Origin of the sequence: Mesorhizobium sp. M7A.F.Ca.US.005.03.1.1, from assembly GCF_003997975.1 — a bacterium.
GTDB lineage: Bacteria > Pseudomonadota > Alphaproteobacteria > Rhizobiales > Rhizobiaceae > Mesorhizobium > Mesorhizobium ciceri.
In genome coordinates this window covers 2,255-44,409 of record NZ_RZRO01000057.1, presented here as the reverse complement: position 1 = coordinate 44,409, position 42,155 = coordinate 2,255, and the positions used below count along the sequence as shown (strand labels likewise).

At 62.9% G+C, this 42,155-nt stretch carries 36 protein-coding genes; 7 read left to right on the top strand and 29 right to left on the bottom strand.

The genetic code is table 11. The features are described 5' to 3' along the window. From glyA to EN990_RS22110, 6 genes are all read right to left on the bottom strand, one after another. The coding region (gene glyA / locus EN990_RS22135) for a serine hydroxymethyltransferase (RefSeq protein WP_164766142.1) at positions 1 to 831 on the bottom strand (831 nt) is incomplete at its 3' end. 78 nt (positions 832 to 909) lie between these two features. Next, complete coding sequence (locus EN990_RS22130) at positions 910 to 1,869, bottom strand: D-glycerate dehydrogenase (RefSeq protein ID WP_127384704.1); 960 nt, start codon at positions 1,867 to 1,869, stop codon at positions 910 to 912. A gap of 13 nt (positions 1,870 to 1,882) precedes the next feature. Then, positions 1,883 to 3,088, bottom strand: a complete 1,206-nt coding sequence (locus EN990_RS22125; protein WP_024505109.1) for an aminotransferase class V-fold PLP-dependent enzyme — start codon at positions 3,086 to 3,088, stop codon at positions 1,883 to 1,885. 55 nt (positions 3,089 to 3,143) lie between these two features. Continuing rightward, on the bottom strand, positions 3,144 to 4,010 hold the full coding sequence (gene purU, locus EN990_RS22120; protein WP_027163729.1) for a formyltetrahydrofolate deformylase: 867 nt from the start codon (positions 4,008 to 4,010) through the stop codon (positions 3,144 to 3,146). Beyond that, a complete protein-coding gene (locus EN990_RS22115) occupies positions 4,007 to 4,900 on the bottom strand; it encodes a methylenetetrahydrofolate reductase (RefSeq protein ID WP_127368237.1) in 894 nt (297 codons plus the stop codon). The genes purU and EN990_RS22115 overlap by 4 nt, the downstream gene beginning before the upstream one ends. A gap of 143 nt (positions 4,901 to 5,043) precedes the next feature. Next, positions 5,044 to 6,300, bottom strand: coding sequence for an aminomethyltransferase family protein (locus tag EN990_RS22110; RefSeq protein ID WP_127368236.1), 1,257 nt, complete (start codon positions 6,298 to 6,300; stop codon positions 5,044 to 5,046). A 699-nt stretch (positions 6,301 to 6,999) separates the two neighbouring features. Between EN990_RS22110 and EN990_RS22105 the strand changes: the two genes are divergently transcribed. The 4 genes from EN990_RS22105 (at position 7,000) to EN990_RS22090 (ending at position 14,379) form a co-directional block, all read left to right on the top strand. After that, positions 7,000 to 7,647, top strand: coding sequence for a response regulator transcription factor (locus tag EN990_RS22105; RefSeq protein ID WP_127368235.1), 648 nt, complete (start codon positions 7,000 to 7,002; stop codon positions 7,645 to 7,647). 318 nt (positions 7,648 to 7,965) lie between these two features. Next, complete coding sequence (locus tag EN990_RS22100; protein WP_127384703.1) at positions 7,966 to 11,091, top strand: DUF5801 repeats-in-toxin domain-containing protein; 3,126 nt, start codon at positions 7,966 to 7,968, stop codon at positions 11,089 to 11,091. 104 nt (positions 11,092 to 11,195) lie between these two features. Further along, on the top strand, positions 11,196 to 13,034 hold the full coding sequence (locus EN990_RS22095; RefSeq protein ID WP_127368233.1) for a type I secretion system permease/ATPase: 1,839 nt from the start codon (positions 11,196 to 11,198) through the stop codon (positions 13,032 to 13,034). Between the two features lie 13 nt (positions 13,035 to 13,047). Further along, a complete protein-coding gene (locus EN990_RS22090; protein ID WP_127368232.1) occupies positions 13,048 to 14,379 on the top strand; it encodes an HlyD family type I secretion periplasmic adaptor subunit in 1,332 nt (443 codons plus the stop codon). A 21-nt stretch (positions 14,380 to 14,400) separates the two neighbouring features. Here the strand turns inward: EN990_RS22090 and EN990_RS22085 are convergent, their stop codons facing one another. The 8 genes from EN990_RS22085 to EN990_RS22050 form a co-directional block, all read right to left on the bottom strand. After that, positions 14,401 to 15,237 (bottom strand): sulfite exporter TauE/SafE family protein, encoded by an 837-nt coding sequence (locus EN990_RS22085; RefSeq protein WP_127368231.1) that lies wholly within the window; start codon positions 15,235 to 15,237, stop codon positions 14,401 to 14,403. Positions 15,238 to 15,330: 93 nt separating this feature from the next. After that, positions 15,331 to 16,077, bottom strand: coding sequence for an SDR family NAD(P)-dependent oxidoreductase (locus EN990_RS22080; RefSeq protein WP_127368230.1), 747 nt, complete (start codon positions 16,075 to 16,077; stop codon positions 15,331 to 15,333). Positions 16,078 to 16,110: 33 nt separating this feature from the next. Then, complete coding sequence (locus EN990_RS22075; protein WP_127368229.1) at positions 16,111 to 17,289, bottom strand: alanine--glyoxylate aminotransferase family protein; 1,179 nt, start codon at positions 17,287 to 17,289, stop codon at positions 16,111 to 16,113. A 25-nt stretch (positions 17,290 to 17,314) separates the two neighbouring features. Next, positions 17,315 to 18,121, bottom strand: coding sequence for a 4-pyridoxolactonase (locus tag EN990_RS22070; protein ID WP_127384702.1), 807 nt, complete (start codon positions 18,119 to 18,121; stop codon positions 17,315 to 17,317). 47 nt (positions 18,122 to 18,168) lie between these two features. After that, complete coding sequence (locus tag EN990_RS22065) at positions 18,169 to 19,104, bottom strand: ABC transporter permease (RefSeq protein WP_024505120.1); 936 nt, start codon at positions 19,102 to 19,104, stop codon at positions 18,169 to 18,171. Positions 19,105 to 19,107: 3 nt separating this feature from the next. After that, positions 19,108 to 20,205 (bottom strand): ABC transporter permease, encoded by a 1,098-nt coding sequence (locus EN990_RS22060; protein ID WP_127369477.1) that lies wholly within the window; start codon positions 20,203 to 20,205, stop codon positions 19,108 to 19,110. After that, a complete protein-coding gene (locus EN990_RS22055) occupies positions 20,202 to 21,770 on the bottom strand; it encodes an ABC transporter ATP-binding protein (protein ID WP_027163702.1) in 1,569 nt (522 codons plus the stop codon). The genes EN990_RS22060 and EN990_RS22055 overlap by 4 nt, the downstream gene beginning before the upstream one ends. A gap of 76 nt (positions 21,771 to 21,846) precedes the next feature. Further along, entirely contained in the window at positions 21,847 to 22,875 is a 1,029-nt protein-coding gene (locus tag EN990_RS22050; RefSeq protein ID WP_013529867.1) for a BMP family protein, read from the bottom strand. Positions 22,876 to 22,975: 100 nt separating this feature from the next. On the opposite strand from EN990_RS22050, the gene EN990_RS22045 reads away from it, so the two are divergent. Next, positions 22,976 to 23,401: a hypothetical protein gene (locus tag EN990_RS22045; RefSeq protein WP_063172982.1), complete on the top strand. Its 426-nt coding sequence runs from the start codon at positions 22,976 to 22,978 to the stop codon at positions 23,399 to 23,401. A gap of 38 nt (positions 23,402 to 23,439) precedes the next feature. Here EN990_RS22045 and EN990_RS22040 read toward each other — a convergent pair whose 3' ends face one another. From EN990_RS22040 to EN990_RS22000, 9 genes are all read right to left on the bottom strand, one after another. Next, complete coding sequence (locus tag EN990_RS22040) at positions 23,440 to 24,450, bottom strand: ABC transporter substrate-binding protein (protein ID WP_024505123.1); 1,011 nt, start codon at positions 24,448 to 24,450, stop codon at positions 23,440 to 23,442. Between the two features lie 38 nt (positions 24,451 to 24,488). Next, the gene (locus tag EN990_RS22035) at positions 24,489 to 25,304 is read right to left on the bottom strand and encodes an ABC transporter permease (RefSeq protein WP_027163703.1); all 816 of its coding nucleotides are present in this window, start codon (positions 25,302 to 25,304) and stop codon (positions 24,489 to 24,491) included. Beyond that, entirely contained in the window at positions 25,301 to 26,131 is an 831-nt protein-coding gene (locus tag EN990_RS22030; RefSeq protein WP_013529863.1) for an ABC transporter ATP-binding protein, read from the bottom strand. Before EN990_RS22030 ends, EN990_RS22035 begins: the two co-directional genes overlap by 4 nt. 130 nt (positions 26,132 to 26,261) lie before the next feature. Further along, a complete protein-coding gene (gene fhmpcd1 / locus EN990_RS22025) occupies positions 26,262 to 27,191 on the bottom strand; it encodes a 5-formyl-3-hydroxy-2-methylpyridine 4-carboxylate 5-dehydrogenase (RefSeq protein WP_024505124.1) in 930 nt (309 codons plus the stop codon). Continuing rightward, positions 27,191 to 27,811 (bottom strand): glutathione S-transferase family protein, encoded by a 621-nt coding sequence (locus EN990_RS22020; RefSeq protein ID WP_013529861.1) that lies wholly within the window; start codon positions 27,809 to 27,811, stop codon positions 27,191 to 27,193. Before EN990_RS22020 ends, fhmpcd1 begins: the two co-directional genes overlap by 1 nt. A gap of 26 nt (positions 27,812 to 27,837) precedes the next feature. Beyond that, positions 27,838 to 28,248, bottom strand: coding sequence for a RidA family protein (locus EN990_RS22015; protein WP_013529860.1), 411 nt, complete (start codon positions 28,246 to 28,248; stop codon positions 27,838 to 27,840). A gap of 6 nt (positions 28,249 to 28,254) precedes the next feature. Further along, positions 28,255 to 29,412, bottom strand: a complete 1,158-nt coding sequence (locus EN990_RS22010) for a hypothetical protein (RefSeq protein ID WP_013529859.1) — start codon at positions 29,410 to 29,412, stop codon at positions 28,255 to 28,257. Positions 29,413 to 29,467: 55 nt separating this feature from the next. Next, positions 29,468 to 30,619: a cupin domain-containing protein gene (locus EN990_RS22005; protein ID WP_013529858.1), complete on the bottom strand. Its 1,152-nt coding sequence runs from the start codon at positions 30,617 to 30,619 to the stop codon at positions 29,468 to 29,470. 289 nt (positions 30,620 to 30,908) lie between these two features. Continuing rightward, entirely contained in the window at positions 30,909 to 32,537 is a 1,629-nt protein-coding gene (locus EN990_RS22000; protein ID WP_127370131.1) for a choline dehydrogenase, read from the bottom strand. 203 nt (positions 32,538 to 32,740) lie between these two features. Here EN990_RS22000 and EN990_RS21995 point away from each other — a divergent pair, with 203 nt between their 5' ends. Together EN990_RS21995 and EN990_RS21990 are read left to right on the top strand one after the other, a co-directional pair. Continuing rightward, positions 32,741 to 33,418: an FCD domain-containing protein gene (locus EN990_RS21995; RefSeq protein ID WP_013529856.1), complete on the top strand. Its 678-nt coding sequence runs from the start codon at positions 32,741 to 32,743 to the stop codon at positions 33,416 to 33,418. 42 nt (positions 33,419 to 33,460) lie between these two features. Beyond that, on the top strand, positions 33,461 to 35,008 hold the full coding sequence (locus tag EN990_RS21990; RefSeq protein ID WP_164753513.1) for a GMC family oxidoreductase N-terminal domain-containing protein: 1,548 nt from the start codon (positions 33,461 to 33,463) through the stop codon (positions 35,006 to 35,008). 58 nt (positions 35,009 to 35,066) lie between these two features. Here EN990_RS21990 and EN990_RS21985 read toward each other — a convergent pair whose 3' ends face one another. The 6 genes from EN990_RS21985 to EN990_RS21960 form a co-directional block, all read right to left on the bottom strand. Next, on the bottom strand, positions 35,067 to 35,819 hold the full coding sequence (locus EN990_RS21985) for a GGDEF domain-containing protein (RefSeq protein ID WP_127369433.1): 753 nt from the start codon (positions 35,817 to 35,819) through the stop codon (positions 35,067 to 35,069). Between the two features lie 151 nt (positions 35,820 to 35,970). After that, positions 35,971 to 36,651: a thermonuclease family protein gene (locus tag EN990_RS21980; protein WP_245469201.1), complete on the bottom strand. Its 681-nt coding sequence runs from the start codon at positions 36,649 to 36,651 to the stop codon at positions 35,971 to 35,973. A gap of 57 nt (positions 36,652 to 36,708) precedes the next feature. After that, a complete protein-coding gene (locus EN990_RS21975; protein ID WP_245461023.1) occupies positions 36,709 to 37,695 on the bottom strand; it encodes an ABC transporter substrate-binding protein in 987 nt (328 codons plus the stop codon). 302 nt (positions 37,696 to 37,997) lie between these two features. After that, positions 37,998 to 38,756: a transglycosylase SLT domain-containing protein gene (locus tag EN990_RS21970; RefSeq protein WP_127369435.1), complete on the bottom strand. Its 759-nt coding sequence runs from the start codon at positions 38,754 to 38,756 to the stop codon at positions 37,998 to 38,000. Between the two features lie 32 nt (positions 38,757 to 38,788). After that, on the bottom strand, positions 38,789 to 39,160 hold the full coding sequence (locus tag EN990_RS21965) for a hypothetical protein (RefSeq protein ID WP_127384699.1): 372 nt from the start codon (positions 39,158 to 39,160) through the stop codon (positions 38,789 to 38,791). Between the two features lie 60 nt (positions 39,161 to 39,220). Beyond that, positions 39,221 to 42,155 (bottom strand): VCBS domain-containing protein (locus tag EN990_RS21960; protein ID WP_127388387.1); only part of this gene is annotated, 2,935 nt, incomplete at its 5' end.

Genomic DNA, 42,155 nt, shown 5'->3' with positions numbered 1-42,155 from the left:
ACCCAGGGCAACGGCCTTGGCAGCAATGACATGCATCAGCGGGCCTCCCTGCAGGCCAGGGAACACCGCCGAATTCAGCTTCTTGGCGATGTCCTGGTTGTTGGTCAGGATCATGCCGCCGCGCGGGCCGCGCAGCGTCTTGTGCGTCGTGGTGGTGACGATATCGGCGACCTCCACCGGGTTGGGATGCACGCCGCCGGCGACCAGGCCGGCGAAATGCGCCATGTCGACCATCATCAGCGCGCCGACGGCATCGGCGATCGCCCGGATGCGCTTGAAGTCGATGATGCGCGGATAGGCCGATCCACCCGCGATAATCAGCTTTGGCCGTGTTTCCCGCGCCTTGGCCTCTAGCTCCTCATAGTCGATAAGGCAGTCGCTCTGGCGCACGCCGTATTGCACGGCGTTGAACCATTTTCCCGACAGTGTCGGCCGGGCACCGTGCGTCAGATGCCCGCCGGCGGCGAGCGACAGACCCATGAAGGTGTCGCTCGGCTTCAGCATGGCGAGCATCACCGCGCCATTGGCCTGGGCGCCGGAATGCGGCTGCACATTGGCGTGCGCCGCGCCAAACAGCCGGCAGGCCCTGTCGATGGCAGCCGCTTCGGCCAGATCGACATATTGGCAGCCGCCGTAGTAGCGGTGCCCCGGATAGCCCTCGGCATATTTGTTGGTCATCACCGAGCCTTGTGCCTCCAGCACAGCCGGCGAAACGATATTTTCGGATGCGATCAGCTCGATTTCGGACCGCTGCCGGCCCATCTCGCGTGCAATCGCATCGGCGACCACCGCATCCTGGAGCTTGAGGTTCCTCTGGAAAAAGCCGGTCATTCTGCTCGTCTCCTGGCGGCAAAAGGCGGACACGGTTTTCGGCGTCGCCATGCCTGGTGTTGGAACTGAAACGGGGAGCTAGTTCACTGCGTCAGGCGGGGTGCGGCCTTCGAAGAAGGCCGACAGATTGTCGATCACCCGCATGCCCATTGCGATGCGCGTTTCGCTGGTGGCGCTACCCAGATGGGGCAGCAGCACGACATCTTCACGCTCCGTCAAGGCGCGCGGCACGGACGGCTCCGTCTCGAACACGTCGAGCCCGGCACCAGTAATCCGACGCTCACGCAGCGCCTGGACCAGTGCGTCCTCATCCACCACATCGCCGCGCGCGGTGTTGATCAGGAAGGCTGATTCCTTCATGCGGGCAAGACGACGTTCGTTGATGAGGCGGGTGTTTTCGCCACCGCCCGGACAATGCAGCGACACGAAATCCGAGGCCGCCAGCACCTCGTCCACAGTCGCCAGCTGCCGCGCCGGCATGCCGGGGTGGGGAACCGGCTGGCTGTCGAAGAAGACGACCTCCATGCCGAAGCCGAAGTGACAGCGCCTGGCCATGGCCTGGCCGATCCTTCCCATGCCGATGATGCCGACGGTCTTGCCGCTGACCTGGGTGCCGCAGAGATGCGTCGGCCGCCAACCGGTCCATTTGCCGGAGCGCAGCTCGCGCTCGCCCTCTCCGGCACGGCGCGCGCACATCAAAAGCAGCGTCATGGCGAGATCGGCGGTGGCATCGGTCAACACGGCGGGCGTGTTGGTGACGATCAGCCCTGCTGCGCTGGCAGCGGCAATGTCGATGTGGTTGAAGCCGACACCGAAATTGCCAAGTATTCTTGCCCTGACCCCGCCTGCAAAGAGATCCGCGCCAAGCCGGTCGGTTACGGTCGGCAGCACGGCATCGGCAAGCAGCAGGGCCTGGCGAAGCTCTTGTTGCTCATAGGGCCGATCGGCTTCATTCAGCGTGACATCGAAATGGTCGCCAAGGCGCTGTTCGACCTCATGCGGCCAGCGCCGGGTAACGATTACCTTCGGTTTGCTCATGGCTACGATCCTCTCAAGCCGCGCGTTCGTGCCGCGGCTGCAAGGTCCGGCCGATCTCGGCGCGGTACCATTCCTGCGCAGCGGCAACACCGGAGCCGGCCTCGATTCGGGCTCCGGCGTCGCGTAACGACATTTCCGCCGAGGCCAGGGCGGCGAGGCACATGACCTCGTTGAGGTCGCCGAGATGGCCGATGCGGAACACGCGGCCAGCCACCTTGCTGAGGCCCGCGCCGAAGGATGTGCGATATCTGGAATATCCGTTGGCGATGACCTGTCTGGCATCGACGTCCTCGGAGACGACGATCGCCGAAACCGTATCCGACCACCATTTTTCCTCGTTGGCGCAGAGCTTTAGTCCCCACGCATGCACGCCGCGGCGCACACCTTCGGCGAGCCGGTGGTGCCGGGCAAAAATCTGCTCCAGTCCCTCGGCAAAGATAAGGTCGAGGCTGGCTCTCAGGCCAAGCAGCAACTGCGTTGGCGGCGTATAGGGGAAGAAGCCGGTCTTGGACGAAGCCTGCATATCCTCGAAGCTGAAATAGCAACGCTCCATGCGCGACTGCTTGTGCGCTTCCAGACCCTTGGCGCTCACCGCCAGGATGCCGAGACCGGCAGGCAGCATCAGCCCTTTCTGCGAACCGGTGATGGCGAGGTCGACGCCCCATTCGTCCATCCGGAAATCGATCGAGCCGATCGAGCTGACGCCGTCGACGAACAGCAGCGCATCGTGAGCCGTTTCGTCGAGCGCGGCACGCACGCCGGCGACGTCGGACGTCACGCCGGTCGCGGTCTCGTTGTGGGTGGCGAATACCGCCTTGATCTTGCTGCCCTTGTCGTCGCCCAGCCGTTGCCGATAGGCGTCGAGCGGAACCCCCTCACCCCATTCGACATCGATGCAATCGACCTCAAGTCCAAGGCGCTCGGCCATATCGACCCACAGGTGCGAGAACTGGCCGAAACGCGACATCAGCACCCGGTCGCCACGATTGAGCGTGTTGGAGATCGCCGCTTCCCAGGCACCGGTGCCTGAGCCCGGAAAGATGAAGACGCTGCCGGTCTCGGTCTTGAATATCCGCTTCAGGTCGCGAAACAAGGGCAGCACCAGTTCCGGAAAATCCGGTGCGCGCATATCCTGCATCGGCACGTTCATGGCCCGCCGCACAGCGTCGGGAATGTTGGTCGGACCCGGGATAAAGAGATGCGCCGTTCCATTTTTCATGATCTGGTTCTCCTGTTGATATGAGCATCGCCACACACGGGTCGGTGTTGCCGCCTTACGCGAACACAACCGTTTTTCGTCCGTTGATCATCACGCGGGCTTCGAGGTGCCGTTTGATGGCACGCGCCAGAACGCGGCTTTCGATGTCACGGCCGGCCGCGATAAAATCCTCGACGCTCATGGAATGCGTTACCCGCTCGGTTTCCTGCTCGATGATCGGCCCCTCGTCGAGTTGGGCGGTCACATAGTGAGCCGTGGCGCCGATCAGCTTCACTCCGTGCTCGAAAGCCTGGTGATACGGCCGCGCGCCCTTGAAGCTTGGCAGGAACGAATGGTGGATGTTGATGACCTTGCCGAACAGGCGCCCCGCGAGGTCGTCGGAATACACTTGCATGTAGCGAGCCAGGACGACGAGGTCGGCGCCGACGTCCTCGATCACCGCCAGCATCCGGCCTTCCTGTTCCTGCTTGTTCTCCTTCGAGATGGGCAAGACGTGGTAGGGAATGCCAGCCCATGCCGCAGTTTCGCGGCTGTCTTCGTGGTTGGAGATGATCGCTGCGACCTCGGCTTCGAGCCAGCCAACACGGATCTGGTAGATGAGGTGAAGCAATGCATGGTCAAACTTCGAGACCATGATGACGATTTTCGGCCGACGGCTCCGCTCAAGCAGGCGGCTGCTCAGGCCGAAGCGATCCACCACAGGCGCAAGTCCCTTGGTGATGGCATCGGCAGACACCCAGGCGGGCGCCGAAAAGGCAATGCGCATGAAGAAACGGTTCGAGGCCCTGTCCCAATGCTGGCTGCTTTCAGCAATGTTCGTGCCAAGGTTGGCGAGTTCGGTCGTCACTGCCGCTACGATCCCGGCCTGGTCTTCGCAGGACAGCGTCAGAATGAACGACAGTCGAAGCGCTGCACAATTCATCGTTCGTTGACCCGCGGCCAGCACGCCTCGCGATAATCGGCGAACCAGGCAAGCGTCTTTTCCCATCCGCCGAATGGGAAGAAATGGAGGTGTAGTGGCGCGGTCGGCGCCGGGTAGCTTGCCGCCATGGTTTGTAAGATCTCGGCTGGGTTCCGGTCGGCCACGATGTTGAAGAGGCCGCTGGCGGAACGCCGCAGCGCCGCGATCGAAGGGCCGACACCGCACATCATGGCGAACCGGATGAGTTTGGTAAGGCTGGTCACACCGGCCAGACCAACATGAACCGGCAGCCCGGGATGCGCCGTATGCAGACTGCTCGCCCAGGCGGCGATCATGTCGCCATCGAAGGCGAATTGCGATACGACCCTGGCTTCCAGCGACTGCTCGGCACAGATGTCGAGCTTGCGCCGCAATGCGTCCGTCAGCACGGCTTCGACGATGCTTGGATGCCCTTCCGGATAGCCGGCAACGAAGGCGGTTCGTATCGCACTGTCTTTGACCACGGGATGGGCGAGCAACTGGGTTGCCTCTCCCAACGGCCCCGGAAAGAGAGCCGGATTGCCGCCAAGAAAGAGCGCTTCGCTTATCCCGTTTCGACTGTGGGCGGTGACAAGATCGATATAGTCCTGCTCCGAATTGAAGTTCCGCGCGCCCAGATGTGGCACCGGCACAAAGCCCAACTCCTTGATCCGGCGCGCTGCTTCGATTTGCAAAGCCTCGGGCTTGCCGGGAAGGTGAGTAAGAAAGACGCGCGAGCCAAGCGGGAAGCAGTCGGCTGGTGGCGCAAAGGTGGGTGCCTGCGCCGGTGCCAGTTCGATCGACACCTCCGCGTCGAACACAAATGTAGCCGAACCTCGCGTCTGGATAAGCTCTTGGCGCATGTCGTTCATGATCTTTCCAGGTCTCTCCCGACCAGCTTCACGATTTCGCGGCACCGTAGGCCGCGGCAATGGGAGCCGGGCAGACCAGCTGCCCGGCTTGTCGTCACGGGAGGATGCAACGACAGGACTCTCAGTTCTGAAACAGCGTTTCGCTAACCGTTGGCGGCGCGTTTGAGCGACAGGAACGGCAGCGCCACGACACGCGCCCTGACATCGGCCGCCACGCCATCCTTGTTCCACTTCAGCGTGAGCTCGGTGCCGGTCTCGGCGGCCTCACGCCGCAGATGGCCGAAGCCGATCATCCTGCCGGTCGAAGGTGACCAGGCGACGCTGCTGGCGTGCCCAACTTCCTTGCCGCCGCGAAAGGCTTTCAGCGGATACCACTGCACGCGCCGCAGATTTCCGGGCGCATTGCTCTCAAGCCCCTTGCCGTCGAGGGCTTGCGACCAGTCGATGTCGAGCCCGACGAGCTGGCGATGGTCACCCGTGTTCGACATGCGCTGCAGCGCCGCCTTGCCGATGAAATCGGCCTTGCGAAAGTCGACCAGCCGGCCCAGGCCGAGGTCGAAGGGCGACGCACGATACTTTCCAGCTGCCTGAATGCTGGCGCCGCCATGGTCTGGGCCGGCACTTGTATAGTCGTAGCCAACGATCAGCAGCCCGGCTTCGAGACGTGCTATGTCGAGCGCCCAGGCGCCGGCAGGAAGGATGCCAAAAGGCTTGCCTGCCGCCTCGACCGCGTCCCACACGGCGGCGCCGTCATCCGCCTTGACCCACAATTCATAGCCATGCTCGCCGGTAAAACCCTGGCGCAGGATCTCGACCCGTCTGCCGGCAATTGTGACGATGGCCAAGCGAGAGAACGGCAATTCCTGCACGGACTGGGTGACAGCCTCCAGCACTTCGCGGGAACGCGGTCCCTGCAAGGTGAGGATGCCGTAGCTATCGGATATGTCGGTGACACGGACGTCGAGGCCTTCGGCATGCTGCTTCCACCAGGAAAGGCCGGGATCGGCGGAAACGCGGAAGGTGGTTTCGTCCATGCGGAAAACCAGACCGTCGCCGACGACATGGCCGTTCTCGTCGCACCACGGTGCATAGTAGATCTGGCCGACCTGCAGCTTCTTGATGTCGCGCGGGATGAGCGCATCCATCATCCTCTCGGCATCCGGACCGGCAATGACATATTTCGACAGTGGTGACATGTCGCCCATGGCCACCCTGTTGCGGATAGCCGCCAGTTCCTCGACCATATCGGAGTAGCAATCGACGACCATGTTCCTGTCCCAGCGCATCCAGAGTGCGTTCTGGTTCAGTGGCGCCGTCCGTTCGACGAAGGGCGTGCCGCGAAAGGCGACATGGGCATCTGCCACCACGCTCAGGCCGGACGTGAATTTGATGTCGTTCATTCCAGGTCTCCTCCCAGTCGCAAGGCACTTTGCTGCGACATTCGACGACAACGGGTGAGGAACAGCGCACCTCGCGCCATGGAAACGAAACCATCCAAGCGCAGACCGCAGGGACGGCTTCCTGCGAGCAGCAACCCGCTCAGTCAGATGTCTCTTGCCTCATCCGTATCTTGGGTGAGACTTTCACTTCGCAGCGTTTTTCGGAATGCCCCCGGTTGCCGACGGCATACCCGCAGTTCAACCTGAATATTTGAAGCCGCCGTCGGATTGCTTTCGCTGTCAGCCTTCACCGGCAAATGCTCGCTTGCGGTCGACCAGGTAACGCCGTCGCACCGCACAAGCTCGGCCCGTTCAGCCGTAGCATCGAAGCCTGAATTGGCAGCTCGACGCGTGGGGGGAAAGGCGGTAGCGCGCTGGCGCTACCAAATTTCTCACCCAGGAGTGCGGTGAGACGTCCGGCGATTTCGACTTCGATTCCGCGGATCATCGTGCGATCGAATGCTGGCATTTCAACCAGGTCCAGCATCGCCTCCGCAGAATCGTCAGCCGGCCTGCTACGCTGCGAGGGAGCCCGCCGGTCCGTCGTAGATTATAGCAATATGTATATTAGCTATTCCTTGACAATCGATGTGGGCTCTGGTTTCCTGATTTTACGGGTATTTAACCAAGTTCGTTGCGTTTTTTACGGACGGTGTTCGCATGTCAACAGTGGTTGTCGCGGACCCGCGGGGGGTATATCTCGCCGGTCTGGAATGGGTGTTGCAGAAGGCTGGACACGATGTTGTCGCCCAGTGTCGCCGCCCTGTGGACGTTCTCGCTCATGTGGAGCGCCATCAACCTGATATCGTCATCGTCGGCGTGGATCTCGCGGACCAGCAGACATCAGGTCTTTCCTCACGGCTGAAGGCCGGCAACAGCGCTCTCGGCATCATCTTCATCGTGCAGCCAACCGGCAGGCTCGATGTCAAGGAAATACAGACACTCGATGTCGACGGCCTGTTTCTGGACGGCATCAGCCACCGCTTTCTCATCGAATGCGTGAATGCGGTGGCGGCGGGCAAGAAGTGGATCGACAACAAGATCGTCCAGCAGCTGCTGATGCCTGGCTCGCAGCCGCAGCCAATGTCCCGGCTGACCGGGCGGGAGACCGAGATCGCCGATCTCGTCTCGCGCGGGCTGCGCAACAAGACCATCGCGCAGCGGCTGCATTTATCCGAAGGCACGGTGAAGATGCACCTGCATCACGTCTACGAGAAACTGCATCTCGGCGGCAGGGCGGAACTGGCCTGGATGACGCACGGCAAAGGCGTCGAGCGTCCAGGAACGGGCCGAACCGGCCTGCTCTGACCGCCCCTCTCCCCTCTCACGGACATTGTACGCAAGGCAACGGCCGGAAAGCCGTCCGACGGCATCTTCCTTGCGCCGTCGCGGCCTCTCCCAGCGCCCGCCAGCCTGATCTATCGAAGGATATATATCGTTCGATCAGGTGCGGACATTGACCGCAATACTATCGAAGCGGGAATGGACGCGCCCTCTTCGCCGGCGGCACATTGCAGGATTAAAGGCCGCAATTCAGCGGGTCAGCGGGTGCACTCGGGTAGGGGCATCCAGCATCTGGGGAGGGGAACCCCTTTTCTTGGTGCGTTCAAAAAGGGGAGAATCTCCATGGCACTCGACATCACAACTCAAGAAATCATCATCGACGAGACCATCGGCCTTCAGGACGATGATGTTAACCCGTCCGTCCCGCCGCACATCACCAACACCACGCTGCAGTATCTCCTGAGCCTCGACGCTCCGGGCGGACTGACTTCACCGGAAGTCGCCTTCCAGGCCAACTTCGTGGTGGCCTCGGCGAGCGCAGGGGAAACCATCACCTCGGTCGTTCTGACGCAGAGCGCCTCCGGGACCCCGTTTTCCGCCACCGTCGGCATCAACAGCGGCATCCGGACGGTGGACGGCAATTATGTCTGGCTGTTCCAGGACCCAACGGATGCAAAGGTCGTGATCGGCGTCATTGGCACCTCTGACCAAGCCGCCGAGCCCGCCGAAACCGGGCCGCTCGCCTTCTCGCTTGCGCTGATCAACACCAGCGCCACCAATGCGGACCTGTACACGGTCGAGTATGTGCCATTGCTCAATCCGGACGCGACCAACCCGGACGACCGCATCGATCTGACCAACAAGGTGTTCGCATCGGTGACGGGCACCAGCGTGGCCAGTTTCTTAGGCTCGGCCGCCGCGCCCGGCAATAATGATTTCTACCTGATCAATTCGGCCAATGACGCTTCCAAGCAGCTTCTGGTGATCGGTTTGAACGGTGGCACCGCCAACGTCAGTGAACAGGGCTTCGGCATCAACAACCAGAGCATCAATCCGAACGAAACTCTGCAGGTCGATTTTGTGACCGGCGGAAACCTGAACGCAGGTAGTGCCTCGCAAATCCAGTACGGCGGCCATATCGAGACCATCACGCAGGCCGGGTTCACGATCAGCCAAATCACACCTTCTACTCCGACTGCGCGGGTGGACGTCCAAGTCAGTGCCTTTAACGTTACGAACAACGAACAAGGCACGGACTTCTTTGACGGCACTGCGACCAGCTCCGTGGACATCACCGGGATCAAGTTGACGGGCACATCGGGGTATGCGTCCCTCATCACCGCCGATGGCACCTATGCCACGGGGAGCGGCAACATCACGGTCACCGGGCTCACCGGGACCGGGAATACTGTCACCATCACCGGGCTCGATAACACCACCACCGTCGATGTCACCACCAGCGGCCCAATGGATCGGCTGGCGGTTAAGGGGGTCGATGCAAACGAAGGGTGCGACATCTCCGAGTTCCATTTCTCGGCGACGAGCACCAACGCCTATAGCGAAGAGGTCGGCTCCTTCATCAACTTCGACGATGACGGGCCGACGCTTTCGATCACGGCGGCAGTGACGGTCGGTCCCGCCGAGGTGGTCGAGGCCAGCGGGGCTGGCGGGCAGAGCCAGGCGACGATCACGCCGCCGACCTTCACTGCGAGCGCGGTCGACGGCTACACGACAGATGTGGGCTACGCGCTGGCTCTGGCCGGCGCGGCGGCGACCGGGCTGGTCACGACGGACGGCAACCATGCCATCACGCTGGTGGTCGACTCGGCCACCCAGGTCTCTGGCAAGTACGACAGCGACGGCAACAGCTCGCTCGATGCGACGGCGTTCACGGTGACGCTGTCCGGCACGACGGTGACGCTGACGTCGTTGGTTGCGCTTGAGCACTCGAACGCGCCGCAAGGCGGGGGCGAGGACAACACCCTCGACCTCAACGGTCTGATCAACGTGGTGGCAACGGTGACGGTGACGGACGGCGACGCCGACGTCGTGTCGCAGCAAAGCACGAGTTCGGGGCTGTCGCTGATCTTCGACGACACCGATCCGACGATCACGGCACCATTCGACGCTGATCCCATTGCTGGCGGCATCCAAAGCCCCGAGCATCTGGGCAACGCGGTGGGCCAGACGGCCAGCGGGACCTTCGGTTACGACATGGTGGACAAGCACACGGCCGCGGAATATTTGGCGGGTGCCAGCGACTTCGTCGATACCAATAATACCCTCGCAGGTGTGCAGATCAACTTGACGGGTACGGTTGACAACGCGCAGACCCCCGGCATCACCCAAGCGGTCGCAACCCTCACCACTGAGACCGATCTATCTGCGACGTTCAACTTCTCATTCCACTACGACAAGGATCCGATCACGGCTGGTGTGCAGGACGCTACGGCGGGCGGCACTCTTTTCTTCGACAAGATTGCCGACACCTACACTTTCACCCTGACCGACGCGGTCGAGGGGTTCAGCTTCGACGTGTTGCACACCAGCGAGTTGGTGAATAAGGCACCGACCGGCAACACGGGACACCCGCTGATCGTTGCGGAGCAACTGACGCCGAACGGCGATCCGGATCCGTTCTTCGTGCAGTTCACCGCAAACTCGACGACCAACTCCATCAAGTTCGGCTTTAACTCGACCGGCGACGGAGCGACCGTTGGTGACACCACGTTCAACAACGGCGGTGCCACCCACGACATGATCACCAACCTCCACGAAGACTGGGTGTCTGCAACCCAGGCCACCAACGGTGTCGCTGGAGATACAATCCAGAAGGGTGAAGCTCTGACCTTGCGGTTCTTCGAACAGAACATTCTGACGGACGTGAACCCGAAGGCTCCCGATGGTGGCACTGAGCGGCTGGACCCGACCGCGAGCGCCAGCGGCGTCGTCATCAAGTTCGACGGCGTCGGCAACAGTGAAGACCTGGTCCTGATCCTCGACCTGAAGGATGCCAACGGGAACGAGGTGACGAGGGCGGTCAACGTGCAGAACTCGGACCTGATCAAGGGGAACGCCAATATCCCCTCCCCGTACAGCACCGAGTTCACGCTCGATAACAACGATGCGCTGCTTATCCTCGAACAGAACGACTACACGGTCGCTGGCGAGACATACCAGATACAGGGCATCCAGATCATGCAGAGCGCCAACGGGTTGACGGGCACCGCCATCAACCTGAACGGGGGCATCGGAGCCAGTGGCGGCAGCAATGCCACCAGCGGCCTGACAGCTTGGGACCCGACCGATAACGATGTCCTGAAGATCGTGGACATCGGGTTTGTGCAGCAGACCAGTGGGACATTCAACGCCAACCTCGACTTCAGCTTCGCTTTGGCTGACGCGGACGGCGATCCGACTGCAACGCAGCACATCCCGGTGACCGTCAGCAACGACTACATCGTCTAGCACTGAGCCAAGGGGAGGCAGTTAGCGCTGCCTCCCTCCCCCTGTGGACACAATCGCGTGCCTCGCGCGCCTGTTGCAACCCGCACGCCGAGCAGAGACATAACATGGCCAAACCAGCTAACTCACGTCCCTCTGCCCTGCAGGTGGTGATGAAAGAGGCCAGACGCGCCATCCGGCCGCTCGTCTGGTTCAGCGCCGGGATCAACGTGCTGATGCTGACCGGGGCGCTGTACATGCTCCAAGTCTACCACCGCGTGCTGGGCAGTCACAGCACGGAGACACTGGTCGCCTTGACGTTGATCGCGGCCACGGCGCTCGCGACAATGGCGGCACTGGAAGTGGTGCGCCAGCGCCTGCTGGCCAAAGTCGGAACGTGGATGAACGCGCGGTTAGCGCCGGTTCTCCTGACCGCATCGGTAGAGTACGCCGCCGCGGCGCCCGGCCAGGTTACCACCCGCGCGCTACGCGACCTGGATCAGGTGCGGAATTTCTTCACAAGCCCGAGCATCTACCCGATCCTGGACGCGCCTTGGGCGCCGATCTTCTTCGCCGCCATCTTCCTCATGCACCCCTGGTTGGGCTGGCTGGCATTGTGCGGTGGGATTGTATTGCTGGCACTGGCGATCCTGAACGAGTACATGACACGCAAGCCGCTGACGGAAGCCGGCAGCGCACAGGTCCGGGCTTACACACAGGCTGACGCCGTGATCCGGAACGCCGAGGTCGTGCAGTCCATGGGCATGTTGAAGCCCCTGCTCGAAATTTGGAAAGTCCACCAGGACGAGGCGAACGACGGACAATCCCGCGCCAGCAGCCGGGGCGGCACCATCTCGGCCATCGCGCGCTCCTTCCGTCAGGCCCTCCAGATGGCCATCCTCGGCCTCGGCGCTTATCTTGTACTGCGGAACGAGGCTTCAGGCGGCATCATGATCGCCGCTTCCATCCTGATGGGCCGCGCGTTGGCCCCGGTCGAACAGGCGATCAGCACGTGGAAGGCGACCGTAGGGGCCCGCGCCGCCTACAAACGCCTGGTTGCAGTCGCCGGTCAGTACCAGGAGGCCACACCGGCCTTGCCGTTGCCGCGCCCGAAAGGCAGGTTTGAGGCCGACAACATCGGACTCGCCCGGCAGGGCGGCGGCGAGCCGATTCTGAAAGGAATCAACTTCCACCTCAACCCCGGGGAAGTGATGGCGTTGATCGGTCCGAGCGCGGCCGGCAAGACAAGCCTGGCGCGCGTGCTGGCCGGCGCCTGGCGCCCATCCGCAGGCCGTGCGTTGCTCGACGGCATGGACGTCGCCCAATGGGCGTCGGAGGACCGGGGCCGCCACGTCGGCTACCTGCCGCAAGACATCGAGCTCTTCGCCGGCACCGTCTCGGAAAACATCTGCCGCTTCGCCACTCTCAATCCAACGGTCTTCAACAGCGTGATCAAGGCCGCGCAGCTGGCCGGAGTCCACGAACTGATCAAGGGACTGCCGAAGGGTTACGCCACCGAGATCGGCGAATCCGGCGCCGTCCTGTCAGGCGGGCAGCGCCAGCGCATCGGGTTGGCGCGGGCACTCTACGGCGACCCGGCACTCCTTATCCTCGACGAGCCCAATTCCAACCTCGACAAGGAGGGCGAAGACGCGCTGGCCGCCGCCATCGGCATCGCCAAGGCGACGAAAACGACCGTCATCCTGATCGCACACCGCCCTAACATCATGGAGAAGGTCGACAAGGTGTTGGTCATCAACCGTGGCCAGCAAGACCTGTTCGGTTCACGTGACTATGTCTTCAACGAACTCGCCGCGCGCATCCGCCAGGTGAGCCAGATACCTGTGAGTCACGCGCCAGAAATCTCCGCCGCCGTGATCGGCGTCGGCAACGGGCCAAGCCCCTCTTCAAAGCGTCCGTCGCGTCAAAGTGCATTGAGCACGACCGAAGTGGCGAACCAGGCATGAAACGAGGACAGATATGAGCGTCGTGCTGTTACCCACCCCGCCACCCTCTCTGCTGAAACCGCTGCCCTTGCGCCTGACAGGCGTGACCTGCACCGGCTTCGCGATCATGTTCCTGTTCTTCGGCGTGGCCGGGGGCTGGGCGGCTCTGGCGCCGTTGGACAGCGCCGCTGTGGCGCCGGGCGTTATCAAGGTCGCCGGCGACCGCAAGCTGATCCAGCACCTCGAGGGCGGCATCATTGCGGAGTTGAACGCCGCCAACGGGGATATCGTCAAGGCGGGCAAGATCCTCGTCCGGCTCGACGACACGCAGGCAAAAGCGCAGCTCGACCTGATCCAGAACCGGATAGCAACGCGTGAGGCGCTGGCCGCGCGTCTCAGGGCCGAGCGTGACGGCAGGGCCGAGATCGAGTTTGATCCGGCGTTGCTTGCAAACCCCGCCGCCGCCGCAAAGGACGCGGTGGCCGCACAGCGTGACGTGTTCGCTGCGAAGCACCACAATCTGGCGGACGAGCGGGAAATCCTCAGCCAGCGCCGCCACCAGACCGAGGAGGAGATAAAGGGACTGGAAGAGCTTATCGTCACCAAGGACAAACAGATCGAGGCAATCGAGGGTGAAAGCAAAGACCTTGAGGGGCTGCTCAAGAAAGGGCTGACCACCCGCGAACGGAACCTGTTGCTCAGACGCCAACAGCGGGAGATCGAGGGGGAGCGCGCCACCAATGTCGCGGCAATCGCCCGTGCCGGAAGCGCAATGGCCGAGATCGACATGCAGATCCTGAACCTCAACACAGTGCGTCTGAACGAGGCCGTCGACGAGTTGAGCAAGGTCGAGGCGGAATTGTTTGACCTCGGACAGCAGGAGCGTTCCGCCAGGGACGTGCTGAGCCGTACCAACGTCGTCGCGCCCGTTGACGGCATCGTCATGGAGCTGAAGGTCCATACGGCGGGCGGTGTCGTGAAACCCGGTGAGACATTGATGACGATCGTACCGCTCGGACAACAACTCGTGGTCGAGGCCATGGTCAAGCCGGAGGATGTCGAGACGATCACACCCGGACAGCCCGCGCGCGTCAGCTTCCCGGCCTTCGCCCGCTACAACCTGCCGCCGCTCGAGGGTGTCGTGGAGATCGTGTCGGCTGACCGCATGGTTGAGGAACGAAGCGGCGCACCGTATTTCGCCGCGACGGTTCTGATCGACAAAAGCGAACTCGGCAAGCTGGAGGGCCGCAAGCTGCTGCCCGGCATGTCGAGCGAGACGATGATCCGGACGGGGGCTCGCACCGTTCTCTCTTATCTCGCCGAGCCGATCACGCAGAACTTCCGCCGGGCGATGCGGGAAAAATAGCCGTACGCCGCCCAGCGAAATTCAAGACAGCAGCATTCGCCCGGCCGTGATCGCCAGGAAGAATGCAAAGGCAAGTTTCAGGTAGCGCGGATTGAGCGCGTGGGCGAGCCTTGCGCCCAAGGGTGCGAACAGGAAGCTCACGGGCGCTATGATGGCAACCGCCGGCAGGCTGACGTAACCCAGGCTGAGCGGAGGCCTGCCTGCAATTGCGAGACCCGACCAGATGAAGCCGGCCACTGCCGGAAGCGCGATAAGCAGGCCAAGCGCCGACGATGTGCCGACGGCCCGGTGCACCGGAAAGGAAAAGCTGGAAAGCGTCGGCACCGAGAGCGTGCCGCCGCCAATTCCCATGAGCGAAGAGACAAAGCCGATCACAGAAGCGATCGCACGGTTGATCCAGCCGCTCTGCGGCAAGTGATCGGAGATCACGAGGTGCTTCGGCAACGCCATGTTGAGGGCCACCAGCAGGCCGACGACGCCGAAAACCAGCCGCAAGCCGGCGCCCGGGATGAACTTCGACGTGATGCCACCGATCAGGGCACTCACGAAAACGGCCGGTCCCCACAGAGTGAGCAGAGGCCGATCGACATTGCCGCGCCTGTTGTGCGACCGCATTGACGAGATCGAGGTGGGGATGATGACCGCAAGCGACGTCGCGACAGCCAGATGGCTGATCACAGCAGGCGAAAAGTGGAACAGGCTAAGCACCCAGAACAGCACCGGGACGATGACGATGCCGCCGCCGACCCCCAGCAGACCGGCGAGCACGCCGGAGGCCATTCCGGTCATGGCCAGACCGGCGACCAGCATTGCAATCGTCAGCCCGTCGAAAGCCGACGTGTCGAATCCGAAGTCCACTGTGATTTTTCCTTGATTGGCCGCGCTCGTCCGCTGCTGCGACCCCATGCAGGTCGCCCGGAAATGCGCAACAGGTTTTGGGATGCGCTTTGGCTAGTGGCGCACCATCCCGGCGTCGACATTGAGCGTCTGGCCGGTGATCCAGCGCGCATCGTCGGAAGCCAGGAACGAGACCACATCGGCGATATGTTCCGGCTGCCCCTTGCCTTTCATCGCCTGAAGCATCTCGACGAAGCCGAACGCCTCATTGTGCGGGCTCGCCTTGACGCCGTCGCTCTCGACCAGGCCGGGCGTCACCGCATTGGCGGTGATGTTGTATTTGCCGAGTTCGGTGGCGAGCGCCCTGGTGAAGCCTATGACGCCGCCCTTGGCCGCGACATAGGCCGCCATGTTCGGCGTGCCGGCAAAGAAGGTGTTGGATGCGATGCTGATCACCCGCCCAGCTTTGCCTGCCGCACGCATCTGGTCCGTGCCGGCGCGGCTGACGATGAAGGTGCCTGTCAAATTGACGTCGATGATCTTGCGCCAATGGTCGAGGTCGACATCGTCCCAGGCGACGAACGGCACGATGCTGGCATTGTTGACCAGGATGTCGATGCCCCCGGTCAGGGTCTGGATTTCGGCGAAGAGTGCCTTGACGGAGGCCGGATCGGAAATGTCGGCGGCAATCGCCCTCGCCCTTCCGCCTATTGCCGTGGCCGCCGCCTTGGCGCCTTCGGAATTGATGTCGCTGACGATGACGGTTGCCCCGTCGGCGGCGAGCCGCGCGGCGATCGCCTTGCCGATACCCTGCGCAGCGCCCGTAACCAGGGCCGTCTTCCCCGCAAGCCGTTCAGTCATGAAAATGCTCCCTCAATCCGTGGTGATATCTGTTCAGGCGTCGGCGTCGATCACGGCCAGCGCCGCGTCGATACCCCTGCCGATCGCCAGTTTCTGGCCGGCCGCGTTCATGGCGCCGCCAAGTGCCGTCAGCGCCGCGATCGCATAGATCGGCTGGGCGGTCGGACCCATATGGCCGATGCGCGTCAGCTTGCCCAATGTCTCGCCGCGGCCAGACGAAAACACCACCCCGTAACGGGCACGGGCAGCCTGGCGAAGCGCCTTCTCGTCGACGCCTTCGGGGGTGCGGACAGCGGTCGTGGTCGGCGACGCGATGCTGTCGCTGGCGGCCCAGATCGACAGGCCCATCGCGGTGACGCCGGCGCGCATGGCCTTGGCGGTGAGCGCGTGGCGCGCCCATACCGCCTCCGGCCCCTCATTGAGATAGAGGTCGAGCGCGACATCGAGCCCGTTGATCTCCGAGACCGACGGCGTGAACGGAAACGGCTTTTCCCGCGACCACGCATGCTCCCAGTCGACGATGCTCAGCATCGACGCGCGGGGGGCTGCCTCGTTGCCCTTCATCTTGGCCCAGGCCCGCTCGCTGACGCCCATCATCGTCAGGCCGGGAGGCGCCCCCAGGCATTTGTTCGGGCCGGTGACATAGATATCGGCCTTGCAATCCTGCGGATGCGTCCTCATGCCGCCAAAGGACGAGACGGCATCGACGATGAGATAGCCGCCATGCGCTGAAACCAGCGCACCGATGGCGTCGATCGGATTGATGGTGCCGGATGGCGTGTCATGGTGGCAGACCGACACGATGGTGATTTCCGGATGCTTCTTCAGCATTGCCTCGACCGCCTGCGGATCGATCGCCTCGTTGTAGGGCACCTCGATCTCGAGCAGATGTGGCGAATAGCGCTTCGCCCAATAGCCGAACCCCTTGCCGTAAACGCCGGAGGCAAGGTTGAGCACGACATCGTCCGGCGTGATCAGCGAGGCCGCGGCGGCCTCCAGGCCAAGCACCGGCTCGCCATGCAGGATGACCGGCTTGTTCGACAGCCGCATCGCCTTTTGCGCCTTGTCGACCACACCCTCATAGAAAAGCTGGAACGCCGGGTCGTAGTCGTAGAGCACCGTGCGGCCGAGACCGCGCAGCACTTCGGCATAGGCGTTCACCGGTCCCGCGGTCAGGGTGATGATCGGATCGGCGTGTTCGAGATAGCGCATCGTCTTGTCTCCGGATTGGCGGCGGTCAGCCGTAGAATTGCGTGCCGGTCTTGTAGGTCTTGAAGTTGTCCATGTCGTGCGAGTACATCAGCTCGGCGCCATGGTCTTCGGCGAGTTTCTTCACCTTGCGCATCGAATTGACGCCCGCCACCGGATCGATGTGGAAGGCCGCCTGGCACAGCGTCTCGAGGCTCTTCTGCGTATAGGCCGCATCGATCGTGAACATGATCGGCTTGCGCTTGGGGAACTCGACCAGCAGGCTGTAATGGCCGATCGAATGGCCGGGCGTCGAGATCAGCCGGACGCCCCTGGCAAGCTCGACGTCGCCATCGATGCTTTCAAAGGTCGAATTCGCCCGTGTCGTTCCCGCAAGCAATTGCCCGGTCGCGCCACGCGCTTCGGCAGCCTCCGCCGAAAAACTCAGATCGGAATAGCCGAGATGCTCGAAAGGTTCGGGATTGCAGGCCTGCGGCACCTCGGTCCGGTGGCAGATCTTCTTGGCGTGCGGAAAATACTTGTTGCCGCCGCAATGATCGAAGTGGAAATGCGAATTGACGACAACGTCGATGTCCTTCGGTTCGAGGCCGAGCAGCGCCAGGGCGCCTGGGATGGTCTGGTGCTTTTCCTGGATCGGCTTTTCGAACGGCAGCACCTTCATCACGTGATCGTAGTCGTAGCCGGTGTCGATGAGGAACCGGCCCTCGGCATGTTCGATCAGGATCGAATAGACGGGGAAGCGCACTTCGCCGCCAGGGCCGCGGTTCCAGAACACATGATAGCCGTCGAGAACGAGCGAGCCGCCGTCGAGCAGGTAGACCTTGGTATCCGACATTCTTGCCTCCTTTATTGGCGCGGGTCCCGTCCGCGCATGAATTGTCCTCAGCGCGCGCCGCGCTCATATGGAATGCCGAGCGCCGCCGGCAGGCTGGCGCGCCGGCCGAACAGCACCAGCATGATCATCACCGCCAGGAACGGCAGCATCTGGATGATGTCGGTCGGTATGTTGATGCCGGCCACTTGCATGGCCGTCGTCAGCGACAGGCAGACACCGAACAGCAACGCGCCGAACAGCACCCAGATCGGGCGACCGCGCGCCAGCATGGCCAGCACGATGCCGAGAAAGCCCGCGCCATTGGTGATGAACGGAATGAACAGGCCGGCCCCGACATTGGCGAGATACGCGCCGCCGAGCCCGGCCAGCGCTCCGGTCGTCAGCACGGCGATGGTGCGGGTCCGCACGACATCGATGCCGGCGACATCGAGCGCGGCCGGCTTGTCGCCTGCCGCCTGCAAATTGAGGCCCAGCTGCGTGCGCCGGTAGATGTAGCCCATGCCGAAAACCAGCGCGACCGCCAGATAGACGATCAGATGATGCTTGAAGAATGCAGGCCCGATGACCGGAAGGTCCGAAAGCAGCGGAATGACAGTCGCATCCGCCGCCGGCAGGCGCGGATAGCTGCGCGAGAACTGGAAATGGTGGAGCAGCGCCGTCAGGCCTTCCAGCCCCAAGGTCAGCGCGATGCCGATGACGATCTGGTTGAGCCCGATGCGCACGCAAAGCAGCGCCATGACAAGCGCCACCGCAGCACCCCCGGCGGCGCCGGTGAGAAAGCCCAGCCACAGCGACCCGGAATAGAAAGCGCCGACAAAGCCGAGATAGGCGCCGGCCAGCATCATGCCTTCGATGCCGATATTGAGCACGCCAGCCTTCTCGGAGATCTGCTCGCCGAGCCCGGCAAGCAGCAGCGGGATCGCTGCGGTGACGGCGCCGAACAGCAGCGCGCTGAGAAAGACCTCGCTGAAGAGCCCGGTCATGCCCTAGGCCCTCCGCGACTGGTTGTATCGGTGATCGAAATATTCGGCGAGCGCGAGCACAATCAGCACGATGGAAACCAGCACCAGCGTGAAATGATTGGGCACGCCGAGCCGGCGCGCCGCGCTCTCGCCGCCGATCGAAAGCACCGAAAGCAGGAACACGAAGCCGATGGCTGCAAAGCCGTTCATTCGGGCGAGAAACACGGCGGGTATTACGGCAAGCCCGTAGGCGGGATTCCAGTCGGCGCGGACATTGCCCTGGACGCCGATGATGTCGACGGCGCCGGCAAGCCCGGCCAGCCCGGCCGAAATGGCGAAGACGGCGACGGTCAGGCCGGGAACGCCGAGCCCCGAGTGAACCGCCGCTCGTGGATTGGCGCCGACGATCCTCAGCTTCAGCCCGAACGCCGTGCGCGTCATCACCAGATGCACGATGACGATCGCCGCCAGCCCAAGCAGCAGGCCACTGGTGATGGTCGTTTCGAACAGGCGCGGCAGCCGGTCCTCCACCGGCAGCGTGCGCGTCTGCGGCACGGTCGTGCTTGGGTCGCGAAACGCCAGCTTGACCAGCACATTGGCGAGCGAGGTGCCGAGGAACGTCATCATCAGGGTGGTGATGATCTCGTTGACGCCCTGATAGGCACGCAGCAGCGCCGGCACCAGCGACCAGATCATCGCCACCACCATGGCGATGAGGAGCGAGCAGACCAGCGCCAGCCAGGCTGGCATGATCTGCACGAACACGGGAGCGCTGGCAGCCGCCGTCACCGCGCCAAGCAGGAACTGGCCGTCGCCGCCCAGATTCCACATGCCGGCGCGAAAGGCGACGATCAGGCCGGCGGCGAGAAACAGCAGCGGCGCCATGCGCGTCAGTGTCTGCTGGATGCCGAGCGGCGAGAACAGTCCCTTCTCCAGCACGAAGCCATAATAGGCCAGCGGGTCGACGCCGACGGCAAGCAGGATACAGCCGGCTATGACCAGCGCGATAAGGATCGGGCCGAGCGTCATCAGCAGCCGATGCAGGATGTCGCGGCGCGTCGCTGCCCCGCTCGTGGCATCGAGTGCGGTGGCGCTGACCGTGGGTGCGGTGTCGATGCTCATGCGGCAAGTCCGATCATCAGGCGACCGACCTTTGTGCGGGCGTCGTCTACGTTCTCGACGGTGCCGACCAAAGCGCCGTCGGCGATGACGGCGATGCGGTCGCACATGCCAAGCAATTCCTCGAGGTCGGTGGAGATCAGCAGCACGGCAAGGCCACGCGCCGCCGTATCGCGAATGCGCTGGCGCGACGCCAATGTGTTGGCGAGATCGAGCCCATAGGTCGGCTTGTTGAAGATCACCACCTTGGCGCCTTCAGCCAGTTCCCTTGCCAGAAGCACCTTCTGGATGTTGCCGCCGGACAGCCGCGCGACGGGCGTCTTCAGGCTCGGCGTGCGCACGTCGTATTCGCGCACGAGCTGCGCGGCGCGCTTGTCGATCTCCGCGCGCTGCTCGACGCCGTTGCGCCAGAACGGGGCCGCGCCGACCTGCTTGAGGAAGAAATTGATCGAGACCGGGAAGGTGCCGACAGTGCCCTCGCCCAGTCGGTCGTCGGTCAGGTAGCGAAGGCCGCGCCGGCGGCGCTCGCCGACGCTCAGCGTCTCGATGGCGGCGCCGTCCAGCCGCACCGAGCCGCTTGTGGCTGTACGCTGGCCGGCCAGCGCTTCCGCCAGCTGCTTCTGGCCGTTGCCGTCGATGCCGGCTATGCCGAGGATCTCGCCCGGGCGGATGTCGAAGGAGATCGACGACAGGCCCGGCGCATTGTCCGTCGCCGCTACCGCCAGGTCCGTCACCTGAAGCAGCGGGTCAGCGCCGGCGCGGGCAGTGCGGACAGGACGCTCGACGGCTTCCGGGTCATCCTTCTGCTTGCCGAACATCAATTCCACGATCTCCGAGACGATCTCCTGTTCGCCCAGCGTGCGAAACCGCTCGGGTGGAATCTCGCCGACCTTGCGGCCAAGCTTCAGCACCGAGATGCGGTCGCCGAAGGCAGCCGCCTCCTTGAGCTTGTGGGTGATGAAGACGATCGCAAGGCCCTGCTCGACAAGGCGGCGCATCAGCGCGCCCAGTTCGTCGATACCTTTCGGCGTCAGCATGGAGGTGGACTCGTCAAGGATGAGCAGCCGGCTGTTGCGCAGCATCGCGCGCAGGATCTCGACCTGCTGCTGCTCGCCGAGCGACAACTCTGATACCTTGGCTTGAAGCTTGACGGTGATGCCGAGCGTGCCGGTGATCTCGGCGACGCGCGCCGCCAGTTCCTCGGTCCTGGGGCGCTGCCACCACGGCCCGCCAAGCAGGAGGTTCTCCGCCACCGTTAGCGTCGGCACCAGCATCATGTGCTGGAATACGGTGCCTATGCCGAGTGCCAGCGCATGGCGTGGCGAGGTGATCGGCGTCGGTTTGCCGTCGACCAGTATGCGTCCTTCGTCAGGCTGCTGCAGGCCGGACAACATGCCGATCAATGTCGATTTTCCAGCGCCGTTCTCGCCCAGCAGCACATGCACTTCGCCCGGGCGGATCGACAGGTCGACGCTGTCATTGGCAACGATGCCGGGGAACCGTTTGGTCACGCCTTCAAGCGCGACGATGTCGCGCCCGGCAACGGACGATGAAGAAAAACCGCTCATGAAGCCCAGCACCAAAAAACAGGAATCGTCCGGAGGGGTGAACGGATCACCCCTCCGGCAGCCGACCATGATCGCCTTACTGGGCGACGCTGGTCATCAGTGCCCTTACGGCGGCCGCGTCATAGACCGGCTCGACCTTGATCTTGCCGGAAATGACGTCCTCGCGCAGCGCCTGGATTTCCGTCCAGACATTGTCCGGGATCGCAGCGGTCTTCAGCAACTTGACCGAGTCGTCCTTGAGGCCGATCGTATAGTGTTTGGTGCCGAACGTGTCGGCCTTCAGGTCGGCAATCATCGCCGCATAGACCGGCTCGATGTTCCACACCACCGACGACAGCAGGAAGCCCTTGTCGATCGGTGACTTGTCGCCGATGACGTCGATGAAATAGACCTTGCCGCCATCGGCTGCCTTGGTTGTCTCGACCGCTTGCAGCATGCCGAAGCTCGAACCGTTGCCTTGGCCGAAGATGATGTCGGCGCCCGACGCGATCACGCTTTCGGTGACGCGCTTGCCGCCGGCCGCATCGCTGTAGGCGGCCGGGCCGATCACCGCGTAGGTGATCTTGACGTCCGGGTTCTCCGCCTTCACGCCTTGCGCGAACGCCGCCGACTGCGAATTCCACGATGGCGGTTCGCCCGACACCACGATGCCGACCGACTTGGAACGCGACACCTTGGCGGCGAGACGGCCGGCGAGATAGGCGCCCTCGTGGCCGCTCAGCGTATAGTCGGCGACAAGGCCCTTCTCCAGGCCGGCTGGCGTGTCGACGATTGCCACCGGAACTTTCAATTCCTTGGCGATTTCAGGCGCCGAGGTGTTGTAGCCGCTGGCATGCGCGATCAGCAGGCTGGCGCCGTCGGAGGCAAGTTCCCGCAAGGTCGGACGAACATCGCCATAGCCGAGGCCCTGGGCCACGACCACTTCGACGCCGGCGGCCTTGCCAGCCGCCTTGGCGGCATCGATGCCTTGCTGGTTCCAGCCGTAGTCCGTGCCTTCTTCGGGCGTGAGGATGGCGATCGACTTGACCTCGCCGGCAAGCGCGCCGCTCAACAAGACACTGGTCAATATAACTGCACTTACACTGCTCTTAAGAAGCTTTAACATGTTACCCTCTCTGTTGTTTCACCAATCAATATTCTTATTGTTATTGCGCGAAAGCGAGATAGACTGCCTAGGAAAAATTACATTGTGGAGCTCAGGCAAAGTGAAGATCCGTTATGCCCTTCCGGTGATGCTGGCGTTATCGTCCTTCGCCAACGCGGTTGAGTTGCACCATGTCGCCGTCCGCACCGGCACTGACGGGCTCGACATGGTTCCGTTGACGATTTCGAATGCGGGCAGCGAAGGCCTCTCCTGCAACGCCGACTTCGCCCACTGGTATTCGGCCGGGATCGCAACGATCGAGCCGGGCAAGAAGACCCGCGTCGAGCTCTGGTTCGATGCGAAGACCGGCACGTTCACGATCCTCAACGACAAGCGCGAGAACCTGCCCGTCGAGCGGCTGTGGTGCGGTCTGGCGAGCCGAGCATATGCCACCCGCGTGCAGATCACGCTCGACCGCACCGATGCGGCGAAAGGCGAGCGTGATGTGTCCTGCGCCATGGCGCAGGACAGCCTGGCCTGCCGGTAGGCGCTCATTCCCGCGTCCGTTCGAACATCGCGAGCCTCTTATTCTTTCGCCAGGAACGCGTCGGTGAAGACGTCGTCCGCCGACAGAGCCGCCTTGAGCACGCCCTGGTCCGTCAGCGTCTTCAGAGTCTCCTCCCACTGCGTCTTCGTCATCCAGCCGAGACCGTGTTCCTTGGTGTCGGGGCTGGTGAACGTCGAGGCGATGTCGGCGTTGATCTGCGCCAGCAGTACGTCCTTCTTGTCCGCATAGCCGGGCGCTGCCTTGGCCGTGATCTCGGCGGCCTCTTCCGGATGAGCCACGACATAGTCGAAGGCCTCCCTATATGCCTTGACGAAGCGGCGCACGACGTCCGGCTTGTCCTTGATCATCGCCTGCGAGGTGAACAGGCCGGAGCCATAGGCTTTCCACCCATAGTCCGCCCCCATCATGATGCTGAGCGAGCCCGGGCCCCCGGCCTTCGCTTCCAGTTCGGGAACCTCCGCATCGATATAGCCGACGACCGTCTGAACCCGGCCAAGCAGCAAATAGCTTTCATAGGGAGGCGAGACGCTGTTCAGCGTCATGTCCTTTTCGGTCAGGCCATTGGCGGCCAGGAAGCCTTTGAAGAAGATGTAGGTGGAACCGGCCGGATGAATGCCGATGGTCAGTCCCTTGAGGTCGGACGGCTTGGTGAGCTTCAGCGTCTTGGCCAGCGAAATGATCCCCAGCGGCGAGTGCTGATTGACGGCTGCCAGCGCCACGACCGGGACATTCTGCGACCGTGCGACGGCAAGCGTGGGAAGATCGCCGAACCCGAAATCCGCGTTCTCATTGCCCACCAGCCGCATCGCGTCCGGCGAGCCGGATCCCTTGCGGATCTCGGCCACATCGATGTCGTTCTTGGCGAAGAAGCCTTTTTCCTTGCCGACGAAGAACATGGCGTGATTGCCGCGCACGACCCAGTCGAGCTGGACGTTGACCTTGTCCGCCGCCAGAGCCGCGTTGGAAAAACCGAGTGCTGCAACAAACGCCGCGAAGGTAGCGGCCTTGATAAGTGAGCGTCTCAGCATTTTTTGTTCCCTTTTATGAATTGGTTGATCGAGCGGGCCTAGGATTGGCTGAATTTCGGCGCCCACGGCACCACGATGCGTTCTAGGATTTCGGCGGCGTAGTAGAAGGCGATGCCAAGCACGGAAACGAGCAGCAGCGCTGCGAAGACCAGCGCCGTGTCGAGCTGGGTCGACGCGAACTGGATGACGTAGCCGAGACCGTCCGACGCCCCGGCGAACTCACCGACGATGGCGCCGATCACGCTCAACGTGGCGGCGATCTTGGTTCCGGCCATCAGGTTCGGCAGCGAGTGCGGAACGCGGATCCTGAACAGAATCTGCGTCGGGCTGGCCCCGACGGAATTCATCAGCGACAGCAGCGAGCGGTCGACCGATTGCATGCCCGCCAGCATCGACAGCGTCACCGGGAAGAAGGCGATGACCAGGATCAGGCCGATTTTGGGCGCCAGCCCATAGCCGAACCAGAGGATGAAGATCGGCGCGAGCGCGACTTTCGGCACGTTCTGGAACAGCACCACCAGTGGATACAGCGCGCGTCCCAACCAATCGAAGCGCACGATGACCAGCGCAATGGCAATGCCGACCACGACCGAGACCAGGAAGCCGAACAGGATCTCGCCCGCCGTCACCAGCGTCGCCTGCATCAGCGTGCCCCATTGCGCCACCAGCGACTTCGCGATCTCGGACGGGGCGGGAATGATGAAGGCGGATATGGCAAAGATCCGCACCGCGGCTTCCCACAGCACGATCGTCACCAGCAGGAGGATGACAGCCGGCAGCCAGCTGCCGGTCGCCGCACTCCAGCTGGAGGCGAGGCGCGGCTCGGAAAGGTCGAATATGGGTTGGTCGCTCAAGATGCGCCTCCCGGTTGATGGCTGGAGCGCAGCATCGTTCGCAACTGGACCACCAGCCTGACGAACTCCGGATCTTCGGTGACCGACAGGTCGCGCGGGTAAGGCAGCGCAATGTCGAGGCTCTCGGTGATCCGTCCCGGCTTGATCCCCAGCACGTGAACATGGCGCGACAGATGGATGGCCTCGTCGATGGAATGGGTGACGAGCACGATCGTCTTGCCGGTCCGCTGCCAGATCTCCAGCAGCGACTGGCCCATCGAATCGCGGGTGATGGCATCGAGCGCGCCGAACGGTTCGTCCATCAGCAGGACCGCCGGATCGAGCGCCAGGGCCCGTGCAATGGCGACCCGCTGCCGCATGCCGCCCGACAGCTCGTTTGGCCGCTTGTGGGCGCTGTCGCCCAGCCCCACCAGTTCCAGCATCTCCTGCCCGCGCGCCCGCAGATCCGAGCGCGAGAGCGACTTGTCGGCGATGCCGAGCAGCATCGAGGCATTGTCGACGGCGTTTTTCCAGGGGAGCAGGTTGGCGTCCTGGAAGACGAGGCCGATCATCCGCTTGCGCGCCGCCTCGACCGGCGCGAGCCCGGCGATCGAAACGCTGCCCTGGGTAGGCTGCACCAGCCCGGCCAGCACCTTGAGCAAGGTGCTCTTGCCACATCCGGAAGGACCGATAAGGGAAACGAATGATCCCTTTGGCACCGAAAGATCGATGTTCCTGAGGATCAGCTGACGGGCCATGACCACCGAAACGCCCTTGGCGGAGATTAGATCGTCATGGCGGATATGGGCCGGCCTGTCGCCGGCGGCTCGGATGGTTTCAATGCGCATGGCTTGTCGCCCCGCGCGCTGTTTTCTGCCGCACCCGCACCATCTTGATGGCGAAGGCGCCCTTCACACAAACAGCCGACCGGTGGAGCTCCTCAAACCGGCTGGCCCTCTGCGCACCATGTGACATTGGCTACTCCCGGCCTTCCAGGATGCGCCGCACCGCGACGAGCTTGCGCGCCCGTTCACCTTGCAGCGCCTTTGTCTGCTCGGGCGTGTAGGCAAACATGCCCTCGCCCGACTTGATGCCGAATTTCGACGCAGCCGTCTTCTCCAGAACCATCGGCGCCACATCGTCGCGGTTGGAGAGATCGGCATTCAGGAAGGACGAGACGGATTTGTAGATATCCAGCCCCGCCATATCGAGCAGCGCCATCGGGCCGATGACGGCGATCTTGTAGCCTATGCCCCACGACACGCAGGTGTCGAGGTCTTCCGGCTCGATGACGCCGCGCTCGACAAGATCGACCGCCTCGCGCAGCAGCGCATAGAGCACGCGGTTCTCGACGAAGCCTGGAACGTCCTTCTTCACCACCACCGGCAGCAGGCCGATCGAGCGGATGAGATCGCGGATAACAGCCACGGTTTCAGGCGCGGTCTTCTCGCCGCCGATCACCTCGATCATCGGGATGATGTGCGGCGGGTTCGACCAGTGCATGCCGACCATCCGCTCGGGATGCGAGATATGAGCCTGCAGCTTGGTGATCGGAATGCCCGACGTGTCGGAAGCGACGATGACGGACGGGCCGATCAGCGGATCGATGTCACGATAGGTCTGCGCCTTGATGTCGATATTCTCGGGCACGTTCTCGATCACCAGTTCGGCGCCATCGACGGCCTCGGCAATCGTCTCGACGAAACGCACTTTGCCGGCACCAGTCCCGGGCGCCTCGATGTCGAGACGGTCGAGCACGCCGCCGGCAAGATCGAGCATGCCGCGGGCGCGCTCGATTGCCCCTGGCGAAACGTCATACGCCGTCACATCGAGCCCGCCGCGCGAAAGCCGCGCGGCGATGCCTGGACCCATCGTTCCCAGTCCGATGAGAGCGGCGCGCTTGATCATCATGCGGCCTTTGCGGGAGCAGCAGTGGTTGCCGCCTTGAAGGCCGGCCGAGCGGCGATCGCGGCCACCCAGCGCTCCAGATTGGGCATTGACGGCCGGTCGATCTTGAAATCGACGCAGCGCTTCAGGATCGGCGCGCAGGCAATGTCGGCAAGGGTCAGCTTGCCGAGCGCCAGGAAGTCCTTGCCGGCCAGGTGGCCGTCGACGATCTTGAGCTGCGCGACAAGGTCCTTCACTTGCTCCTTGTATTCGGCGGTCTGTTCCTCGGGCGTGAGCTTGGCGCCTTTGAAGGCCGCCAGGTAGCCCGGATTGACCGCAGCCAGCAGGAAGTCCATCCAGCGCTCGACCTCGGTCTTTTCCGCCGGCGTAGCGCCATTCAACTGTTCGCCGCCGAATGCCGCGAGATAGCGCAGGATGGTGTTGGACTCCCAGATCACGGTGTCGCCGTCAACCAGCGTCGGCACCTTGGAGGTCGGGTTGAGCGCCTTGTATTCCGCCGTCTGCGTGTTCTCGAACTGGCGGCCATAATCCTCGCGCTTGTAGGACGCTCCCAACTCTTCGAGCATGAAGAGCACCTTCTGGACGTTGCCTGATGTCTGGCGGCCTAACAGCTTGTACATGTCTTCTCCTCGCTAGTGTCCAGGGCCTACTTGCTCGCCGGCAGCGGCTTGTAGACGATGGCGTCCATTTCGATCTTGGTGTTGATGACCGCTTTTGCCTCGACGGTCGTGCGCGCCAGAACGGCGTCGCCGATCCCTTCGAGGAAGGCCTTGTTGTAGCGGCCGAAATCGCGCGTATCCTCGAGATAGGTGGTGATCCGCACGACATCCGACAGCGTCGCGCCTTCATGCGCGATGACGCGCGCGATGGTCTTCAGCGTCGCCAGCGTCTCTTCTTCGATCGTGCCGCTGATCATGTTGTTGTTCTCGTCTTTCGGCACCTGGCCCGAGACGAAGATGAAATCGCCGGCACGCACCGCCGGATGAAACGGCAGGTTCGGGTTCTTGTTGCCGATGGCGTAGTGGCTGGCGGATTTTCGCGTGCTGTCGCTCAACATATCCCCCTAAAGAACGCTGGTTTCGATGATGTCGACGCCGCGGATTCGGTCGATCAGGTAGACGATGCCGCGGTCGTCGATGGTCACGTCGTTGGACGAGGAACGCTCCGCGCCCTCCGGCGCGTCGGGCATGAAATGACCGACTTCCTTTGGCGCGAACGGATCGGCGATGTCGACGAGGCGCAGCCCCTGCGCGAACCACGCAAACGGAATGACGGTGCCATTGAACCGCTCGGAAGGCTGATGGCAGCCGGTCATCTGCGGCTGCGGTGAACCGTCCGTATCGAGGCCTGGCACCTGGAAGGTCGAGATCGGCAACGGGTTGGTCTCGTCAGTGATGTCGTAAATCCAGGTGAAGGCCGGCGGCGATGGCCGAAGCTTGGCGACATCCTCGTCCGCCACCACCATGATGTTGCGGCCTTTGAGCGGCTGTGGAATCGGCAGGCAGGTGTGCGTGGGATGCGGAAAGCTCGGGCTCGAATTGACGTGCGAGACCAGCTTCGGCTTGGTGATGTCCGAAATGTCGAGGATGAACAGGCCATGATGCCAGTAGCTGACATAGAGCCTGTCGCCCATTCGCAGCGGATGGTGACAGCGCGGCGTGACATAGTCGTGCCAAGGATACTCTTCGCCGCCCCCGGTCCACTGGCCCGGTATCCACCAGCGTCCGACCTCGACCGGCTTCGCGGGATCGATCAGGTCGAGGATCATCACGATGTTGCCGACATAACCGTCGGCGGTCGGCGATATGTAGGCGTAACGGCCGTCGAAGTCGTAGCGGTGGACGCCCTTGCCGCCGGTTATCCATTTCGAGATGAGCTTCGGCTGTGCCGGCTTGGTGGTGTCATAGAGCGCCAGTCCGCCGCCGAAATCAGCCGGGCCGGCGTCGCCAAAGCGCTCGTGGTTGATGATCATCAGTCCGTCCTTGGCGCGCACCTTGTGCGAGTGCCAACCGGGCGGGACATCGATCGTCGTAATTTTGCGCGGATTGCGCGGGTCGGAAATGTCGACCAGCGTCGTGCCGCTCGGCGGCCGCATGTGGCCGATATAGAGGATGTTGCCGTCGACCCAGACCTGACCGCCGCCTGGGCAGTCGACATGGCCGATCTGCTTTGTGTTGAACGCCGAAACCAAATGCATACGCCCTTGCTGCTGAAATTCCATTTCGATGTCCACGCCGCCAATGGCGGCGCGGACATTGCCTGCCGGAGGACCGGAACTAGACGAGACGGAGCAGATCGCCGGCCTGGTTGCGGCCCCAGCGCTTGTAGAGGAGCAGCGCCTTTTGCGTCGGCGCATCGGTGGCGCCGAAGAAGATCACCGGCTCGCTCGACGAGCCGTTGACATGCTCGACCCAGGAACCGCCGGGTATGGCGATGGTGTCGAACTGGTTCCAGTCATAGCGCTTGCCGTCGATGATCGAATGGCCGTTGCCGCGGAACGGCGCCAAGAGCAGGCTGGCGGTCTCGCGCTGCGGCAAGGTCTTCTCGCCGGGGCGCAGCATCTGCACGTAGAAATTGATGGTGTGGAAGACGGGTCCGCCGGTCGTCGGATCGACATAGTCGATGACGATGCCTTCATGGGGGTCGCCATCCCAATCCTTGTGGGCGTCGAGAACCGCTTCCATCTTCTCCCAGCGATAGACATACATCGGCGACGACAGGCCGCCGCCGCGCTTGTGGTCGACGAAACGCGGCATCAGGCCACCTTCGCCATAGATGCGCTGTGAGTAGTCGCTGGGATAGCGGGCGGTCTGCACCTTCTTCTCGACTTCCTTGCCGTCGACCATCTCGGTGTATTTGTGGTCGAAATGGACGGCATGCAGCGTTTCGACCAGCGGCAGGTCGAGCACCGACAGGTTGACCGCCTGCTCGCCGCCAACGGTGCCATGATTGTGCCAGGCGTCGTTGGGCGTCAGCACCATGTCGCCCGGGCCGAAGACCACGTCTTCGCCCTCGACGCCGGTGAAATTGCCCTTGCCCGTCAGGCCGAAGCGGATGGCGCTCGGCGAGTGCTTGTGCGGCGGCATGATCTCGTCGGGATCGTTCAGGCGGTAGGCGGTGTACATGGTGCTGACCGATGCACGCTTGGGCGCAAGACCGGGATTGACGAGGATCAGCGAACGGCGCTCGCTGTCGTCCATGGTCACAAGTTCGGCCGCGCGCTGCAGCAGGGGCTCGATGTCCGAATAGGACCACACGAAGGGAACGGCCCTCGACGTCGCCATCAGTTGCTTGATCTCGTCATGGTCGACGCCTTCCGACGTCGCCCAGAACGGAAACATGTTCTTTGCGTAGAGGGCGTCATAGAGGCCCTTGAGTGCCGCCTTCTTGTTGGTGAGCACATCGTTAGCTGGTTGCGCCAGGGACATATCGGACACCTCTCGTCACGAAGAAAATACTTCTAACCAACTCAACCGTATTCGCATTGGTTTTGCTCGACAATACCCAAATTGCGAATTTTATAAGTTTTTGGTTGAGGTGCATTTTTGAAAGGCAAATGCCCAGAAATAGGCAGGAATAGCCTAGAAATGCACGAAATTCAGCTCACAATCAGGGCGTGAAACCGCTTCGTCACGGCCATGCTGACGCGCATGACAGTCCAACCAACGCAGTTTTTCAGTCTCAACCAAAAGACTTTGGTTGCATCCGGCCGCCTTATCAGGCAGCCACGCTCTGTTGAGCGCGGCTGCGGATCAGATCCGCGGCCTTTTCGGCGATCATGATGACCGCCGCATTGATGTTGCCGCAAACGAGGTCGGGCATGACCGAGGCGTCCACGACACGAAGCCCGGCAATGCCGCGCACCCGCAATTCCGGATCGACCACCGATGCCGCATCGACGCCCAGGCGGCACGTGCCGGCCGGATGATGCACGGTGATCGAGGTCTTGCGGATATGCTCGTCGATCTCGTCGTCGCTCTCGCATTTCGGGCCGGGGAAGAACTCCGCGCCGACAAACGGGGTCATGGACGGCTGGCTGGCAAGGTTGCGTGCAACACGAAAGCCAGCGCGAAGCGACTGCCAGTCGCGCTGCGAGGACAGGAAATTCTGATGGATCAGGGGCGCGGCAACCGGATCGCTCGACGCCAGCTTGACGCTGCCGCGGCTCTCCGGCTGCACCGCAACGATACGGGTCGCAAAGCCGTCGGCGAACGGCGCCTTGAACGGCGACATGTAAGGCCATGCCCCAAGCGGCGCGGCGGTGAAAAGCAGCTGTACGTCCGGCAACGGCCGGCTTGCGTCGCTTTTCAGGAATGCCACGACGCCGCCAGGCACATCTCCCGAAAAGCCCTTTCCGGTGAGATAAGTCCTGACGAAATCCAGCCCGATACGATCGGCCCGCATCATCTTGAGAAACGGTCCAGGCTGTTTGCGCCGATACATCACGATAACCGAAACGTGGTCCTGCAGATTCTTGCCGACTTGCGCACGATCGACCTTCGTCTCGATGCCATGCGCCGCCAGCTCGCCGCTGTCGCCTATGCCTGACAGCATCATCAGCTGCGGCGTGTTGATGACGCCGCCGGCAAGCAGAACTTCGCGCCGCGCCAGAACTTCATGGCTCGCCCCGCCTCTGGTGTAGGCAATGCCGGCTGCGCGGCCATCCCTGAGCAGGATCTTCGTCGCCATCGCGCCGGTCAGCACCTTGACATTGCCGCGCCGCATGGCGGGCCGCAGATAGGCGGTTGCGGTCGAGCAACGGCGGCCGTTGGCGATTGTCATCTGCAGCCGGCCGAAACCTTCCTGTATGGCGCCATTATAGTCATCGGTCTGCGGGTATCCGGCATCACGGCTGGCTGTGGCGAAGGCATCGATCAGTTCGTCCTTGTAGCGGCAGAACTGGGTGTTCAGCGGCCCGCTGCCGCCACGGTACCGGCTTTCGCCCGCTTCCCAGCGCTCCTGCTTCTTGAAGTAGGGCAGCACCTTGTCGAACGACCAGTCCGTCAGGCCGCTTGCCGCCCAGCGATCGTAGTCGCCGCGATTGCCGCGCACATAAGCCATGGCGTTGGTGGAGGAAGAGCCGCCGATGACCTTGCCGCGCGCGCATTCGACCTTGCGGCCGCCGACATTGGCCTCGGGCTCGCAGAAATACATCCAGTCGTGGCGGCGCTCCGTCAGTATCTTGCCCCAGCCGAGCGGGATGTGGATCATCGGATCGCGGTCCCAATCCCCCGCCTCCAGCAGAAGCACCGACACGGCGGGGTCTTCGCTCAGCCGGTTCGCCAGCACGCAGCCGGCCGATCCCGCACCGACAATGACGTAGTCAAAGGTTTCGCCAGCCGGCATGCGTGATCCTCGGGAGAAAGACGTCTGCCGCGATGGCAACCGTCGACATGGGCAGTCAACCATCGCGCAACTGGTGTTGTCAACCATTGCGTACAGTTGTAGATTGGTTGAATTGGTTGAGTGCCGTCGAACAGGTTTTCGTGTCACAATATGATGTCGGGACGTTGAGTCGGCGATCTGCCGATCGGACAGGAGATTTGGTTTTGAGCGCATTCGAGCCGCAGGTCGGACCATCTGATCTCGACGACATCATCGCCGCGGTCCGCCAGTTGCAGCAGGGCGGCGGCAAGCTTCCGTCCGAGCGCGATCTTGCGGAACATCTGAGCGTCAAGCGCCATCAGCTTCGCAAGGCGCTTGAAGTGCTGCGCCTTTCAGGCGACCTCAAACCGGCGCGCGCCAGGCGGGCGCCGACCGCCCTTCCGAGATATGGCGAGGAACTGGTCAGGGTAACCAATCCGATCGAGGTCCTGGAATTGCGCCTGATTATGGAGCCGGGCCTTGCCCGACTGGCGTCGCTGCGCGCCTCCTCTTTCGAGACGGCGCGGATCCTCGACGCGGCAACCACGCCGGAGAACGCCCCGTCGGGTGAGGTCGATTTCGCTTTCCATCTCGCGATCGTTGCCGCAGCCCGCAACCATCTCGCCGCGGAATTCTACAAGATGCTGCGCCAGGTCGGTGTCGATGCGCGAGTGAAGGTTGCGCGCACCGCGGCACCCACCTGCCCCAAGCGGATCGCCCACCGCGACGGCGAGCATCGCCTGATCGCCGAAGCGATCTCGCAGCGCGACCCCGAAGCGGCAGAGGCCGCAATGCGCGCGCACCTTCTGTCGGTGCAGAGACAGATCATGGAACGGTCGAATGCCGGCGCCTTTGCCGCGTGATCGCATCACCTCTGACATCGAGCCTGTGCGGGGAATTTCAAATTGAAACGTCATTTCGACGTGCTGGTCATCGGCGCGGGATCCGCTGGCTCGGTTGTTGCCAGCCGTCTCAGTGAAGACCGGTCGTGCCAGGTCGGCCTCATCGAGGCCGGGACGATGCCGGCCGATCCCGACATCGCCGACCCGCTGAAATGGACGATGCTCCAGGGCCGCGCCTACGACTGGAGCTACCGGACCGTGCCCCAGCCCTTCACCGCCAACCGCGTCCATGAATGGCCGCGCGGCAAAATCGTCGGCGGCTCGAGCTGCCTGCATGCAATGGCCTATGTGCGCGGCCATCCCGATGATTTCGAACCCTGGGTGCAAGCCGGCGGCGAGCGCTGGTCCTATCGGGGGTTGTTGCCGGGCTTCATCCGCAGCGAAGCCTTCACCGCCTTCGACGGGCCAACACGCGGCAAGAGCGGCCCGCTGGACGTCTATCTGCCGGACGCCGAGGTCAGTCCGGTCGTGCGTGCCTACATCGCCGCCGGGCGATCCATGGGGGCCCCCGCCCTGAGCGACCACAACAGCGGCGAGCTGGTCGGCACCAGCCCCAATTCACTCAACATACGCGACGGCAAGCGCCTGAGCGTCGCCGACGCCTATCTGCCGCCGCGGGTCATGGCGCGGCCGAACCTGACCTTGCTCACCGGCCACGAGGTCGAGCATCTGGTTCTGGACGGCCACAGGGTCACGGGCGTGAGCGTGGTCTGCGAGGGCCAGAACAGAACGCTCTGTGCCGACCGGATTGTCCTTTGCGCCGGCGCCGTGTCCACGCCGCTCATCCTCATGCGGTCGGGCATTGGTTGCCCGGATACGCTGAAGCAGGCTGACATACGCTGCCTTGCCGATCGCAGCGAGGTGGGCCGCAACCTGCAGGATCATCTGCTGGCTCTTGGAAATGTCTACAGCACCAAAAAGCCGGTGCCGCCTTCCCGCCTGCAGCACTCCGAATCGCTGATGTATCTGCACAGCGACGACCCGACCCGCTCCATGGGAAGTCCCGATATCGTGCTCGCCTGCGTCGTCGCTCCGTCGGCGGCCGAGGGCCTGAATGCCCCGCTTTATGGCTCGGCCTTTACCATCCTTTGCGGCGTCACTCATCCGACAAGCCGCGGGCGCATCACACCGAGCGGGCCGGGCCGCAACGATACGCCGGTCATCGATCCGCATTATCTGGAAACCGAACACGATCGCGCGACATTCAGGATGGCGTTGAAGCGGGCGCGCATGGTCGGCCATCATGAGGCCCTGGACGAATGGCGCGATACGGAGATCCTGCCAGGCGCACCGGTTCAGTCCGATGCCGAACTCGATGCTTTCATCGCCAGGGCTGCTTCCACCCATCACCATCCGGCCGGCACCTGCCGGATGGGTCTTGACACCGAGGCCATCGTCGATCCCGACTTGCGGCTGAACGGCTTCGACAATGCCTTTGTCGTCGACGCCTCGGTGATGCCGGCGATCCCGAGCGGACCGATCAACGCGGCGATCGTCGCCATCGCCGAAACCTGGGCGGCGTCTTCACGGGTTACCGCGGCGGCCGCGTGACGGCGGCCGCATCCGACACTTCCCCTGGGTTCCGAATGGCTCTGCTTCCCGGCGACTATCAGCTATGGAGATGCGTCAGCTCAAACGCCGCTCCGTCCCGGACGCCGGCCATGCGCTGCTCGGCGGACCGGAACATGTCCGCGAACTCCACCTGGTTCTCGAACACCACGCCGCCGACCTTGACCGTCAAGGCATCCTCGGTGCCTTTTGGCGCGAAATAGACTTGTGCGATGCGCGCCCTGATACGCTCGCCGATTTCCCTGGCTTCTGCTTCGGTCGCGCCGGCGAGGAAAACCCCGAACATCGACGTCCCCATACGTCCAACCAGATCCTCCGCGCGCACTGACGATTGTATGGTTGAGGCTATGAGCCGCAAGGCTTGATCGCCCCATTCAAGACCAAAGCGCAGGTTGATGGACCGCAGATGCTCCGAATGGATGACCAGGAAGGCGCCGGATTTCGGCCCCGGCACCGACGGCCTTGCGGTTCTTTTTTCGACCATCGACGTGAAGACCGCTCCGTTCAGGCAGCCGGTCGTGGTGTCGAAGGTTGCCGACTTGTCGAGTTCCCGGCGATAGCGACGAAGCTCGATCTGTTTCAATCCAACGAACAGAAAAAGCGGAACACCAAGAACGACAGGCAACAGGATTGCCGTGACCATGCTGCGCCCAAATGGCGTCAGCGCCTCCGAGAACAGAAGCAGATAATTGAGACCGACGGAAACGCCCAGGATTGCAGCGGTTCCCAGAAAGGTCAGCAAAGCGACGCCTTTCCATGCCTGGTCGGTGGTGCTCGCCATAGTCTTTGTCACTGGCCGATCTCCTGTGGATGGGCTTGTATAAGGCCGGTGTGTTGCAATTTCAGTTTCAAGGAACATTGCAATTTAATCGATTGCGCGATGACCCCATCAAGGCTGCGCCCGTGGCGGTTAACAAACAAAACATCAGGGATTGAATGACAGCCTATTGTGCCGGGCCGAACATGCCCATCTCCGCGTCCCTGGCTGTCGCCTCCGCCTTGCCGTAGATGCCGCTCGGCAGCGCCGTGGCCCAGCCGTTGGAGACAAGCCAGGCGCCAACATCCTGCTTGCCCAGCCTGCACGGTGCGGCGACGGCAAAACGCTCGACGTCCGGCGGTACGAAACAGTGCAGCGCGCGTCCCCTCAGCCAGGAATTGAAAACGGCGCGGGCGCGTACGCCGCAAGGCCAGGTGACGTCATGAAACGAGCAGGAGCTGTCGAGATCGATGCCTCGCACTCCGCTGATGAACACCTTGCGGCCCATGGCTTCGAACATCGCCGATGATGTGACAACCGGGCGGTAGAGCAAGACCTCCCGCCAATCCCTGGGCATCGGCGTTTTCGGGGGCACGGCGAGACCGAGCTCGCTGAGCGGCGGACGGGGCTCGGCCCGTTCGATCTCAGCGGGATCAAGCCGTGGTGGAGCGATCAGGTCTTGAGCAACCTTGCGCGCCGGCTCCAGGCGTTGTGCGCCGGCAACCGGTGCAACCGGTCGGACAGGCTGGGTATCGTCAACATCCCGCGACCGGGCACGGACAGGCCGATCGACCGAAAGCAACGCCCCGCCCTGAATGATCAGCAGTATCCCCGCCAGGAGCAGGAGGCTTCCAAGTGCGATCGCCAAGCGGCTGCGGCCCGGCCTGGCCATCAGCTTGAACAGGATCTCAGGGATTTACGCCGGTCAGAAACCCGACGTCGATTTGGCAACCAGCTTGAGCGCACCTTTTTCAATCCGATAGAACGGCATCGAGCGTTGGCTGGATCCGTCGGCCCGAAACCGGAACAGGCCGGTCGACCCCCGAAAGCCGTTTGGATTCTCAAGAACCTTTTTGCTGAAACCATCGGGCCCGACCGCGCTGGCAATCCCTGCCGTCAGCGCAACCATATCATAGGCGTAGGCCACATTGACGTCAGCCGGATAGTTGTATGTCGTCCTGAAGCGGTCGGCGATCGGCCCGGTTTCGCCTGGATCGAGCGTGGCGACAAACGCCCCCTCGAAGAGCGGATCCATGGGGTGCTCCAGCCAACGGTTCGTCCCGACGACGGAGATCGTCTTTCCCGGAATGCCCTTCGATTTGAGGGCGGCAAGGACAGGCGACGGACTGCCATTGCCGCTGGCGACGATGACGGCGTCAGGGGCGTCCACGAGTGAGCCCATTTCGTCGACCGTCTTCGCGCCGTCGCCGGCAGAATATCGGAGAGTGACCGCGAGCGCCGCGCCGTAGATGCTGAGGCTGTTTGCGACCCGCTTCTCCATGGCGCCGGCGTTTGGGCCATCCGCGACAAGCAGTACGAACTTCTTGCTGCCTTTCGCGGCCAGTCCCGCGGCGCCCGCGGCGGCGCTGTCCGCTTCGCCAAGGAGCACGGCATAGACCCCGGGGCCGCCGGCGAAATTGTCGGCGAGCGCCAGAACCGGTGGCCGCTTCGACCCCGACAGCGTGGCAATATGCTGGGCCGCCGGCAGCTCGGTCGGGCCGATGACGACTTTAGACCCCGTCGTAATGGCCGTAACCGCCAGTTTGCCGGCCAGTGCGCTGTCGCCTTTGGTATCTTCTACCGTCAGCGCCAGCAATCCGTTGCCGATATCCGTCATCGCCAGCTTGGTCGCATCGAGCATCTTCCTGCCGTTTTCCCCGGCCGTTCCAGGGGCGGACAGCGGCAGCAGCATCGTGACTTTGGTCGACCCGGTGCCCAGCGACTGGGTCGCCTGGACGGGACCGGCACCGGCGGCGCCGTTCTGCCCGGCAGGCGCGGTAACCGCCGCCGGATCGAGCACTTCGGACACGCCGCCCTTCGACTGGCAGCCCGACACGATCGCGGCGAGCGCCAAGGCGATTGCCCATGTCCGCGGACGGTGGACCTGTCGGCCAGCTTCCATGAATGCTCCACCCCTATGTGCCGCCGGATATTGTTCCCGGTCTGGTCTTCAACGCATGTTACGGCGGACTTGCAGTGCCGTCTGTAGTTCTTTTAGCCGCCGAACAGCCTGCCTCTGAGCGCCCTGATCTGCCTTGCTTGCCCGGCACTTCGATAGTCGGCGCATTTCATGTATCGCGGCCCGGGCACGAACACGCGGCGCACGCAGACGCCCTTTGCCTGGGCAGGGGCTCCACCCTCCTCGCCTGGCGAAAATGCGGAAAAGCCGAACGTCGCCACCGGCAAAGGCCCGGTCACTTCGATCCCTTCCCTTGCCAGGATTGCCCGCGCACGCTGGCAGTAGCGGACTGAAAGGGCCGAGAACCGGCTTTCATTGTGCCCGGCGCGATACTTCATGACGGTGGTGCAGAGATCACCCGCGGCGAGCTTGTTGGCCTGTGCAAGATATTTGACCCCCAGCGCGATGTTGGCCGCCGGCGCGCTCAGATCGTCCAGTGAACCTCGAAAGCCGAGCATCCTGGCCGTCGCCGGCATCACCTGCATCAGGCCGACTTCGCCGTCACCGCCTTGCACGTCGGGATCGAAGCCGCTTTCGATCTCCATCACCGCATGCGCCAGCATCGGCTCCAGGCCATAGATCGATGCCTGGCAACTCGCAAATGCCTTGAAAGCCTGCCGGGTCCACTCCGTGGCCGGATCACAGCGCACTGGTTGCTTCAGGCCGGACGAAAGCTGTGGTTTCACGGATGGTCGTTCCAGCCAGTTGGCACTGGCCGGCGTGACCGTTTGGACAAAGCCAAACAACACGATCGCGCCCGCGACCGCCTTCAGGAAGGATCCGTCGGCTGTCATGATGGCCAACAGGCGTCGGTTCGCCTATCCGGTCAGTGCATGTACTCGACCATGCGATCGTGAAAACACTCGCATTTGTTGAGGGTGTCTTCGTCCTTGTAGTTCGTCTTCAGGTAGCCATAGGCCTTGCCGCAAGCGACCTTGGCCTCCGACGCCCAGACGAAGACGGGACGCGACGAGTTGATCCACTCCGAGCTGTTGGCGACGGCAACCGACTCGTCCATCAACTTCACAACCTCCTGCTTCAGATCGACGATGTTGTCGTTCAGCACCAGGTTGGAGGTGCCGACGACACGGCAATAGTCGCCCGTCGGACCATCGATGATGTCGGCGGCATACCCCGTCGACCCGACTGCCAGCAACAGCGTCGCAGCGGAAACAAGCAGTCTTGCAGAACGTTTCATGTTGAGCTCCCCTAAATATTAGCGACGTATAACATAATCGCGTGGTTGTGCGCTATGGCGTTACACCACGTTTGCCGTTGTCTGATGCTGGGTTATGCCGTCGTCGTAGAGCAGCGTGATCGTGTTGGCCGCGGGGTGGTTCGTGAGTTCCGCCACTTGGACAAAATTGGCCGGATCTCCCGATCCGCTCGTGTCGACACTCAGCACGCCGGTCCCTGCGTCGTAGTTGACGAAGTTGCCGACATTCGCAGGAGTCGAGTCGAACAGCGCTGTCAGGTCGATCTTGTCGCCGTCGCCGCCATTGAAGTCCGTGATCAGATCCTTGATGTCGAGGTTCTCAAGTCTGAACGTGTCGGCGCCCGTCCCGCCGGTGAGCGTGTCACTCCCGGCACCACCGACCAGCAGGTCGTTGCCGGCGCCGCCGATCAAAGTGTCGGCGCCGCCTTCGCCTCTGAGCGTGTCGTTGCCCAATCCGCCGGCCAGGTAATTGGCGCCGGAGTTTCCGTAGAGATAGTCATCGCCGGAACCGCCGATCAAGCCCTCGATGCCAGTCAGCGTATCTCCCGTGGCATCGCCCCCGGTGATGTTGCCATCACTCGGATTGCTGGGGGTGCCATGAACACCGGCGGCGCCACCGGCATCTGTCAGGTTTATCGAGACCGCCGCGCTGCCGGTATAGTCGGCGATGTCGGTGCCGGCTCCGCCTGAGATCGTATCGATATGCGTGCTGCCGGCGATCACGTCGTTGACCGTTCCCGCAAAGCCGGGGAGGGTGAAGGATCCACCCGAACTTGCAGCTACCTGATGGATGTCCAGTGACTGGGTCGCACTGACGTCGCCGTCTCCGTCGACCGCACTGACTTGGAAATGCAAGGTGGTGTCGGATGGCAGTATCGTTTGTGAGATGTCGACGGCAGACAGCCTGATTTTCGAACCGGCGTCACCGGTTATGGAAATTAGGTTGAAGTCGATCGAAGGGTCGATGACGAGATGTCCGTTCGTAACTGTCGCCGTTCCGCTACGGGTGTCGCCGGTAACGGAATTGGTTGCTACCCACGAAACAGAACCAGAGCTGTTGCCGGTTGCGGCGAAATCGAGGCTGCCTATGAACTTCGGATTCAGCGTCGGAGCATCGTTTCCGGCGGTTGAGGAGGTGTGAAACTCCATGGTGAAGTTTTCATCTTTCTCAATAAACTGATCGGCGACACCGAAGCCCTGTGTCGAAGAGTTGACGCCGGTGCCAGTGCCGGTGAACTCGATCAGGCCATCCGGCGTTTCAAGGAAAGGTGTCGGACCACCCGGCGACAGCCCCGTGAGTGTTTGAGTTACCGTTGTTGCTGCATCGGGCGTGATAAGGGCAAACGCGTAGGTGCCATCTGGATGCAAGGTGAGTGAATAGATATCGGTCCCAGTGGAGGTTTCGGCCAGCAGCACTGTCGTTCCGTCGCTCTGGACTGTCGTGCTGTAGCTAATCCCCGTGATCGCCGGTCCTGCTATGTTGAAATGATTGACCCCGTCGGCTCCCGCTACGAAGTCAAACAAGCCGTTGACGGATCCGACCTCGTTGGGGATCGTACCTGGCGTGAAAGCTCCAAGCGTCGGAATGTCGTCGACGATGTCGACCAGGATGGAGCCGGTGGTGGTGTTGCCGTGGGCGTCGGTCACCGTATAGGTGAAGCTGTCCTTGTCCTGCTCGGTGGTGATGCCATTGTTGGTCGTCGCACCATCATAGGTCTGGGTCAGCGTGTAGGTATAGGTGCCGTTGGCGTTGAGCACCAGATTGCCGTAGCTGCCGCTGGCCGGCGAGGTCAGCGTATAGGTGTACGGGCCGGTGCCGCCGGCCGGCGTGATCGCGCCGTTGAAGATCTCGCTGTTGCCGGCCGCATCGCTGCCCGTCGCAAGGCCCTTCTCGCTGACCAGAGCATCGGTGTCGGATGCCGTCACCGTCACATTGTTGACGGTGATGTCCAGCGTCACCGTCGAGGTGTCGCCGTCGCCGTCGGTGATGGTGTAGACGAAGTGATCGACCGCGTTGGTGGTCACCGCGTTGGGGTTGGCCGTGTAGGTGTAGGCGCCGTTGGCGCCCAGGACCAGCGTGCCATACTGGCCCGCGATCCCGGCTCCGCCGAGATTGCCGCTTACCGGGTTCGACACGTTCGAACCGGTTGCCACGCCCGTCACCGCGCCGCCAGGTGCCGCGCCGTCGGCGCCCAGAACGTCCGCCGTCCCGTCCGTCAGCACGTTGCCCGAGGCCTGCGCGCCTTCCGACACGCTGTTGGTGTCGGCATGCGCCGTCGGAATGTCGTCGACGATGTCGACCAGGATGGAGCCGGTGGTGGTGTTGCCGTGGGCGTCGGTCACCGTATAGGTGAAGCTGTCCTTGTCCTGCTCGGTGGTGATGCCATTGTTGGTCGTCGCACCGTCATAGGTCTGGGTCAGCGTGTAGGTATAGGTGCCGTTGGCGTTGAGCACCAGATTGCCGTAGCTGCCGCTGGCCGGCGAAGTCAGCGTATAGGTGTACGGGCCGGTGCCGCCGGCCGGCGTGATCGCGCCGTTGAAGATCTCGCTGTTGCCGGCCGCATCGCTGCCCGTCGCAAGGCCCTTCTCGCTGACCAGAGCGTCGGTGTCGGATGCCGTCACCGTCACATTGTTGACGGTGATGTCCAGCGTCACCGTCGAGGTGTCGCCGTCGCCGTCGGTGATGGTGTAGACGAAGTGATCGACCGCGTTGGTGGTCACCGCGTTGGGGTTGGCCGTGTAGGTGTAGGCGCCGTTGGCGCCCAGGACCAGCGTGCCGTACTGGCCCGCGATCCCAGCTCCGCCGAGATTGCCGCTCACCGGGTTCGAGACGTTCGAACCGGTTGCCACGCCCGTCACCGCCCCGCCAGGTGCCGCGCCGTCGGCGCCCAGAACGTCCGCCGTCCCGTCCGTCAGCACGTTGCCCGAGGCCTGCGCGCCTTCCGACACGCTGTTGGTGTCGGCATGCGCCGTCGGC

Excerpts from the sequence above, each read along its gene's own strand:
- EN990_RS22130 (WP_127384704.1), bottom strand. The coding sequence starts at position 1,869 with ATGAGCAAACCGAAGGTAATCGTTACCCGGCGCTGGCCGCATGAGGTC.
- EN990_RS22125 (WP_024505109.1), bottom strand. The coding sequence starts at position 3,088 with ATGAAAAATGGAACGGCGCATCTCTTTATCCCGGGTCCGACCAACATT.
- purU (WP_027163729.1), bottom strand. The coding sequence starts at position 4,010 with ATGAATTGTGCAGCGCTTCGACTGTCGTTCATTCTGACGCTGTCCTGC.
- EN990_RS22115 (WP_127368237.1), bottom strand. The coding sequence starts at position 4,900 with ATGAACGACATGCGCCAAGAGCTTATCCAGACGCGAGGTTCGGCTACA.
- EN990_RS22110 (WP_127368236.1), bottom strand. The coding sequence starts at position 6,300 with ATGAACGACATCAAATTCACGTCCGGCCTGAGCGTGGTGGCAGATGCC.
- EN990_RS22105 (WP_127368235.1), top strand. The coding sequence starts at position 7,000 with ATGTCAACAGTGGTTGTCGCGGACCCGCGGGGGGTATATCTCGCCGGT.
- EN990_RS22100 (WP_127384703.1), top strand. The coding sequence starts at position 7,966 with ATGGCACTCGACATCACAACTCAAGAAATCATCATCGACGAGACCATC.
- EN990_RS22095 (WP_127368233.1), top strand. The coding sequence starts at position 11,196 with ATGGCCAAACCAGCTAACTCACGTCCCTCTGCCCTGCAGGTGGTGATG.
- EN990_RS22090 (WP_127368232.1), top strand. The coding sequence starts at position 13,048 with ATGAGCGTCGTGCTGTTACCCACCCCGCCACCCTCTCTGCTGAAACCG.
- EN990_RS22080 (WP_127368230.1), bottom strand. The coding sequence starts at position 16,077 with ATGACTGAACGGCTTGCGGGGAAGACGGCCCTGGTTACGGGCGCTGCG.
- EN990_RS22075 (WP_127368229.1), bottom strand. The coding sequence starts at position 17,289 with ATGCGCTATCTCGAACACGCCGATCCGATCATCACCCTGACCGCGGGA.
- EN990_RS22070 (WP_127384702.1), bottom strand. The coding sequence starts at position 18,121 with ATGTCGGATACCAAGGTCTACCTGCTCGACGGCGGCTCGCTCGTTCTC.
- EN990_RS22065 (WP_024505120.1), bottom strand. The coding sequence starts at position 19,104 with ATGACCGGGCTCTTCAGCGAGGTCTTTCTCAGCGCGCTGCTGTTCGGC.
- EN990_RS22060 (WP_127369477.1), bottom strand. The coding sequence starts at position 20,205 with ATGAGCATCGACACCGCACCCACGGTCAGCGCCACCGCACTCGATGCC.
- EN990_RS22055 (WP_027163702.1), bottom strand. The coding sequence starts at position 21,770 with ATGAGCGGTTTTTCTTCATCGTCCGTTGCCGGGCGCGACATCGTCGCG.
- EN990_RS22050 (WP_013529867.1), bottom strand. The coding sequence starts at position 22,875 with ATGTTAAAGCTTCTTAAGAGCAGTGTAAGTGCAGTTATATTGACCAGT.
- EN990_RS22040 (WP_024505123.1), bottom strand. The coding sequence starts at position 24,450 with ATGCTGAGACGCTCACTTATCAAGGCCGCTACCTTCGCGGCGTTTGTT.
- EN990_RS22030 (WP_013529863.1), bottom strand. The coding sequence starts at position 26,131 with ATGCGCATTGAAACCATCCGAGCCGCCGGCGACAGGCCGGCCCATATC.
- fhmpcd1 (WP_024505124.1), bottom strand. The coding sequence starts at position 27,191 with ATGATCAAGCGCGCCGCTCTCATCGGACTGGGAACGATGGGTCCAGGC.
- EN990_RS22020 (WP_013529861.1), bottom strand. The coding sequence starts at position 27,811 with ATGTACAAGCTGTTAGGCCGCCAGACATCAGGCAACGTCCAGAAGGTG.
- EN990_RS22015 (WP_013529860.1), bottom strand. The coding sequence starts at position 28,248 with ATGTTGAGCGACAGCACGCGAAAATCCGCCAGCCACTACGCCATCGGC.
- EN990_RS22010 (WP_013529859.1), bottom strand. The coding sequence starts at position 29,412 with ATGGAATTTCAGCAGCAAGGGCGTATGCATTTGGTTTCGGCGTTCAAC.
- EN990_RS22005 (WP_013529858.1), bottom strand. The coding sequence starts at position 30,619 with ATGTCCCTGGCGCAACCAGCTAACGATGTGCTCACCAACAAGAAGGCG.
- EN990_RS22000 (WP_127370131.1), bottom strand. The coding sequence starts at position 32,537 with ATGCCGGCTGGCGAAACCTTTGACTACGTCATTGTCGGTGCGGGATCG.
- EN990_RS21975 (WP_245461023.1), bottom strand. The coding sequence starts at position 37,695 with ATGCTGCTGCCGCTGTCCGCCCCTGGAACGGCCGGGGAAAACGGCAGG.
- EN990_RS21970 (WP_127369435.1), bottom strand. The coding sequence starts at position 38,756 with ATGACAGCCGACGGATCCTTCCTGAAGGCGGTCGCGGGCGCGATCGTG.
- EN990_RS21965 (WP_127384699.1), bottom strand. The coding sequence starts at position 39,160 with ATGAAACGTTCTGCAAGACTGCTTGTTTCCGCTGCGACGCTGTTGCTG.